The sequence below is a fragment of the Paenibacillus sp. CF384 genome (genome assembly GCF_900106745.1).
In the GTDB taxonomy this organism is placed as follows: Bacteria; Bacillota; Bacilli; order Paenibacillales; family Paenibacillaceae; genus Paenibacillus_Z.
The window spans coordinates 57672-98420 of sequence record NZ_FNNV01000022.1 but is presented as its reverse complement, the minus strand read 5'-3'; the positions used below and the strand labels follow the sequence as shown (position 1 = coordinate 98420).

At 51.8% G+C, this 40749-nt stretch carries 33 protein-coding genes (1 of these 33 cut by a window edge); 3 read left to right on the top strand and 30 right to left on the bottom strand.

Annotated elements, in window-relative coordinates; genetic code table 11:
• Nucleotides 1–377 precede the first annotated feature (377 nt).
• Entirely contained in the window at nt 378–1601 is a 1224-nt protein-coding gene (locus tag BLW29_RS27315) for an MFS transporter (RefSeq protein ID WP_256208973.1), read from the bottom strand.
• A gap of 246 nt (nt 1602–1847) precedes the next feature.
• On the opposite strand from BLW29_RS27315, the gene BLW29_RS27310 reads away from it, so the two are divergent.
• Nucleotides 1848–2888, top strand: coding sequence for an efflux RND transporter periplasmic adaptor subunit (locus BLW29_RS27310; RefSeq protein WP_090985649.1), 1041 nt, complete (start codon nt 1848–1850; stop codon nt 2886–2888).
• A gap of 71 nt (nt 2889–2959) precedes the next feature.
• Here the strand turns inward: BLW29_RS27310 and BLW29_RS27305 are convergent, their stop codons facing one another.
• The 7 genes from BLW29_RS27305 to BLW29_RS27275 all read right to left on the bottom strand — a co-directional run bounded on the left by BLW29_RS27305 (nt 2960) and on the right by BLW29_RS27275 (nt 11762).
• Complete coding sequence (locus BLW29_RS27305) at nt 2960–6079, bottom strand: beta-galactosidase, LacZ type (protein WP_177186841.1); 3120 nt, start codon at nt 6077–6079, stop codon at nt 2960–2962.
• Between the two features lie 153 nt (nt 6080–6232).
• Nucleotides 6233–7405, bottom strand: coding sequence for an ABC transporter permease (locus tag BLW29_RS27300; RefSeq protein WP_090985647.1), 1173 nt, complete (start codon nt 7403–7405; stop codon nt 6233–6235).
• Nucleotides 7371–8102 carry an ABC transporter ATP-binding protein gene (locus BLW29_RS27295; RefSeq protein WP_090985645.1) on the bottom strand — a complete coding sequence of 244 codons (732 nt, stop codon included), beginning with the start codon at nt 8100–8102 and terminating at the stop codon, nt 7371–7373. Before BLW29_RS27295 ends, BLW29_RS27300 begins: the two co-directional genes overlap by 35 nt.
• Nucleotides 8102–9559, bottom strand: a complete 1458-nt coding sequence (locus BLW29_RS31570) for an efflux RND transporter periplasmic adaptor subunit (RefSeq protein WP_090985643.1) — start codon at nt 9557–9559, stop codon at nt 8102–8104. The genes BLW29_RS27295 and BLW29_RS31570 overlap by 1 nt, the downstream gene beginning before the upstream one ends.
• Nucleotides 9556–10302: a hypothetical protein gene (locus tag BLW29_RS27285; RefSeq protein WP_090985641.1), complete on the bottom strand. Its 747-nt coding sequence runs from the start codon at nt 10300–10302 to the stop codon at nt 9556–9558. Before BLW29_RS27285 ends, BLW29_RS31570 begins: the two co-directional genes overlap by 4 nt.
• 380 nt (nt 10303–10682) lie before the next feature.
• Nucleotides 10683–10865: a PT domain-containing protein gene (locus BLW29_RS32190; RefSeq protein WP_143044472.1), complete on the bottom strand. Its 183-nt coding sequence runs from the start codon at nt 10863–10865 to the stop codon at nt 10683–10685.
• 117 nt (nt 10866–10982) lie between these two features.
• The gene (locus BLW29_RS27275) at nt 10983–11762 is read right to left on the bottom strand and encodes a phytanoyl-CoA dioxygenase family protein (RefSeq protein WP_090985637.1); all 780 of its coding nucleotides are present in this window, start codon (nt 11760–11762) and stop codon (nt 10983–10985) included.
• Between the two features lie 143 nt (nt 11763–11905).
• Between BLW29_RS27275 and BLW29_RS27270 the strand changes: the two genes are divergently transcribed.
• Nucleotides 11906–12796 (top strand): AraC family transcriptional regulator, encoded by an 891-nt coding sequence (locus BLW29_RS27270; protein WP_090985635.1) that lies wholly within the window; start codon nt 11906–11908, stop codon nt 12794–12796.
• A 53-nt stretch (nt 12797–12849) separates the two neighbouring features.
• Here BLW29_RS27270 and BLW29_RS27265 read toward each other — a convergent pair whose 3' ends face one another.
• The 4 genes from BLW29_RS27265 to BLW29_RS27250 form a co-directional block, all read right to left on the bottom strand.
• Entirely contained in the window at nt 12850–13602 is a 753-nt protein-coding gene (locus tag BLW29_RS27265) for a response regulator transcription factor (protein ID WP_090985634.1), read from the bottom strand.
• A 38-nt stretch (nt 13603–13640) separates the two neighbouring features.
• Nucleotides 13641–14471, bottom strand: a complete 831-nt coding sequence (locus BLW29_RS27260) for a carbohydrate ABC transporter permease (protein WP_090985632.1) — start codon at nt 14469–14471, stop codon at nt 13641–13643.
• Between the two features lie 3 nt (nt 14472–14474).
• The gene (locus BLW29_RS27255) at nt 14475–15359 is read right to left on the bottom strand and encodes a carbohydrate ABC transporter permease (protein ID WP_090985628.1); all 885 of its coding nucleotides are present in this window, start codon (nt 15357–15359) and stop codon (nt 14475–14477) included.
• Nucleotides 15360–15469: 110 nt separating this feature from the next.
• Complete coding sequence (locus tag BLW29_RS27250) at nt 15470–16828, bottom strand: ABC transporter substrate-binding protein (RefSeq protein ID WP_090985626.1); 1359 nt, start codon at nt 16826–16828, stop codon at nt 15470–15472.
• 238 nt (nt 16829–17066) lie between these two features.
• On the opposite strand from BLW29_RS27250, the gene BLW29_RS27245 reads away from it, so the two are divergent.
• The gene (locus BLW29_RS27245; protein WP_090985663.1) at nt 17067–17987 is read left to right on the top strand and encodes a glycoside hydrolase family 113; all 921 of its coding nucleotides are present in this window, start codon (nt 17067–17069) and stop codon (nt 17985–17987) included.
• A gap of 743 nt (nt 17988–18730) precedes the next feature.
• On the opposite strand, the gene BLW29_RS27235 is transcribed toward BLW29_RS27245, so the two are convergent.
• The 18 genes from BLW29_RS27235 to BLW29_RS27145 form a co-directional block, all read right to left on the bottom strand.
• A complete protein-coding gene (locus BLW29_RS27235; protein WP_090985623.1) occupies nt 18731–20107 on the bottom strand; it encodes a sugar phosphate nucleotidyltransferase in 1377 nt (458 codons plus the stop codon).
• A 36-nt stretch (nt 20108–20143) separates the two neighbouring features.
• Nucleotides 20144–20965, bottom strand: coding sequence for a DUF6492 family protein (locus tag BLW29_RS27230; RefSeq protein ID WP_090985621.1), 822 nt, complete (start codon nt 20963–20965; stop codon nt 20144–20146).
• 161 nt (nt 20966–21126) lie between these two features.
• Entirely contained in the window at nt 21127–21951 is an 825-nt protein-coding gene (locus BLW29_RS27225; RefSeq protein WP_090985619.1) for an ATP-binding cassette domain-containing protein, read from the bottom strand.
• Nucleotides 21921–22718 carry an ABC transporter permease subunit gene (locus BLW29_RS27220; RefSeq protein ID WP_090985617.1) on the bottom strand — a complete coding sequence of 266 codons (798 nt, stop codon included), beginning with the start codon at nt 22716–22718 and terminating at the stop codon, nt 21921–21923. The genes BLW29_RS27225 and BLW29_RS27220 overlap by 31 nt, the downstream gene beginning before the upstream one ends.
• Before the next feature lie 12 nt (nt 22719–22730).
• Complete coding sequence (ssuD, locus tag BLW29_RS27215) at nt 22731–23876, bottom strand: FMNH2-dependent alkanesulfonate monooxygenase (RefSeq protein WP_090985615.1); 1146 nt, start codon at nt 23874–23876, stop codon at nt 22731–22733.
• Nucleotides 23877–23911: 35 nt separating this feature from the next.
• Complete coding sequence (locus BLW29_RS27210) at nt 23912–24925, bottom strand: sulfonate ABC transporter substrate-binding protein (protein ID WP_090985613.1); 1014 nt, start codon at nt 24923–24925, stop codon at nt 23912–23914.
• 984 nt (nt 24926–25909) lie between these two features.
• The gene (locus tag BLW29_RS27200) at nt 25910–27019 is read right to left on the bottom strand and encodes a nucleotidyltransferase domain-containing protein (RefSeq protein ID WP_090985609.1); all 1110 of its coding nucleotides are present in this window, start codon (nt 27017–27019) and stop codon (nt 25910–25912) included.
• Nucleotides 27020–27035: 16 nt separating this feature from the next.
• On the bottom strand, nt 27036–28001 hold the full coding sequence (locus tag BLW29_RS27195) for a GNAT family N-acetyltransferase (protein ID WP_090985607.1): 966 nt from the start codon (nt 27999–28001) through the stop codon (nt 27036–27038).
• A gap of 399 nt (nt 28002–28400) precedes the next feature.
• Nucleotides 28401–29789, bottom strand: coding sequence for an ABC transporter substrate-binding protein (locus BLW29_RS27190; RefSeq protein ID WP_256208972.1), 1389 nt, complete (start codon nt 29787–29789; stop codon nt 28401–28403).
• Nucleotides 29786–31666 carry a cache domain-containing sensor histidine kinase gene (locus tag BLW29_RS27185; RefSeq protein WP_090985605.1) on the bottom strand — a complete coding sequence of 627 codons (1881 nt, stop codon included), beginning with the start codon at nt 31664–31666 and terminating at the stop codon, nt 29786–29788. Before BLW29_RS27185 ends, BLW29_RS27190 begins: the two co-directional genes overlap by 4 nt.
• Before the next feature lie 567 nt (nt 31667–32233).
• The gene (locus BLW29_RS27180; RefSeq protein ID WP_090985603.1) at nt 32234–32968 is read right to left on the bottom strand and encodes a nucleoside phosphorylase; all 735 of its coding nucleotides are present in this window, start codon (nt 32966–32968) and stop codon (nt 32234–32236) included.
• Nucleotides 32968–33642 carry a sulfite oxidase-like oxidoreductase gene (locus tag BLW29_RS27175; RefSeq protein ID WP_090985602.1) on the bottom strand — a complete coding sequence of 225 codons (675 nt, stop codon included), beginning with the start codon at nt 33640–33642 and terminating at the stop codon, nt 32968–32970. Before BLW29_RS27175 ends, BLW29_RS27180 begins: the two co-directional genes overlap by 1 nt.
• Before the next feature lie 37 nt (nt 33643–33679).
• The gene (locus BLW29_RS27170) at nt 33680–34603 is read right to left on the bottom strand and encodes an ABC transporter permease (RefSeq protein WP_090985600.1); all 924 of its coding nucleotides are present in this window, start codon (nt 34601–34603) and stop codon (nt 33680–33682) included.
• Entirely contained in the window at nt 34587–35657 is a 1071-nt protein-coding gene (locus BLW29_RS27165; RefSeq protein ID WP_256208971.1) for an ABC transporter permease, read from the bottom strand. Before BLW29_RS27165 ends, BLW29_RS27170 begins: the two co-directional genes overlap by 17 nt.
• A 2-nt stretch (nt 35658–35659) precedes the next feature.
• Complete coding sequence (locus BLW29_RS27160) at nt 35660–37150, bottom strand: ABC transporter ATP-binding protein (RefSeq protein WP_090985598.1); 1491 nt, start codon at nt 37148–37150, stop codon at nt 35660–35662.
• A 76-nt stretch (nt 37151–37226) separates the two neighbouring features.
• The gene (locus tag BLW29_RS27155; protein ID WP_090985596.1) at nt 37227–38279 is read right to left on the bottom strand and encodes a BMP family lipoprotein; all 1053 of its coding nucleotides are present in this window, start codon (nt 38277–38279) and stop codon (nt 37227–37229) included.
• A 292-nt stretch (nt 38280–38571) separates the two neighbouring features.
• Nucleotides 38572–39174 (bottom strand): sigma-70 family RNA polymerase sigma factor, encoded by a 603-nt coding sequence (locus tag BLW29_RS27150; protein ID WP_090985594.1) that lies wholly within the window; start codon nt 39172–39174, stop codon nt 38572–38574.
• Between the two features lie 107 nt (nt 39175–39281).
• A protein-coding gene (locus BLW29_RS27145; RefSeq protein WP_090985592.1) for a discoidin domain-containing protein crosses the window boundary here: on the bottom strand, nt 39282–40749 show its 3' portion. Its footprint extends 1289 nt past the window's final position; 1468 of the gene's 2757 nt are visible here — the last part of the coding sequence; the start codon falls outside the window, past its right edge; its stop codon occupies nt 39282–39284.

Genomic DNA, 40749 nt, shown 5'->3' with positions numbered 1-40749 from the left:
GTTCCATAAAGCCATGTAACAGCGCGAAAAAACAAGCAATCTTGTGAGAACTTGTTTTTTGGCTGGAAGGACTCCGGATTAAAGGGGCTGAGCCGATTGCACAACATTTTGCTCTCGCCGCCATTGGAAAGGCTAAAATGTTGTATTTCCAGCAGCATTTCACTATCCGACTCTACTCCGCTCCCTCCCAGCCGCCATCAATGCCTCCTCCACCCTCACCTCGGACACGTTATTAATTAAGCATTAGCTTAATTAAGTGTAGACTTAAATAACGAGCATTCTGTGGAGGGTATGCGAAGGCGAGCCAAATTAAAAAGCTGTCTCACAAGTTGCAATCATGCAACTGTGGGACAGCTTAGAAAGGGATCATTACTATTTTATGCTGTCTCGCGCCGATCAGGCGGCAGCAGGATCGCTAATAACCCGATCATCGGGAGGACGCTGGAATAGTTCATCACCTTTGTCAGCCCCCAAGCTTCTGCGGCATGTCCCAGGATGATGGCGCCGAGCGCCCCCATGCCGAAGGCGAGTCCCGTAATGAGACCTGACGCCATTCCGACGTTGTTCGGAATGAGCTCCTGTGCGTACACGACGCTGACGGAGAAACCGGACAGCAGGATGAAGCCGAGCAAGAAGCTCACCGGATACACCCACTCCAAGGATAAATGAGGCAGCAGCAGCGCGAACGGTGAAGCACCGCCGATTGAGAACATAATCATCCGCTTACGGCCGAATCGATCCGCGAGCACGCCGCCGAAGAAGGTGCCAAGCACACCGGCAGCCATGAAGATGAAGATCGGCACTTGAGCCGCCTTGGTCGACAACCCATACTTCTCTACGGCGAAGAAGTTATAGAAGTTCGAGATGCCGCTGAAATACCAGGATCTCGAGAAAACCAGCAGAATCAGTATCGTCATGGCGAAAATAATAACGCCTCTGCTCTGACCTGCTGCACCGTTCTGACTGGCCGCTCTCGCTGATTTCTTAGCCGGCTTCCCATGCTGATCCAGCTGCCCTTTGTACCAAGGAACCACCCGCAGCAGGATCGCGATAGCCGCAGCTGCCAATAACGTCCCCCAGATCGCGCCGGGTTGTCCCAGGGGCAAGAAGATAAAGATCGTCATCAGCGGAGCCAGCGAGCTCCCCGCATTGCCGCCGACTTGATAGATGGATTGCGCGAGCCCTCGGCGTCCTCCAGCCGCAAAATAGACGACACGCGAGCCCTCCGGATGGAATATCGCTGAACCTAACCCGATAAACACAACCGCTCCTATTACGGAATAGAAATTCGGCGCGTAAGCCAGTCCGGCCATCCCGAGCATGCTAAGCCCCATTCCAATCGGCAGCATCCAAGGCATCGGCCGCTTGTCGGAGAAGTAGCCCACGACAGGCTGCATGACGGACGAGGTCATATTCAGCGTAAAAGCAATCCAGCCCATTTGCCCGTAGCTTAGATGAAGTGATTTTGCAAAGACAGGAAACAGTGCGGATACGACGGCCTGCATCGTATCATTCAATAAATGTACAGCACTGATTGCAAACAAAATGATGTACAGTGTACCGGTTTGCAAAGCAGCTGTACGTGGTGAAGCTGTAGCCAAACTCCCCAACCACCTTTCTCAAATGCAACCCTATCACCAAGTGATAAGGTGAATCTCCGTCTTCCTTTAGTCTACTTGCAACCTTAGCATAATCGCTGAGCAGTGACAATTATCCATTCTTAAGCAAACTTTCCAACTAATATTTGGAAATGTAATCGTTGACATCGCTATACAGTGCCGTTATTCTTTACATAGTAGTAACGCTTGTCCTTCCATTTAGTGCCCATTAAGAGGGGAGATTATTTCGTGCCCAAGTTTCGTAATCATACTTCCGTTTCGTTGCTGCGCATGTCAATTATGGGATCGCTAGCCGCTCTAATGCTCAGCAGCTGCTCGCTATTGCCTGCTGAAGAAGAGTCGCTCCAGCCCCCTATACTAAGCAAGAAAGAAGAAATCCATGAAACAGAAGCCGTCAAACGCGGCAATATGGAACTCTATCTATCCTCAACCGCAACCGCTTCATCCGATACCAATCAATCTGTCTCGTTCCCGGAATCCGGCGCTCGCTTGAAGAAGCTGTATGTGCAGCCTGGAGACACCGTGAAGGCCGGTGCACCGATTGCCGAGCTGGATACCGGGGGATTACCGCTCCAGATTAAACTTCAAGAGCTTACCGTCGAGCAGCGCACGCTTCGCTACTCCGATGCCGTGAAGAGCGGCGATGAGGAAGAAGCACGTCTCGCCCACATCGACCTGGAGAAAGAGCAGCTTCAACTTGACGCCCTGCGCAAGCAGTACCAGAAGTCGCTTCTGATCTCTCCGTCAGACGGAATCATCACGTACTTGAATGAACTCAAGCCCGGTGAAACGGTAGAAGCGCTGCAAACGATGGCCATCATCTCCAATCCGAATAAAGTCAACTTTATCTACGAGGCAACAGACGCTTCCAAGATCGCCTCTGTCAAGAAGGGCATTGAAGTGGACGTCACGGTGGATAAGAAGACCTACAAGGGCACCGTTATCCAAACGCCGGCAACTGCGCCTAAGAGCGATGTCGATGCCATTAAACGACGTAATTCCAGAGCGCTTATTATCGCACTGGATGCGCCGAAACCGCAGATCGAGATCGGTAAGCTGGCTGACATTAAGCTGTTTATCGAGAAGCGCAGCAATGTCCTCATTATTCCGCGCGGCAGCCTAAACAGTATGTTTGGCCGCAACTACGTGAAGATTATCGAGAATGATCGCGTCAAAGAAGTCGACGTCGAAGTCGGCCTCAAGACCAGTGCCGAGGTTGAAATTAAGAAAGGGATCGATGAAGGCCAGAAGATCATCATCGATAACTAATAACAGAAGCGTCCCATGCGCAAGGTGTATGAACTCCATACACCTTGCAGCACGGGACGCTTTTTTAATGCTTATTTGCCTTGCAATGTGAAGGAGAACGCATACGTCTTATTCGCTTGCAGCAAATATTGCGGATGCGGCATCGCACCCCAGCTGTCATCCCCGCCTACGCCCATTTGCTTGTAGTTGATCCGAACAACCGTCTTATCGCTGGCAGGCAGCTTATAGACATGATCATGCGCTTCCAGCTCAAACGGCGTATACGGCAGCACATTGAGTTCAAAAGATGGTGCACCCGTGATATGCAGTGTCGCTCCCGCGCCATTGCCAATTGCAGCGCGGCGTACGCCCATCTTGTTGCCGCACTCCTGCGGACGCAGGTAGGGAACGAATTGCTCCGCCGGTGTGCCTTGGTGCAACCCAAGCTTCGCACTTCCTTGGCGATCCCAATACGATTCATGAGGCCCTTTACCGTACCATTCCAGGTTCTCGAAGGAGCCATCCATGACGAGCATCATGCCGACTTCCGGAATTTCCGGCAAGCCGTCTCCCGGTGCCAGCTGCTGGAGCACTTGGATCACCCCGCTGCCCATCACCGTGTACGTAATGGAGCAAGTGGATTCCACTGTAGTCGGCAGCAGATATTCCGCATGCACGATGACTCGGTCGGCCAGCGCTTCCCACCGGAGCGCACGCAGCACGCGTTCTTCGCCGGCACTGCGCCAAGTTGCACAACGCTCGTGGTGCTTGTTGCCGCGGTCATTGTCGGTATACGCGCGCCAGAAGTTAGGCGCAAGTGCGCTCTTCAGCAGCTCCGTTCCACCAACCTTGTAGGATACGAGACTGCCGGTTGTTTGATCGAATTCGGCTGTGAAGCCTGCCCCTTGCACGGTCAGCACATCCGCGAGCTCGGATACATCCACTGCACCACTGCTTTCAACGCGCACAGAGCCCACAATCGCCGACTTCGAAGCGGCAAGTACGAATTGCTCGAATGCGACCTCATGACCGGCAGCGGCCCATTCTGCAGCCTCTGTCGTGACGAAGCTGATGGTCAGGACAGCTTCCCCGGTTTGCTCCTCGCGAGCCGGCAGCGGAAGTGTAATCTCCGCAGCTTCACCCGGTGCCACAGAAACAGTCAAGCTGCCGTCTTCAGCAAGCACACCATCAAACGCAACCGACCACTGCAGCGTATAAGCATCCAAATTCGTGAACAAGTTCTTATTCTGAATGCGGTACAGGCCTTGATTGCCGTCAACCTCGGTAATCCCGATATTCTGGTAGCATTTCTTCACTTCCAGCAGTTTAGGCGAGATGGAGCGGTCCGCGAAAATCAACCCGTTGCCGCAGAAATTACCGTCATGCGGCTGCTCTCCAAAGTCTCCGCCGTAGGCCATGTAAGAGACACCGTCTTCGCCGGTTGTCCAGATCGCTTGGTCAACCCAGTCCCAAATAAATCCGCCCTGCAGCACCGGATGCTTGTCGAACAGCTCCGTGTAGATATGCAATCCACCGCAGGAGTTGCCCATCGCATGGCTGTATTCACACAGAATATATGGCTTCTTCGGACGATGATCATGCGCATACTCCGCCAGCTTATGCGGCTTCGCGTACATGAAGCTCTCGATATCTGTCGCGTCAGCTGACTCTCTCCACATCGTTACGCCTTCATAATGAACGAGACGTGAAGGATCTGCTTCGCGTAGGAAATCATGCATTTTGACAAAGTTGTCGCCGCCAAAGGATTCGTTCCCAAGCGACCAAATGATGATGGACGGATGGTTCTTATCCCGCTGCATCATGGAGTTCGCCCGATTCAGCACATTGGCTGTCCATGCTGGGTTGCTAGCCGGTACGTTATGCGGCAGCAGCTCCATTTGATCATAGGCCCAGCTGCCATGCGTCTCTAAATTCGTCTCGTCAATGACGTACAGACCGTATTGATTGCACAGTTCATACCAGAGCGGATGATTCGGGTAATGCGAAGTCCGAACAGAGTTGATATTGTGAGTTTTCATCAATTTAACGTCTGTAATCATGTCCTCAAGCGCGAGCGCACGGCCGGTATGGCAAGAGAATTCATGACGGTTAGTCCCTTTAAACACGATACGCTGTCCGTTAATGAGCATCAGCCCATTCTTGATTTCAAACTTACGGAAACCCGTTTGCGTGCTGATTGTTTCAAGCTGCTTCTGCTCGGCATCCTTCAGACTAATGACTAGCGTATATAGGTTCGGCTGCTCTGCACTCCACTTGAGCGGATTGGCTACTTGCACGGAGGCTTCAATCTCAACTTCCGCTTCGCTGCTTCCAAGCGTAGTGGTTACAACGATGGGCTGCGCTAGAACCGGCTGCCGCTTGCTGTCGTACAATTGCGCTTCGACCGTTACCGTACCCAGATCCGCTTCCCAGTAATTCATAATTGTAGCTCTCAGTTTAAGCTCGGCATCGCGGTAAGCCTCGTCAAGCTCCGTTGTTACGAAGAAGTCGTAGATATGCGCTTTCGGCGCCGTATACAAATACACATCACGGAAAATCCCGCTCATCCGCCAGAAATCCTGATCCTCCAGCCAGCTTGCATCGCACCAGCGGTACACTTCGACGGCAAGCTTGTTGTCACCGGCACGCAGATATGGCGTAAGATCAAACTCAGCAGGCGTAAACGTATCTTCGCTGTAACCGACCAGTTCACCGTTTACCCAGACGTAGAAAGCCGACTCTACACCTTGGAAGCTGATAAATACTGGCTGCCCCTGCCAATTATCAGGAACCGTAAAGCTGCGCACATAGGAGCCAACAGGATTATATTTGGTCGGTGCAAAAGGAGGCTTAAGGTCCGGCTCCGATGCTTCCCACGGATAACGGATATTCGTATATTGCGGGTAATCGTAGCCTTGCAGCTGCCAATGTCCGGGTACTGCGATTTCGTCCCAAGCGCTCGTATCGAAGCCATCCTCGTAGAAGTTCGTAATCCGTTTGGAAGGCGTTTCGGCAAAAGCGAACTTCCACTTCCCGTTCAGCGATAAGCTATTGTGAGATGCGTTGCGATCGCCGTTCAGTGCTTCTTCTATAGAATCGAAGGGCATCAGCGTAGCATGTGCCTTCATTCGGTTCAATTCAAAAATCTCAGGGTTATTGTTCCATTCCGGATAACCGTTAGCCGGCGGTGTATAAGTGAATTTCGATTTCAACGCGAGCACCTCTTTCTAGTAGTAGACATCCATAAGGCTACTTTATCGGAGTTGAATCCCTATCGTAAATATAATAAATAGACGGCATGGATATAAAAAAGAGGAGAGCCGGCAAGAAGGCTTCCCCTCTCGCCTGCACACTCCTCTTGCGAGCTATTCAAATCGCAGTGCTTCAATTGGCCGCAGATTGGATGCTTTGTTCGCCGGGAACAAGCCGAACACCACGCCGATGAAGACCGAGAAGCCGAATGCCAAGCCTATGATTGGCATCGACAAGACGACGGTCATGCTCATCGCCTTGGACAACAACTGCGAAGCCCCTACGCCAATGCCAACGCCGAGCAGACCTCCCAGTCCGCTTAAGGCGATGGCCTCGATAAGAAACTGGGTGAGAATATCCCGCTTCTTCGCGCCGATCGCTTTGCGAATGCCGATTTCCCGTGTCCGCTCGGTAACGGACACGAGCATAATATTCATGATGCCGATGCCGCCAACAAGCAGGGAAATCGCCGCAACGCCCCCAAGCGCGAGCGACAACGTATCCGAGATGCTGCTGAAGGAATCGAGCAGATCCTGCTGGTTGAATACGCGGAAGCTGTCCGTATCGCCGCGGAACTTCTTCGTCAGCGCTGTCTCCAGCTCGGTTACGACGGCATCCATTTTGTCCGCGTCCGCTACCTGCACGTTGATTGTTTTGACCCCTTTGGATTTAAACAATCTCTCTGCCGTTGTGATTGGGATAACAACTACCTCATCGTTGGAGCCTGTGAGCGAGCTACCTTTGGATGCCAGCACTCCGACAACTTTGTACCGTACCCCGTTTATCAGAAACGTCTGCCCGACCGCGTTTGTCGTACCGAACAGATCCGTTGCCGTCGTCGATCCCAGCACCGCAATCTTCTGATAATAATCGAGGTCGATTTGCGCGACGAACCGCCCTGCCGCCACATCATACTCCTTCACGTCCAAGTAGTCTTCTGTCGTACCGACTACGCTGACTGACGTGCTCTCGCTCCCGTTCTTGACGGTCGCATTCGACTGATTAATCGGAGCGGCAAAAGCGATGTCGTCCTTCGCCGTAATTTCCTCCGCTTCCTTATAGTCCACGGTCGTCTTGGAGCCGCGCCCCGTAATATTGACCGTGAGCAGATTGGTGCCTAAGCTCTGCACTTGATCGGTGACCTGCTTCGTTGTCCCTTGGCCGACACCGACCAAAGCAATGACGGCCGCTACCCCGATAATGATGCCCAGCATCGTGAGCAGCGATCTCATTTTGTTGGAAAGGATGCTTTTAGCCGCCATTTTGAAGGCTTGACTGACGTTCACGTCTCTCACCGCCTTCTTCACTGATTTGACCGTCTTGAATGCGCACGACTCGCCGCGCTTGCTGCGAAATGGCCGTATCATGCGTAATGAGGACAATGGTATGTCCTTGCTTGTTCAATTCCTTCATCAGCCCCATAACCTCGACCCCGGTACGGGTATCGAGTGCTCCGGTCGGCTCATCGGCCAGCAGAATCGGCGGGTTGCCCGCCAAAGCTCTTGCGATCGCGACGCGCTGTTGTTGTCCACCGGACAGCTCGCTCGGTTTATGCTTGACGCGCTCTTCGAGTCCGACCTTGGTGAGCGCTTCGATGGCCTGCTCCTTGCGCTGCTTCGCAGGGATGCCCCGGTAGATGAGCGGAAGCTCGACATTCTCAAGGGCAGACAGCTTATTGAGCAAATTAAAGCCTTGAAAAATAAACCCGATCTTGCTGTTGCGAATTTCAGCAAGCCTATTCTCCCGGAGTCGGCTCACTTCCTCGCCATCGAGCCAATACTTGCCTTCTGTCGGCGCATCCAGGCAGCCGATGACGTTCATCAGTGTCGACTTGCCGGAACCTGACGGACCGATGATCGCGATGAAATCACCATAATCGACCTTCAGCGAGATATCAGTGAGTGCGTGGACGGTTTCTCCGCCCATTTTGTACAATTTGGACAAATTCTCGATATGAATGAGTGGTTCACGTTTGGCTTCCATTAGCGTGTTCCTCCGCCGCCGGTGCCTCCACCGCCTCCGCCGCCTTGCGTACGCGTCTGACCTCCGCCTCCGCCTGCTGCGCCGCGTTCGACCCTGACACCGCCGCCTCCGCCGAAGCCGCCTCCACCGCCAAACCCGCCGAAACCGCCGGCTGCACCTGCGAAGCCTGCTTGAGCCCCGTTAGTAGTGGTTGAAGCTACAACAGTCGGCACCACCACTTTGTCGCCTTCTTTAAGTCCGGAGAGGATTTCAATGTAGTCTTCATTATGAATTCCGACCTCAATCATCGTTGGAATGCCGTTGCCGAAGCGGCTGCTTGCACCGTTTCTGCCACCCGCACGACCGCCGAATTGCCCGCTTCCGGTGCCTGCGCCTGCTTGGCCGCTGAATTGACCTCCTTGGCCTTGTTGGCCTTGGCCTCTGGATTGACCCTGGCCTTGCGTTTGCTCATCGCCGGAGCCTGCTTTATCTGTACCTTTATCCGTCGTTGTATCTGATCTGCCGCCACCTGTTGCGGATGTTCCGCCTGCAGTGCCGGTGCTTGCCGTTTGCGTACCCGCCGGGAGCATAACCATGTAACGTTTGCCCAATGATTGAACCGCGTCGATTGGAAGCATGAGCGTGTTTTCTTTCTTCTCGATCTCGATGCTTGCTTCCGCGGACATCCCGCTCTTGAGATTTTGCGCTTTATCCAGGGCAACGGTAACATCGAATGAAGCTACCCCGTTGCTCGCTGTACCTTCATCCGCGATTTTGACTACTTTGCCCGTGAAGGTCTGATCTGCCAATGCTTCTACGGAGATCGTTGCGCTCTGCCCCTCTTTGACCTTGGCGATATCGAGCTCATCGATGCCAACGACCATTTGCAAATTGGCATAATTTGCGATGGTTAAGATTTCAGTTGAAGGATTCAAGGAGTCGCCTTCGACAATAGACAGCGTTGTAACTGTGCCATCGATCGGCGCCGTAATGGTGCTGCCTTCTTGGCCGTCTTCCAAGTCGGCGATTGACGTTCTGGATTGCTCGATCGCGAGCTGCTGTTTCTTCAAGCTTAGTTTAATGTTGGAAATATCGCTTTCCTCTGTCGCTGTTTTCAGCTTGGACTGCGTATCCTCCAAGTCTAGCAGCTTGCTTTCGAGGTTGAGCTTCTCGGATTTGATTTTGTCGGAGTTGTCCACGCCTTCGATCGTCAGCAGCACGTCGCCTTTCTTGACGATGTCGCCTTCTTTGACGTTAATTTTCTCGACAGTGCCTTGCTCGGTCGCTTTCACCGTTTGTTTGTAGAGCGGAGCCAAGCTGCCGGTTCCACTCACATGCACCTCAATTGTACCTTTGACCACTTGGGTGGTGGATTGTACCTGCGCTAACGGCTCCTCCTTCTTGCCCATTTTCATATAAACCACTACTGCGGCCGCAACTAGCAGCACGCCGATCCCGAGCAGCCACCATTTTCTCATTGCCCGTTTCCTGCCTTTCCTTGAGTGCCCGGATTGAACCGGAGCGAGATATATTGCGCCGTCTTGTTATCGGAGGACAGCCACACGGTGAGGATGTCGCCTTCTTTGAGATCAGCGGCTTTGAGCGCATTGGTAGTCATGCCATCCTGACCTCGGCTCATCGTTATGATTTCCGTGTCGGCGTCGACCGCTACCGTTGTCTGCGCATCTTCAAATTTCATTTGATTCATGAAGCCTCCGCCGCCTCCGAATCTACCGCCTTGACGTTTGCCGCCTTGGGCACCGTCTGCGCCTGCGTTACCTTGCGGGGCATTAGCTGCCGCTCCGTTGCTGCCGTCGGTTGGGGGAGCTTCGCCTTGTGGGGCATTGCCGTTGTCGGCAGGGGCCGCATTCCCTTCCGAAGAGGCGGCATTGCCGGTACCTTTTCTGCCTTCGCCCGATTTCGCCTGCCCGTCCCGATTCGGACGCCCGCCACCGCCGCCTCCGAAACCGCCTCCGCGCGGCATATCGGCCGGAGATAACGTTGACTTCTGCACGATAATCGCATCGCCTGACACCTTCACCACTTTTGCCAGAAAATCCGCCGTTCGATCCGGCTGATTCACACCGCCGCCACTAAACCCGCCGACAGCCGCTTGTCCGTTATTAGTCGGCTGCTGCTCGTCGTTTTGCGAGCCGCATCCCGTCAGCATCGCCGTCAGCAGCATCGCCGCGGCCATTAATTTCAAACTGGAACGATCCATAAGGTTAGGATTCCACCTCTCTATTTGTTCTCCGTAATTCACAATAGCACGCATAAATGAAGTCCATGTGAAGAGAAGCGAAGTTGATGAGTTGGTGGGAATCTCAGTTTAATTTTCTGGCTAGTTTGCCGTTGAGAGTCGGGTTTTGCGACTCTCACCATCCGGCCGGAGCGAGATTTGGTTAGTTTGGCTGCTGAGAGACGGATATTCCGACTCTCGGCTTCATTTTCTGTCGTTTTGGCCGGTGAGAGTCGGGTTTTCCGACTTTCAGCATCCGGCGGGAGCGAGATTTGGTTAGTTTGATTGCTGAGAGACGGATTTTCCGACTCTCAGCTTCTTTTTCTAGTGTTTTGGCCGTTGAGAGTCGTTTTTCCCGACTCTCACACTGAGATGTTTATGAAGGTGGAGCCAATCTGACAGGGAGCGCAGGTTGGTAGATTTGTGGGTTGGTGGGTTGGTGGGTTGGTGGGTTGGTGGGTTGGTGGGTTGGTAGGTTGGTGGGTTGGTGGGTTGGGACGAGGTGAAGGGGTGAGGACTTTGGCGAGGGGAGCGCGGCACACCATTCACTCGCCATTCGCACGGTTTCCGCGGGAGCCAAGTTCTCACGGGTTACAATACTCGCGCTTCGAGCGAGCAACCAACAAAAAAGCCGGACAGGATCGCCCCTGTCCGGCTTCTGATTAGATCGAAATAACCGAGTATTCCGGTCTTGCTTTGTTGAAGTTTGGATTCTCGCCGCATACCATGAGGCCCATGCCCCAGTTGATGTGCTCTTGTTTGGATGGGAAGTCTGTTGCGCTGCGGTATTGGAACAGCACGTTGCGGCGAGTACGCTCGCTGCGGTTTGCCGGTGAGCCGTGGATGGTCAAGTAGTTGAAGAAGAGCACGTCGCCCGCTTCTGCTATACAAGGCACGCCATCGGATACCGGATATTCCTTCGCATTCAGGTAATGTCTGCCCATGTGCGGAAGTTCGCCCCATTTGTGCGAGCCCGGCATAACGTGCAAGCAGCCATTTTCCAAGTCGGCGTCGTCCAGATGGACGCTTGCAGCCAGCATCGTGTGCTGCTCATGCGGGAAGTACGGGTGATCCTGGTGCATTGGGAATGCGGCACCGTTCTCTGGCGGCTTCACCAGCATTTTGGAATGATGCAGTTGAACGTTCGGTCCGATAATTTGCGACAATACATCTGCCATATTCGGGTGCGACAAAGCGCGCAGGAAGGAAGCATCGTGGTAATGCACGTCATGGAAGCCTTTCAGCACGAGCTTCTTCAATTCTTCAGCCGGCAGGAAGTCACCTTGCCACTGTGCATTGTGATCCATATTCGCTCTTGCTGCACGATCGATAATACCGTCAACCGCCTTGCGCATCGTTTCGATTTCACCTTTGTTGAATACGCCTTTCACTAGCAAATAACCATTTTCTTTGTAAAATTCTACATCCTGAGCTGTAATCATGTTACAATCCCCCTATGAGTGAATTCGCTTTCCTATGACCTTATTGTAGTAGAATCAAGGGGTTTCGGTCTTTAGCTGTTGAAGCCAGCTTTTTGTCTTTTCACGCCATCCCTAATTATCCTGTACGGAGGTGCCTGCCAGTCATGTATATGTGGGAGGAAAGCGACACGTGGCTGAATCAATACGCCTTGCGGCTCAAAACAGCCGAAGCGGTATTTACCGTTCACTACTGGGGCGTTCACGAGCGCCATACATCCAATTTTCTGCATAAGCATTCCTTCTTTGAAATTTGCTACGTGCTCGGGGGCAAAGGCACCTATCTCGATGACGGCGTCACCTACCCTTTGCAGAAAGGAACCATGTTCTGCTCCCGCCCCGGCATCACCCATTTCATTCAAGGCGAGCCGGAAAACAGCCTTCTCTTCGTCGCCTTCGAGGTCGATGAGAAAGGAAGCTCCGAGGCGGTGCGCTCCGCCTTTCAAGCGATGGCGGAGACGGACACCGTCATCGTCTACGATTGCGACGATCTTCCTGCCTCTCAGCTATGGCGCTCACTGATCCGGCGTCAATCCGATACGCCTTCGCTGCCTGAATCCGTGCTGCCGCAGCTTGCTGTATCGCTGTTACTCGCTTTGCCCAGCCTATTCTGCAAGCCGCTCATGCAGCCTGGCAATATGCCGGCGGCCATACCACGCCGAAGTTCAACTGCACTGCTGAAGCAGGCAAAGCTCTTCATCACCGATAACTTAAACGATGACGAGCTCTCGCTCGACAAGGTCGCAGCCCAGATCAATCTATCGCCACGCCACTTGTCCCGCCTGTTCTCTTCTGGTGTCTACGAATCCTATACCAATTACGTTCGCCAGCAGCGCGTTCGAAGAGCGGCCGAGCTGTTACGCTACTCCGAGCTAACGATCAAGGAAATCGCCGAGCGGACCGGCTTTGGCTCCGTCCATTATTTCACGCGTACCTTCCACTCGCTCATGCATGTGACACCGGCCAAATTCCGAGACGATGCAAGACCGCATGACTAAAAGAAGGCTAGCCGAACGCAATCGTCCGGCTAGCCCTACCTCTCTCGCCCTCCCTAAGGCCAGCGATGCTTATCCTTATAATCCTTCGGCGTCACACCGACCATTTTCTTAAACAGCTTATTGAAATAAACCGGGTCGCTGTAGCCGACGAGATGCGAAATTTCATAGTTCTTCAAATGCGGATGATCGGCCAGAAACTGCTTCGCCTTCTCTATTCGGAGCTGAATCAAGTAATCCGTAATCGTCATCGACGTCTTGTGCTTGAACAGCCTGCTAATGTAGCTCGCATTCATCCCGACACTGTCCGCCAGCCGTTCCAGCTCAAAGTTCTTATCATATTCCCGATCCAGAATATCCTTCATCTGATCAATAATATAATGATCGCTCTCCAGCTGCGCCCCATCTTCCACCGCTGCGCCGCTTGCGCTGCACTTCTCCGAGCGGATTTTGCCAAGCAAATCGAACAACGTACTCTTATCCACCGGCTTCAGCAAGTAGTCTCTTACCCCAAACCGCAAGGCAGACCGCGCATATTCAAAATCACTGAAGCCACTCAGAATAATAATGGTAATGTTCTTATATTTCTCCCGCACAAGCTCGCTCAGCTTCAGCCCGTCCATCATCGGCATTTTAATATCCGTTATAAGCACGTCCGGCTCTTGGCTCTCATGCCCAAGCAGGAAATTCCATGCCTCCTGGCCGTTGCCGAAAGAACCGATCACATCATGCGTTTCATCGCTCTTCATAATGATTTTCTCGAGGCCAAGACGGATGAACTGCTCGTCGTCCACGATCATGATTTTCATTGCCCGTCCCGTCCCTCCCCGCTCAAGCGAAAGTAGCCTTATTTTACCGCACCGCTCGTCACGCCCGCAAAAATATATTTCTGCAGGAACAAGTAAAGCAGCGAAGTCGGAATCATGATGATGATGATGGCCGCCGAGATGCTCTGCCAATCCCCGCTGTTCACGCCGAAGAATCGCATCAACGAGGTCGATACAACGACCAGCTCGGGCGTCGGCATATACAAGAATGGCGTGTAGATATCGTTATAAATGCTGATCGTCTTCAGAATCACGATCGTCGCCGTCGCAGGTGCAAGCAGCGGGAAAATAATCGTCGTATAGATTTTGAACAACGAAGCGCCTTCGATCATCGCACTTTCATCCAGCTCATAAGGCACATTACGAATGAACTGCAGATAAATGTAGATTTGCAAAATATCAGCGCCAATATAGATCAGCATCGGCCCCATCAGGTTGTTCGTCAGATGCATCGATTGAATCGTCTTGAAGTTCACGACCTGTGTCGTAATCGAAGGTATGACCGTCGCCATCAGAAACAGCCCGACAAGGAACCCTTTGAACCTGAACGTAAACCGCCCAACCGCGTAGCAGAACGCCGAGCCAAGCACGATATTCAGAATCAGCGTAACCGCAACAATAACCAGTGTATTGCCAAAAGCCTTCGTCATATTCGCCTGCTGAAACGCATGCACGAAATTGCCGAAATGGAAGAACGAATCCGGTAAGGACATCGTCGACTTCGTTTGGAACTCTTCCTTGGTCTTGAAGGCATTCACGATAATGACGTAAGGCGGGAATACGATCATGAAAGACGCGAACAGCAAGGTCAAATATTTCGCAGTGGATGCAATCGGATTGTTCGTGCGCATGCCTTAGTCCCCTCCTTTGCTGAAGAGCAGACGCTGAACCGATAGCACCAGCACGACTATTAATAGAAGCACGACGCTCATCGCCGATGCCAAGCCGTAATTATTGAATTGAAATGCCGTTGCAATGATTTTGAATACGTAAGTTTCGCTCGCGCCTGCCGGTCCGCCGTTCGTCAGCACAAACGGAAGATCGAATACTTCAAGCGCTCCAGTGACGGTCAGGAACAGGTTGAGCTCGATGATTTTATAAATATTAGGCAGCGTAATGAAGAGAAATTGTTTCCACGCGTTCGCCCCGTCGATTTGTGCCGCTTCATACAGATCGGATGGAATGGACTGCAGCGCCGCCAAGTAGATGACCATGTTAAAGCCCATAAACCGCCAGAAGCCGATCGAAGCCAGCGTGTAGTTGACGAAGGATTCACTGCCGAGCCAGCTCGTTTCACCACTCAGGCCAATTGCAGCAAGCAGCGTATTAAGCGAGCCTTGCGTCGTGTCGAACACATAACCAAACAGGTACGCCACCGCCACGCCGTTTAGGATATATGGTAAAAAGAGCAGCAGTCTGAAGAAATAACGTCCCTTCAGCTTGCCGTTCAAGACGATTGCAAAGTAAATGGCCGCGATGTTCTGCACGATTCCTACAGCGAAGTAGGCAAAATTGTGCTTAAACACGCCGAAGATATCGGGGTCGGTGAAGACTTCCTTGTAATTGTCCCAGCCGATCCATTCTTTATCCGGGCTCAGTCCGTCCCAATTCGTGAAGCTAAGGTGAAACAGCTCCAGCGTCGGATAATAAGAGAAGGTCAATAGCAGCAGGAGCGGTATGATCGTGAAGGAGGCAATGATAATGATGCGCTGTTTCTTAAAAGATAGGTTGCTTAGCATGTTGCGATCATTCCTTTCTGCAATTCACCTTGTGGCGGAAGGCCCTCCCCTCGAAGCTGAGAGAGCCGATCCACCTTGGCAAAATTGTTCTAGCTCTGGCTTGCTTACTGCTATTTCACGATTTGTTTCTTCGCTTTCGCCCACTCTTCGTTCACTTTATCCAGCACGGCTTGCGGGTTTTTGGAGAGAACGAACTCTTGAAGTACCGCATCTTGATCGATTTGAGCTTTATTCAAAATTTGCGTCGCCACGTCGTCACCGGCTACAGCTTCAAAATAAGTCGGGTTATACGTATTGAATTCAGCCAGCTGCGCAAGCTTCGGTTGTTTGTCCTTCAATGTCGGGATGAAGCCTGCGAACTCATCGTAGCCGGACTCCTCGATCATCCATTGCACGAACGCTTTGGCCGCTTCCACGTTGCCGTCTTTATTGACGCCATAGAACCAATCCGGGTTAAGCGGTGCTTTGGCTTGACCGGAGTTGTCGGCCGGGAACGGGAAGAAGCCTACATCGGACGCCGGTGCGCCGGCATCGATAACTTGGTTAATAACCCAGTTGCCAAGCAGGTACATCGCGAAGTTGCCTTGCGCGACATCCTTCTTGGACTGCTCCCAGTTCGTGGAGTTCACGTCCTTCTCGAGGAAGCCTTTCTCCTTCAGCTCGCGGATGATGCTCCACGATTTGCCGTATACGTTATCCATTGTGAACGGCGTGTCGGTGTCTTTGCGTTTGTTCTGGTGGTCTGCGGCTGCTCCGATAATCGTCGGCACATCGCCGGACCAAGCGCCAAGCGGCCATTTGTCCTTGAAGTTCGATGCGAGCGGCACGATGCCGGCATCCTTCAGCTTCTGGCAGGCAGCGAGGAATTCATCGTATGTTTTCGGAACTGCGGTCACGCCTGCTTTCTCAAAAGCTTTCTTGTTATACACGATCCCTACCGTGCTGTTACCGGAGGAGATGCCGTATGATTTGCCTTCAAACGATTTGAAATCTTTGAAATAGATGTCGCCTGAGAACTTGATATCATCCAGCGGCGCGAAATATTTCGGATAATCGGAGTTCGGAATCAAGCCGCCGAGCAGCACTACATCCGGATAGGTGCCGGAAGCGATGCGGATTTTCTCGTTTTTCTCATAGTCGGTAATGGCTTCGAATTGCAGGTCTACGCCAGGGTACTTCGCTTCGAACCGTTTCTCGTAATCGTTGTACTCCTTGTCGACCATATCTGTACGGTTGGTCAGGAACACCACTTTGCCGCTCAACGCCTTAGTGTCTCCGCCATCGTTCGTCGCTGCTGCGTCGTTCGTTGCTGCATCATTGGTTGCCGCTGCATTATTCGAAGTATCTGCGTTTGCCGTGTTCGTTGCGGCATTCGTGTTCGTGTTTGCGCTTTCATTATTGCTGCCGCAAGCAGCCAGCGAGCTGACGAGAAGAAGTGAAATCATCGTGTACGAGATCGTTTTGTTCATTTGTTGTTCCCCCTGTTTCGATTATGATATCGCTTACATGTGTAACTATAAGCCAATCGCTAAGGGGGTAAAATGGTTTCAATTGTGATTTGTAGTCTTCAATTGACTTTCTGGTCTAGGTTGATAAATGTCTATTGACTGCACGCCCTCGCATTTGTTTTACTGGAGCAATGAAACAGCAGTGTAATGAGATGGAGGCCGAGACGACGTGCAGAAATCGACGAACTACTATGGTGGAATGACCTGGGGCTGGACCGGAATTAGAGGAACTTGGGGGACCGAACAGGCGGAGCGTTCTATGGAGCTGATGAAGGAAGGGCTCGCTGTCAATTGGACGGCGATTACCTTCGCCGCGCTCCAGGAACATCCGCAGGCAACAGAAATTAAGTACGGGGACGCGCCTACAGTGACGGATGAGGAAGTACGCTGGGCTATTGAGAAAGCCAAATCGCTTGGCCTGCAAGTCTGCCTGAAGCCGGTCGTCAATTGCGCGAACGGCACTTGGCGCGCACATATTAACTTCTTCGACGTGGATGTCCCCTGCGAGCCGAAGTGGTCGGAGTGGTTCGCTTCGTATACCCGCTTCATGCTCCATTACGCGCAGATGGCGGAGGAAACCGGCTGCGAGATGCTGTGCGTCGGCTGCGAAATGGTGCAAACCGATCGGCGGGCTGCGGAGTGGCGCGCTTTGATCGCGGAGGTAAGGCTTGTCTACTCCGGCGTCATTACCTACAACTGCGACAAATATCAGGAGAATCAGGTGAGCTGGTGGGATGCGGTGGATGTGATCTCGTCCAGCGGCTACTATCCGATCGACACTTGGGAGGAGCAGCTTGACCGAATCGAAGGTGTCGTGAAGCAGCACGGCAAGCCGTTTATGTTCATGGAAGCAGGCTGCCCAAGCCGCGAGGGTTCGCAGCATTTGCCGAACGACTGGGGCTTGCCGGGCGAAGCGAGCGAGGATGTGCAAGCGCGCTATTACGAAGCCATGTTCAGCCATTGCGACAAGCGCGGCTGGGTAGAGGGCTTCATGCTGTGGGATTGGCCGGCCAAGTTGTATAAGCCGGAGGACGCGGCGGCTAATAAGGACTATTGTATGTACGGCAAGCAGGCCGAAGCAGTCGTCCGCGACTACTATAGCGCGAAGACGGTAATTTAAAGAGGCTGAGAGTCGCAAAACCCGACTCTCAGCAACCAAACTAACCACTTCTCGTTCACGCTGGATGTTGAAAGTCGGTAAAACCGACTCTCAACCGCCAATACGCCAGATAAAGATGCTGAGAGTCGGAAAATCCGACTCTCAGCAATCAAACTAACCTGATCTCATTCCCGCGGGATGCTGAAAGTCGGAATAACCGACTCTCAACCGCCAATACACCAGATAATGAAGCTGAGAGTCGGAAAACCCGACTCTCAACGGCCAATACGCCAGATAAAGAAGCTGAGAGTCGCAAAACCCGACTCTCAGCTTCTTTCCTACCAAGGCCCACGCTCCGTCAGCGCTGCTATTCATATTAAATCTCCACTCCGCTCCGAAACTTCACAGTGAAGGCGCCGGCCCACTCGACAGTGTTTCACGCTAACGAACCGTACAGGTCTTATTGGAGTCAAATAACCTGGTCTGAAATTCTTACGAACCTCATGGGTCTTATTTGGTGGCAAGCTGCCCCCTATCACTCCGATTCCCCTCAATAAGACCTCCACGGTTCGTTAGATTTGAAAAGCAGCCATTTTCGCCCGAATAAGGCCCCTACGGTTCGTTAGCGCAACGGCGTCTAGGCATTGTCCTTTGCTCCTGGCGTTTAGGCAACTTCCCTTGCGTCCGGAGGAGTCTAGCAACTCCCATACACGCTCCCCCGCAAAAGCCAGCAAGCACCTTCCACACCGAACAAGCCACCTCACTCACCCGTTCGAGCAATACCGAATAATCTCCTCCCAGGTCACGACCAACCGCATAATGTCTGCTTCAACGAGCTCCGTCCCGATCTGGATCTCAATATATTCAAGCGGCGTAATGGCTTTGATGGCATGTTTCGCACCGGCAGCAATTTGCAGAACGTCTCCGGTTTGAATAGCTGTACTGACGCCCTCCAAGATGAACTCTCCTTGACCACTAATAATGGTCCATATCTCTTGCCGCTTCTGGTGCGAATGATAGCTTGTATGTTTCCCGGGCAGCAATTCTACTTTCTTCGTCAACGTTTCCAGTAGGCCGCCGCCTGTCTTCGATTGATCCAATACCCGATAGGTCCCCCATCTTTTCTCTCCGTACATCGGCTGTTGCCGACTGCTGCGAAGCTTCTTGATTTGGTTGGATTTGTCCTTATTGGCAACGAGAATCCCATCTGCACTCGCCGCTACAATAATATTCGAAACGCCCAGAACATGAATAGGATAGGCAAGCTCGTTCACCAAATGCGTATGCACGCAATCGCTGGAGATCTCCCCAAGGCCAACGACACTGCTTCCAAAATAGTTCGGCAGCACACTCCAGTCGCCTAAATCCTTCCACATATTACGGAATGGGAGAACGACGACAGGCTGCGTTTTCTCCACGATCTCGACATCGAAGCTCGCTTCAGGCAGCTGCTCGTAGCAGGCTAGCAGTTCGTCATAATCAGTCGGCAATCCCCTGCTTTGCAGACCAGTGAGCATGAAGGACAACGGAAAAGCGAACACGCCGCAATTCCACATCGCCTGACTGCCGATGAGGCGCAGCGCGGTCTCCTCATCCGGCTTTTCCACGAAATGAGCGACTTCTAAGTAGTCCTTATCAGCTGGATCTTGATGCGGCGCTGGAACAATGTAGCCGAACTGGCTGGAGGGATGACTAGGGGTTGTTCCAAGCAAAGCGAGCTCCGAGCCCGACTGTTTGAGGATTTCAGGAAACCGGCTCAACAGGCTGAAGAAATCCGATTCTGCAAACAAATCCGCCGGAATCACGCATATCGTTTCATTCGGCGCTGCCTGCAGCTTGGCATGCAAATAAGTCACGGCCAAGGCAACCGCCGTGAAGGTGCCCCTTCGATGAGGTTCTGCCAGGAAGAGGACTTCGTCACCGATATGATTTTGCATAATTTCGGCTTGGCTCTGATGCGCTACGATCGAGGTATGTGAAAGAAAACCCGCTTCCCCCAATTGTCTGCAGATCCGCTGAATCATCGATTCCATACCGCCATCCTTCGAGGGCAGAAGCTTTAGAAATATTTTCGAACGAATCTCATTCGATAATGGCCAGAGTCTCTTTCCCGAGCCGCCGCCCAGTAGAACAATCCGCACGTACATGCCTCCCCCTCGAATTGGATTGAAGCAGCATCATTTCCGCTTCCCAGCCGCTTTTCTTGAATAACCTTTCCGTTTATGAAAAGAGAGCGAGCGATAGCTCTTAGCCAGCCTCTTCAATTGGTTAGGCGTCATTCGTGCAATATTCGTGGATAGACTCTTATTCAGCGCCTTCCTGCGAGCAATCCCGCCCGGATTCTGCGCATAAAGGAAGTTGCCGTAGGTCTCGAATTCAGAGAAGGCAAACTGCTTGGTTTTGTCCATCTTCCGCAGGATTGCCGAGTACCAGCTCATTCCGTGTTTCGCTGCAATCGTCCGCTTCAATTGCCGCAGCTTTGCCTTCTCGAACAGCATGTAGTGGGCAACGAAGGAGGTAGGCGATGCGGCTCGTTTTCCCATAAGCTTGCGATAGGTTCGGAAATATTCTGGCTGGCTCCAGCTGCGCGTATAGAACAACGTCTTCTTGCCGGTTCGGAATACATGAGGCCGAATTAAGATGGTGTCTGCGTCGATAACCAGGAAGTATTTCGAGGTACATAATCTGTCCCCGCCCATTTTTAACAACTGCTGAAACATCCACCCCGACCGTTCCCACTTCTTGGAGCGATAGTTGATGTTTCTCTTCGTAATCGGAAGCACCCTGTTCTCGTTGACGAACGTGCATCTCTTGCGCTTGCATAAATTCCGCATTCGGACTCGGTTCGGAGCTACGATCATAAAGCGGCCAATGGGATGCTTTACCTGTTTGCGCACAGCATCAATGACGTAAGGCAGCGTCGATAAATCCTTCTCGATTGCCGGAATCAGGACATCTATTCGGGCGTTGCTAGCTCTGCTCTTGATAGGGGCTGACATCGCTTCATCTCCATTTTAGCAAGTAATGAGATCATGATATGCGGATAGAGAATAATTGGACTAGGCATCCCCATACCTGCCTTGAAGACTATAAAAAAACTGACCCAGCAGAGTTTGCACTCTAACAGGGTCAGTCCTTGTCCTCTTATGTCCTTATCCTCTTAAATCGAAAATCCATTGCGATCGCCATCCGGCGGCCGCCTCGCAAGGACTCGGTTTAATATCGTATTCTCGTAATGAGTAAATCCGCTGTCCTTCTCGCGAGGGCGTGCCAAAGCAATGGAGACATCCTGCGCAATGGTGCCGTTCTCCACCAGCACCACTCGATCGGCTAGCGCAACGGCCTCACTGACGTCATGCGTCACGAGGACGGCAGTAAATCGCCGCTCCCTCCACAGACGCTCAATCAGCTGCTGCATCTCGATTCGAGTAAGCGCATCGAGCGCACCGAGCGGTTCATCCAGCAGCAGCAGGCTCGGATCTCCGACGAGCGCTCTTGCCAGTGAAACGCGCTGCTTCTGACCTCCCGACAGCACAGACGGCCACTCCTTCGCACGATCCGCGAGTCCAACGAGCTCCAGCGCATCCATGGCTTTGCCGCGGTCACCGCCCGGCACGCCAATCCGAACGTTATCGAGCACCGTTTTCCAAGGCAGTAACCGAGCATCTTGGAACATCACTCGCACATCCGAGTTTAATCCGGTGGACGCTGTTCCGCCGAACTTAACTGAACCTTGCGATGCGGCTTCCAAGCCACCGAGCAGCCGCAGCAGCGTGCTCTTGCCGCAGCCGCTTCTGCCTATTACCGCTAAGAATTGTCCCGACGGGATGGACAAATCCAAATCCCGCAGAACCGCGAGATCGCCGAAACGTACGCCGGCATTCCGAACGTCTACTTGAAGTCCGCGAGATGCCTCGTGCACGACCAGAGGCGTCTTCCCTTCGGGTTCGATGCTTATTTTCCTGGACGGAAGTGCGAATGCCATTTCAGCCAGCTCCTTTCCATCAGCTTTGCCATCCAATCCGAGAGCTTGCCGAGCAACGCATAGATGACGATGCTGAGCACGACGACATCCATCTGGAAGAACTCACGGGCATTCATGGCCATGTAGCCAATACCGCTGTTCGAGGATATCGTTTCGGATACGATTAACGTAATCCACATAATGCCGAGCGCGAATCGAAGGCCGACTAGGATGGACGGAAGCGCACCTGGGAAAATAATCGTTCGAAATAGGGAATACCCTCTCAAACCATACGTCCGTCCCATCTCGATTAAACCGGGATCAATCGATCTTATGCCGTGGAGCGTATTCAGATAGATGGGGAAAGCTACTCCCAGCGCGACCAGAAAAATTTTACCTTGCTCGCCAATGCCAAACCAAGCGATGATAAGCGGAATAAGGGATAAATGCGGGATCGTACGAATCATCTGGATACTGGAATCCGTCAGCTTCTCCGATAATGGAAGCAAGCCGTTCAGAATGGCCAGGACAAAACCGATGCCGCCGCCAATGGCAAAACCAATCAATGCACGTCGTGTGCTGTCCCCGATATAGATGAACAAATCTCCGCTTCGCACGAGCTTAGCGCCTGCTTCAAGTACAGATACCGGTGTCGGCAAGATGCGGGAGGATATCCATCCCACGCTTCCAAGCCATTGCCACAGCACCACGACCAGAATCGGAATGATCCATTCAAGTCCTACGGATAGCGTTCTGGTTTTCCACTTGTTATCTGCTGGACTCTTCATCTGCTTTCCCTCCTAGCTGACCGGCGCTCGTTCCGACGGCTTGATCGCATTCGCGATAAGCTCGCCGAACGGACTGGTCGATGTCGGGCCGTGCACCGTTGCTGCTCGATTTAAGGGTAGCAGAGGGAACACGAGATCTGCGAATTGGTAGGCTTCCTCGAGATGCGGGTAACCTGATAGGATAAACGTATCAATGCCGAGATTAGCATACTCCTGCATCAGCGCAGCCACTTCAGTGGGATTGCCTACGAGCGCCGTTCCAGCTCCACCGCGGACTAAGCCTACACCTGCCCACAGGTTTGGATAAATTTCAAGATGGCTTCGATCTCCGCCATGAAGGCGCGTCATCCGCTGCTGCCCTTCCGAATCGTAACGGGCAAATACCTTCTTGGCCGCTGCTATCGCTTCTTCATCGACTTTGCTGATTAGGCGATCGGCTTCCTTCCAAGCTTCTTCGGACGTTTCGCGGACGATGACATGCAGCCGAATGCCAAAACGAACCTCGCGGCCTCGCTCTGCCGCCAACTTACGAACACGATCCAGCTTCTCCGCTACTTCTTGCGGGGGTTCGCCCCAAGTGAGATAGACGTCGATATGGTCAGCTGCAACTTCCTGCGCAGCTGGCGATGATCCGCCGAAATAGAGCGGTGGATATGGTTTCTGAACCGGCGGGTAAAGAACTTTGCCGCCTTCCACTTTCAGGTGAGTGCCTTCGAAATCAACCGTTTCTCCCGCGAGCTCCCTGCGCCATACGTCCAGGAACTCCGACGTCAAATCGTAGCGTTCATCATGCCCGAGAAACAAGCCATCTGCCGCCAGCTCTACCGGGTCTCCCCCTGTCACGACATTGACGAGCAATCTCCCTCCGGAAAGTCGATCGAACGTGGCAGCCATTCTGGCCGATAAGGTCGGTGACATGAGGCCCGGTCTCAGGGCAACGAGAAACTTCAGCTTCTCCGTAGCCGATATGAGCGAAGAAGCCACTACCCACGCATCCTCGCATGAGCTCCCTGTCGGTAGTAAAACACCGCTATAACCAAGTCGATCTGCAGCTTGCGCGATTTGCCTCATATACGTTGCATCAACGGCGCGGGCTCCTTCAGCAGAACCCAGATAACGCCCATCTCCATGTGTCGGAATAAACCAGAATACTTCCATTTCAATCACCCTTTCATCTACATTCGCATGTTCGATTATTTTAGTGTGGCATCCTTAACCGTAATTTCTTTCGGAATCAATTGCAGGTTGAAAAAGGTATCTGCAATCTTCTGCTGCGCTTCGATAATGGCATCATCGATTGGCAAGACGCCGTAATCTCTGCGTCCCGATGCCAGTTCAAGGGACGGAATATCGATGCCCAGCTGCGGTGACAGGAGCGCCGCCACTTCCTTCTGATTGGCTTTGGACCACTCGTCAACCTTGTTCAGCTCGTCGATGAATGAATCGATTGCCGGTTTGTTCGCTTCTGCGAATGAACGAGAAGCCAGATAGAATTCGATATTCGATACAAGTCCTTCTCCATCCGTGAGCAGCTTCGCTCCCGTTGCCGTCTGAGCCGCAGCCAGGAACGGATCCCAGATGACCCATGCATCTACGCTTCCGTTCTCGAACGCAACTCGGGCGTCGCCGGGCTTCAAGAATACAGTCGTGATATCCTTGTAATCCACGCCTGCTTTCTCAAGCGCCTTGACCAGCAGATAGTGAACATTGGAGCCTTTGTTTAGGGCGATCTTCTTCCCCTTCAGATCGGCGAGTGTCGTAATCTTGGAATCCTTCGGTACGATAATGCCTTCACTCTTCGGGCTAACAGGTTCATGGGACAGATAGACAAGAGGTGTATCGGCTGCCTGCGCGAAGATCGGCGGTGCTTCTCCGGTATGCCCGATGTCAATGCTGCCGACGTTGAGTGCTTCAAGCAATTGCGGGCCGCCCGGGAACTCCGTCCACGTCACTTTATACCCTTCGGACTCGTAGCGTTTCTCCAGCGTCCCTTGCGCTTTGAGAATATTAACCGTGCCGTATTTCTGATAGCCGATATGAATTTCTTTGGTGGTTTTAGGGGCATCTGTTGTTGTTTCCGTCGTTTCTCCAGTAGTCGTCGTGGCGTTGTTTGCCTCTTTGCCGCATGCAGATAAGAAAAGGACGAAGCTTAGAAGTGAGATCGCGAGCATGCTGATGGCTCGCAGCGATTTAGTGGCAGTTGTCATCTTTCAAAACCCCTTTTTCTCTTGGAATGCAAACCAAAAACCGGAGGCTCCCACAGTCCAATCCCCATAAAGGAGTATCGGCTATGGAAACCTCCGGTTGTCCGGTAGGCTTCTTGCTATTTGTTGTTGGTTTTATGATATACACATTAATCCGATAAGTCAACTATGAATTGGATATGGGGCAAGCCTTTTTTTTAAAAATGGAGACTCATTCACAAAATGACACAGTGTTGATCCCCTGCGCCACCACTACATTTTTGCAAATCGAATCTGTTGTATCCGACGATTAATGTGTGGTGCACTGTCCGCTGCCCCCGTTACCGTTGTCCATTTGTCCGTTGTCCGCTGTCCATTGCCCGCTACTGTTGCCCACTGCCTCCGCTACCGCTATCCGTTAACCGTTGTCCCTCCCCGCCACGGCCGCTATCCACTCGTCCCGAAAATCGAACGAACCGTACGGGCCTTATTTAGCCGATTCTCCCGCCTCTGAAAATCTAACGAACCGTACAGGCGTTATTCTGGCGAAATGGGCTCCAATTCCTCCACAAACCGCCAATTAACGCCTTCACGGTTCGTTAGCGCTTTTCATGAAATTCTAACGAATCGTAGGAGCCTTATTGGACCGGATTCCTGGCCACTGAAAATCTAACGAATCGTAGAGGTCTTATTCTGGGAAATCCAGCTCCAAATCAGCCTCAAACCGCCAAATAGCGTCTCCACGATTCGTTAGAATTTTTAAAGAGCTATTTTGGGGCATATAAGCCCTGTACGATTCGTTAGAGCTATCGCGGATCGGATTCGGGGGATCGCATCGCTCCATGTTTGTCCTATACAACATAATACCGAGCGCGTTTCTCACGCGGCTCGGCACTCCTAACCCTCTACTAAACATACACCAGCCACAAACTAATCAGCTGGAATGGTTCCGTGCCGCCGTGATTGCTTAGAGCGGTCAGCCTGATATGCGTTGCCTCGACAAGTAACCTAAACTCGCTCATTCAGAAATTGTTCAAACTGACCGAGATTGTTAAATCGGTTAATCGCTACCCCTCGGGACAGAAGATATTGCTCGAGAAGCTGATCCAAACGCACGACAGCATCATGAAGCGGGACTAGATCAAGAGGGTCTAGAAGCGCTAACAAGTTGGGTAAGCCCGCTTCGTTATAGAAGGATTGATAGGCTAAACCGGACGCCAATGACTCGGGCCAGATTCCCTTCTCAAAATAGTATAGAAACCGGGCAACTTCATCCTGTACGCCAATTGACCAATAGGAAGCTGTCGTATAATCGTTCTTCTCGCACGCTGTCCGAATTTTATCGAATATCCCTTTGACCTCTTCGTAGAAACCTTTGGCACGCTCGGGATAGGAAGAGGCGCTTGCGAGAGTATCTCTCTGCTCCGTCCATAAGGCAGCTATCTCCGCAGTAAGCTGCTCGCAGGTTTCCCGAATTTCCGCGCAGGAGCAAGCGCTCAATATCGTTTCGATCTGTTCTTCCAGTTGAGCCGGTCGCAGCGAGAAGTTCAGCAGCTGCTCTCGATTCTTCCCCCAGCCTCTTGTCATATAGGTACGATTGAGCAGAGCGAGCGTATATACGAGCTTATTTAATATACCGTGGGCTTCGGTCCGGCAGCCTGAAATGTCGTCCTCATGAAGCCGAGTCATTTTATAGAGATGCACATAAACTTCCCTCAGCTCAGACTCCGCCTTCTCGATGAACGTCTGTGCCTGCTGGGGGAGTTCAGCGATAGTCTTGCTCAGTTGAAGAAATCGCGTGCGGTCTTCTTCGGAACGAACATACAAGATTTCGCAGTCGGCGATGATCGTCGTATTCTGCTCCTCGAATTTCGCCATTCGTTCCGCGCGTTCCCAACTGATCGGCCAGAAATCAAAGCTGATGTCGTTCAGCACAAACTGGACGCTGGCACCGTAACCTCTGCCGGATGCAGGAATGAAGAAGAAATCCAAGTCCGATCGAGCTGTCGCTGTCCCTTGTGCGTACGATCCGTAATAGGCAATAAGAGCAACATCCTCCGAGTAACGCTCGCGTATATGATTAACTAGCGTTTGTGCAACGTCGAATACATGAAGCATGGTATAGCCTCCTTTGTTAGTTTAAGGAATCGTTCGTTCCGTGAAGAGCAGGAATATGACAAGTTTGGACTTCCAATGGGCCTGCTATGAAACCGAATTGGTGATAAAGCGCTTCTGCCTTATTTCCTTGCATCACATAGAGCCGAAGAAGAGGGTAATCATGCTGCTTTAGTACCGTCACCGCCCTCTGAAGCATCTTCGTTGCAATGCCTCTGCCTTGATGCGATGGAGCAACAGCGATGTTATAGACAGCCGGCATATCATCTTGAGATGAAATAAGGCAAATGCCGACTAACTGCGATGTTTCACGATCATAGACAAAACTCGACGCCTGCAGCAATGATTCATTCGTTTGGCCGGGATAATGCTCCATCCAAGAATTATAATCTTCGCGTGAGGTTTGCTTTCTTCGCACGTCTTCAAGGGTGTTTCTATAGACGCGATAGGAGAGCTCGCTTATTGCTTCTGCGTCCCTGAGAAGGATGGACTCTTCATCGGCTGCGCTCAACTCAGGCGAGCATACCTTCAGTGTTTCGTCCCATTCCGTCATCAAGATTTCGGCCGGCCGCTGCATCCAGCGGCATCTAAACTCACCGGGCCAGAAGCCTGCTCTGGCGAAGAGCTCGATTTGGTTCGGTAAAATTTCGTACGCCGTAATATCCTTCGTCCGATTCGACCAGTGCAAGAGCGCATTTTTCAGTAATTGGAATACCTTCGTCTCCTCATGGAACGGCGGAATAAAGAAGAGGCCAAATATAACATTAGGTACAATGACAACCCCGCCAACCTTCTTCTCGCCATTATAAATCCAGAACTTCCTGCGTCCGTTGTTCATCGTTAATCCTTGGTCTTTGAAGAACCCGTTATAGTCCATATTGTAATAGACGGAATAATAGATTCCCCAATCCTTCGCATCCGCTTGTTCTAGATCAAATTGCTCATCTAGCTTAAATCTTCGAACATCCTCGGACCAATCGTTCATGTAAATCCTCCCGTGTTATGAAATCTAGTTTAGGTAAAGTAGAGTGCGCCATAAGAACGACAAAAAGCCGTGAATGAATATTGCTCATTCACGGCTTCTCAAATATAGCCAGCCCAGACGGGACGTAAATAACGTCTCGCCAGAGCAGTCTACACGGAGCAATGATGATCAATAGGTTCGATTCAGACACCCATAAACGTCCGCATAGCTAAGCAAACCTCACTCTATCGGAGGCTGACACCGCTCTCGTTCATGGTTATTCAGTTCGCTATGACGCGATATCTGCTGCCTGGAAACCTATTCGATCAACAATGCCCTAATCCCACCATTCCTTTAAGTTATACCCAGTATAGTAAACAAGGGAATATATTACAATTGTTTTATTCTGCGAAACTGCTGCTACTTCTGCTTATCCGCTTCTTCAACAGCTGCTTTGTCCGTCGATTGCTCAGTCGGCTGCTTCTTGTTCGACACTTCTATCCCAAGCACAAGCTTCCTTGCTTCAGCCCATCGTACATTGTAGCTCTGGAAGGATAGCTTCAGGTCCGGCGCCGCGACCCACTCCTGCACGTAATCGCCGGACCAGAATGCCATCTGGGCCTTCGCCGAAATATTCAAGAAATCATCGCTTGGCGGCTGCCGTTCGACGAAGATGGGATCAAAGGTTAGAAACTGCCGGATTTGCGGCAGTTGAGAAGTCTTCGTCGTATCGACAGGCAGGAATCCGGAATCGTCCACATAACCGGACTCCTTCACGAAGAAGTTCACCCACGCCTCGGCGAGCTCTTTATTTTCGCTGAATTTGCTTACACCTAGAAACCAATCCGGACTAAGCGGCGCATACCGCTTCGCATCGTTATTATACGGGAACGGGAAGAAACCGAGGTCCTCCGAGCTTCCGCCTGCTGCAATGACTTGATTGATTACCCAATTGCCCAGGAAATACATGCCCGCATTTCCTTTCGCCACCTCGCCTTTGGACATCTCCCAGTTGTTCGTGAAGAGGTCCTTCTCGACGTAGCCTTTATTAATTAGCGTTTTGACGATTGTAATGGTCTGCCCCCATGGATTCTCATTGGTGAACGGCTGATCGGATGCTGTCATCTGATTCAAGTAATTCGCACTCCCGGTCATATAACTGACTAAATTCTCACCCCAAGACGACATCGGCCACTGCGCGCCATAGTTTAGATAGATGGGCACGATGCCTACTCGCTTCAGCTTGGCACATGCGGCATAGAACTCCTCCAGTGTCGCAGGCACCTTCGTAATGCCCGCTCTCAGAAAAGCCGTTTTATTGTACACGATACCATCCGTAGCGGCACCTGTTGCAATCCCATATCGCTCGCCGCGGTAGGATTTGAAATCGGCAAACCGCGTATGCTCGAAGAGACTGTCATTCAGCGGCTCAAAATAATTAATCAAGTCCTCATTCGGCAGGTTGTTCGGCAGCAGCAGCACATCGCCTGTGCTCCGCGTCGACAGTCTGACGAGAATATCGCTGGCATAATTGGTCAGTCCCTCAAACTCGACATGCGTACCAGGATGCTTCGCTTCAAACTTGTCCGCGTACTTCTGAAAGACGCCGTTCTCCACAAGGTCAACACGATTCGTCAGCATCGTGATTTGCTTCAAACCATCTGTGTTCTCCTCCTTGATGCTAGGAGAAGGCGGCGGAGTCTTGTCAGCGGTTTGATGGGATGCACAGCTTGTCAGCATGGAGCTGCAGAGCACAGCAGCTGCCAAGGTGAATTTGATACGTTTGGATGCTAGAACCGGCATCTTCATTCCACTTCTCCTCCCACGATAGGTAGCCGCAGCATCACTTGTGTCCCTGTGCCAGGCTGACTTGTTACTGTAATTCCATAGTTTGCGCCATAGTGCAGCTTAATGCGTTCATTGACATTCCGCAGTCCGATTCCGGTTCGATGCGAATCCGAATAACCGCCCTCCAGCGAAAGCACACCGTTCAAACTACCGTTCAAACGCTCCAGCGTCTTCTCGTCCATCCCGATTCCATCGTCGGTAAGCTGAACGAATACAGCTTGCTCGGTCTTCCATGCCGACGCCTCAATGACCATCTTCGGCTTGTTATCGTCCATCCCGTGGTAGATCGCATTTTCTACGATCGGCTGAAGCACGAGCTTAATCAGCGCGTAGCTCATCAGCTCATCAGGTGCATTTACCTTCAGCTCGAATCGGCCTGGATAACGATAATTCAGAATTTCCACGTAGTATCGGATATGGTTAATCTCGCTGCCGAGAATGACTTCTTCATTGAGATCGCTGATGCTGTATCGTAGCAGCTTCCCGAGAATCGCCAGCATATCCGCTGCGTCCGTATCATCATTAAGCTCGGCGGCCATCCGAATCGACTCCAGCGTGTTGTACATGAAATGAGGATTGATCTGGCTTTGCAGCGCATGCAGCTCTGCTTCCTTCTTCTTCGTTTCCATCAAGTAAATGTCTCGAATGAGATCATCAATGCGCAGAATCATCCGGTTGAACTGGTTGCCAAGCTGCCCGATTTCATCACGGTGTTTGACTTGGAATTGGACGCTAAAGTCGCCCTCTTGAACCTTCCTCATCAGCTTCATCATCTTCCGCAGCGGCTTCGTCAGCGCGAAGGAGAAGAAGATCGAGATGAGCAGCGCGATACCAATCGTTAAGAACGTAAGAATCCACGTCACATTGCGGATGACAGCCGTATTGCGCGTCAGCTCCTTCACCGGGATGGAGGTGATCACCTTCCAATTCGTATGCGGAGATGTGGTGAAGATATAGAGATGCTTCTCTCCGTTTTCCTCCAGGTAGAAGCTCCCCTTCTCCCCTTGCGCCATCTTCACCATCTGCATGTCGCTTATATTCGTAGCCAACAGCTTCTTATCGCTATCGTAAATCACGTTGCCGAGTGCATCGAAGATGAATGATTTGCCGTGCGTGACGCCATCGAATTTAACAATTTGGTCTTCAATTACGTTGATGTTGGCATCCACGGCGATTAGGCCAATATCATGCAAGGATTTGTCTATGATCTTACGAACCACCGTAAACGCATAGCGGGTGCTTTTCAAATTACTCGTATATTTCTGGGTGCTAATCAGCAGCGCTTCCCCTTTGGAATCGGCTGCACGCTCCATCCAGTATTGGTAGCTTTCCTTAATGTTCATGCGGATGCCGCCGGACTTCGTCGAATAGTAACCGTTTCCATATTGATCGAAAATATAGACCGACGTAGCGCCCCGCTTGATCGTATTGATAAACGAAATATTGCCTTCAATGCCGCGCTGAATCGCCAGCAGCAAATCAAAATCCATCGGCGGCGCGCCGCTGTTCTCATCCGAAGAATATTGCGCACGCTGCTCATGGTATTTGCCGGATTTGATCAGGTTTTGCTTAATGTCATCCTGATAGGCGGGAATGGAAGAAATACGGCTCATATCGTCGATATAATCATCCACGCGATCCATCATGTTGCCCAGCATCGTGGTGGAATAGGCGATGGTGTTCTGTTCAATCGAATCGGAATAATTGCGAAAGGAAACCGCCCCAATGAACGTCAGCGGCAATGTAATCAGCACCAGGAAAACAAGCAACAGCTTGCGTTCCATCGGCATATCGCTAAATGAGGAGAATAGTTGTGAGAACCGACTGATGGGATTCATATATGCGCTGACCGCTCCTTCTGCTTCACTACTTGTTGCACCACCTCACTCAATATACCAGAGAGGAGCGGAAGCGGACAAACAACTCTTTATAACCGGTAAGTTGAACTGCTTGTTGACTCGAAAATGGAGGGAGGAGCGTGGTACGTTGTCTCGTTCGCAAAAGTGGAGAATGCTGCATTTTGTGCAACATTTCCGAGAGAATTTCGGCCTGCGTGGAGGATTGTTGCACATTATGCAACATCTTACCTCTGAATCAGCTAATTGGCGTCTTTGCAGTCTGTAATGCTGCATTTTCTGCATGATTTTGTGGTTCGAGGGCAGCTAAGGGGGATTTTGTTGCAATTTATGCAACAATGATCCGAGAGTTGGATATCTCGCTTGGGAAAACGCTCCTGAATGATCCCCCTCCTCGGCGCAAGGCCCGCTGGGGTGATCATCCGCGACACCTGCTGTACAATCTTCCGCGAGGCCAGCTGTGGCGATCATCCACACGCGATACGCGCGCAGAAAAAAAGCCGTCTCAAAAGTCGCAACACCACGCTCACTTTTGAAACGGCTCTCCTATTACTTCGCTTCTCCCGCCAGCATCACAACAGCGCGCAGCGCTGCAGCGATCTCGCGCTCGACGGCGTCCGCGACCACGTTCGTGTGCGGGTCATACACCTCGGCGAGGTCGCTGTCAGCGTAGCCGTCCAGCGCGACAATCGCGCCGGCACGCGCGCCGCGAAGCGTCGCGACGACATACAGCGCCGCGATCTCCATCTCCACGGCGAGTGCGCCCGCTTGCTTGTACTTGCGGTGCGGAATCTCTTCGACCCCGGTGAAGAATGCATCCAGTGAAACGGTGATGCCTTTCTTCACGATGCCTTCGCTCTCCTGAGCAGCGGCGTACAGAGCGCTGACAACATCGCTGTCGCCGACGGCCGGGAAGCCGTCCGGCACGAGCTGGCGAGTCAGTCCCTCCGCACGTACCGCAGCGGTACTGACGATGAGGCTGCCCGCAGGATGGTCAGCCGAATACGAACCGGCCGTGCCCACGCGGATCAGCGTCTTCACGCCTGCGCGGATCAGCTCCTCGAAGCAGACCGCTGCCCCGGCAGAGCCGACGCCATGGCTTGTAACTAGGACGCGCACGCCCCCAACCTCTCCTGCGAAAGTACGATATTCACGGCTGAACGCCAATTCTCGCGCATTGTCCAGCTTCTTCGAAATCAGCTCGGCGCGCTTCGGATCCCCGCATACAATCGCGAAATCCGCCGCGTCCTCGCTATGAATTTGTAGTATAGGCATTAGTGTCATTAGTCGAAGTCCACATCTTTCCACAAATCTTCCGGCAGACCAAGATCTTCCCCGGAGAAACGCTCCTCGCGGAACGGGTCGGCTACGTTATGGAAGCCATTGCGCTCCCAGAAGCCAGGGCGGTCTTCCTTCATAAACTCGATGCCTGTAATCCACTTCGCACTCTTCCAGAAGTACAAATGCGGCACAACAAGACGAAGAGGGAAACCGTGCTTAGGCGTGAGCGGCTCGCCGTCGAACAAGAAAGCAAGCAGGATATCATCGCCCATCAAATCTTCAATCGGCACATTCGTCTCATAGTCGTTATCCGCATGGATCATGACATAACGAGCTTCCGGTTTCACGCCGAGCAAAGGCAGCAAATCTTTGAACTTCACGCCTTCCCACGTCGTATCGAACTTCGACCAGCGCGTCACGCAGTGAATATCGCACAATACTTCGGATTGTTTCATCGCTTTCAGCTGCTCCAGCGAGAACTCCATTTCCTTCTCCACTTCGCCGAAGATGCGAAGTCTCCAGTCCGGCAGCGAATAATTCGGTACTTCCCCTTCATGCAGGATCGGGAAGCGCTCTGTTAAAGCTTGGCCCGGCGGCAAACGATGCGCGAGCGAAGCATCTACTTCTACTTGCGTAATCGGTTTCGCTTTCTTCAAGCGTTCTGCTTTATTGTTCACTTTATTGTCCCTCCTTGAGCACTACTAGTATATTTCATTAACGGGAGCTTTCATTCGCTTTGCGCGCTTCCGCAAGATAGCTCTTATCCTTGAAGAAGAACATCATCACAAGCGTCACGACATATGGCAGCATGTTTGTAAAATTGGTCGGCAGCGCCAAGCCCTGCAGCCGAATGCTGATCGCATCCATAAAACCGAACAACAGACTGGATGCGCCAACGCCAATCGGATTCGATTGACCGAGCATCGTTGCGACAAGGGCGATAAACCCTCGGCCTGCGGTCATATTTTCCGTAAACATCGTCACTTGTCCAAGCGACAGCTGTGCGCCGGCCAATCCGCATAATACACCGCAAATCAACACGGCGCCGTATTGAATGCGTTTGGACTTGATGCCAATGCTGCGCGCGGCAACCGGATTCTCGCCGACAGCCAGCAGCCGGAAACCGGACACCGTTCTGAACAAGAAATATTGAAACACGAAGACGAGCAGGAACGCAGCATACACGAGCGGCGAATGTCCGGACAGAACGTCGCCAAGCCACGGAATATCTTTGATTAGCGGGATATCCCATGCCGGCAATCCTTGCATGTTCTTATCGTAATAAGCGCCTTTCACATTGAAGATGGCACGCAGACTGAACGAGGTTAAGCCCAGCGCCAAGAAGTTAAGCGATATCCCGACTATAATAACATTCGCCTTAAGCTGGATGCTTAGATAAGCGAATATCATCGAGAATAACATGACGCAAACGACCGCAAACGCGACCGCAAGCCACACATTGCCCATCAGGTAATTGCCGACGATCGCGAAGAAAGCGCCGAACAGCACAAGCCCTTCCAAGCCTACATTGAACAAGCCAACGCGCGAGCAGATCGCGCCGCCGAGTGCGGCAAGCAGAATGGGTGTCACCATTCGTAGGGCAGAGTTAAACAGTGAAGCATCAAGTAATTGTTCCACCTTGAGCCCTCGCTTTCCTGCGTTTTAAGAAGCCATAGCTTAATTTAGCTGAGACGAAGAGGATCAGCGTAGCTTGGATAACACTCGCAATCTCAAGCGGAACCTCGGTATTGCGTTCTACGCCCATACCGCCGGTTTGCAAGGCCGCCAGCAATAAGGCAGCGAATGCGGTGCCAAGCGGATGCGAGTTAGCGAGAAGCGTTGCCATAATCCCCGACCAGGCATAACCCGGCGTGGAAAGCGAGCCATCCAAATAGCGGTATTGCGTACCAAGCACTTCTACGGCACCGGCCAAGCCTGCGAAGCCGCCGCTCGCAATCATGCTGTAGAGCATCAGCTTGCCGCGCTGCACGCCACCGTAAGCAGCGAACAACGGGTTATTGCCGAGCATGCGCGTTTCATAACCGCTCACCGTGTATTTCATATACAGATACAGCAGCACTGCGCCTAGAATTGCAATAATGAATCCGGCGTGAAGACTCATGCCTTGAAACAATTTAGGAAGCCAGACGCTCTGATCAATCATCTTCGTTTGCGACATTGCGGCCGAGCCGGATGTATCCTTCAGCGGATAAGCTACCAAATAGCCGGCAAACAACGAAGCAATATAGTTGAGCAGCAGCGTCGTAATTAGCAAATTCATACGGAATTTCGCATCCATCCAACCGGCAAAAGCAGACCAAATGCCGCCTGCCAGAATGCCGGCAACCAGTGCCATGATAAGCCTGTACCAACCGGGACCGGGAACGTATAGGGCGATCAATGCCGCACTAAGTCCGCCAAGAATCATTTGTCCCTCTGCCCCGAGGTTGAAGAACCCCGCTCGGAAGGCAAGCGTTGCGCCAAGTCCGACCAAGATAATCGGCGTTGCGCGGGACAGCGTATTCGTTACAAAGTAGAAGCTGCCGAATGCGCCTTTCCACATCTCCGCGTAGGTCTCCATAATGGATCCGCCGACAAGCGAGATGGCAATTGCACCAATCAGCAAGCCAAGGATGACAGCAATAACCGGCTGGAAGAGCGAGCCTGCAAATTGGGTGAGTTTACTTTTCAAGCCTACTTACCTCCTGCCATCAATAAACTAATCCGTTCTTCTGTCGCTTCCTCGGCACGCAGCTCGCCCACGATCCGGCCTTCATTCATGACCAGGATACGATCAGACAGCTTTAGAATCTCCGTCAATTCCGACGACACGAGCAGGATAGCGCCTTGTTCATTCCGTTTCTTGATCAGCTCGCCATGGATAATCTCCATCGCACCTACGTCAACACCGCGCGTTGGCTCTGCGGCAATAAGAAACGGCGTACCTTGTGCCAGCTCTCTGGCTACGATCAGCTTCTGCAGGTTGCCACCGGAGAGAAACTGTGCTTTCGTGTCCGGCGAACCGGTCTTGATCTCAAACTGTTTAATCCAGCCTTCCACCATGGAACGAATGCTCCGTCCACGCAGAATGCCAAAGCGCTGCTCTCTGCGAGCATGTCCCATCACGCCGTTCTCAACAACGGTCGCATCCTTAGCCGCTCCCCACTGATAGCGGTCCTCCGGAATATGGGCAAGTCCAAGCTCCCGGATCTTCCGCACCGGAGCTCCCGTAATCTCTTTGCCTGCGAGCAACACTTGGCCGCTGCCGATATCTACGAGACCTGCGATCGCCCCGATCAGCTCGGACTGACCATTGCCGGAAATCCCTGCAATACCGACGATCTCCCCGGCTCTGACCGATAGATTGACATCGTTCACAAGCGGTTTCCCTTTATCGCCATTCACCGTAAGCGACTTTACTTCTAGCACTGCCGTGCCGAGATCAGGCTCCGTACGGGTCATCTCTACCAAATCGCGGCCGACCATCAGCCTTGAGATCTGATCCACGCTTGTATGCTTCGCATCCACCACGCCGGTTACGCGACCATCGCGAAGCACCGTAATCCGATCAGCTACATCCATGATCTCTTGCAGCTTGTGGCTGATGATAATGAAGCTTTTCCCTTGTGCCGCGAGCCGTTTAATTGAAACCAGCAGCTCCTTCACTTCAAGCGGCGTCAGAACGCCAGTCGGTTCATCCAGAATAATGATGTCCGCACCTTGATGAAGCACCTTCAAGATTTCTACGCGCTGCTGAACGCCAAGCGAGCAAGCCGACGTTTTCTTGCGCGGATCTACTGGCATGCCATATTGGCGCGACAGCTCCTCAACCTCTGCAATTGCAGCCTTGCGGTTAAATCCAATACCGGAGCTCGGCTCACGTCCGATGACGATGTTCTCGGCTACCGTGAAGGAGGGAAACAGCATGAAGTGCTGATGCACCATGCCGATTCCGCTGCGAATGGCATCAGAAGGCGTTGCAAAATGCCGCTCTTCGCCGTTAATCTGAATGGAGCCGCTGGTCGGCTTCTCCATGCCGTACAGAATGCGCATGAGCGTTGTTTTGCCAGCGCCATTCTCGCCGACGAGTGCATGAATTTCACCTTTGTTCAGCGTAAAATTAATATCGGTATTGGCTTTCACAGGACCGTAAGCCTTCGTAATATTCTCCATGCTAAGCAACATTCGGCCGTTCTTCTCCTCTCATACCGTTTAAATAGGAAGAAACCGGCTGTATGTTCATACAGCCGGCAGGGTAACATTATGGGTTCAGCGGGTTCTTAACAACCAGTTTACCGGATACGATATCATCTTTGATCGCTTTTACTTTATCAACGGTCGCTTGTCCGATGAACGGGTTCAGAGGAGATTGGCTGTCTCTTGTTACATAAGTAAGACCAACGCCGTCTTCCTTCAATCCGTAATCAACTGCTCCGTATGCAAAGTTGCCTTCTGCAAAAGATTTAACCGTTTCATATGCAACTGTGTCTGTACCTTTCAGCTGTGCAAGGACAACGTGCTCTGGGTCAACGCCAGTGTTGTCGATGTCTTGACCGGAAGTATAGAAGCCTTTTTCCTTAGCAGCCTCGAACACGCCAAGGTCGCCTACAGCCGATGCGCCAGCGATGAAGTCAGCGCCTTTGGAGAATTGAAGCAGGGCAAGCTCTTTCGCTTTCGCCGGATCCGTAAATCCGCCTACATAGTTGATGAGCATTTCAGCTTTAGGGTTCGTGTATTTCAAGCCTTCTGCAAAGCCTTCAGTATATTTCTTAAGCAGCGGCGCGTCGATTGCAACAACCATGCCGACTTTATTCGTTTTCGTGGAAAGACCTGCAGCTGCGCCCAAGAGGTACGATGCTTCGTACTCACGGAATACAACACTGCGTACATTCGGTAGATCTACGACGGTGTCGATAATCGCGAATGGTTTGTCCGGATTCTCGGCAGCCACTTTCTTCAGTGCATCTTCCGCTTGGAATGTAGCGGTAATGATCATATCGTAGTTCTCAGCAACCGTCGAACGAAGGTTCTGCTCGAATGCGGCAGGGTCAGTCGATTCGATTGTTTTTACTTCTACGTTGAACTCTTTGCCTGCTTTCTTGAAGCCCTCGTCCATTTGTACGAAGAAGGCGTTAACGCCGATTTTCTCCGGAAGAACAAGTGCGACTTTCTTCGTAGGCGCTTGTTCACTTGCATTGCCCGAATTACTCGTGTTCGCCGAGTTATCGGCCGTGTTATTGTCTTTCTTCCCACATGCGACGAACAATGAAGACATTAAAATAAGTACTACAGCAAGCAGAATCCCTTTTTTCATCTGTTTCTCTCCTAGTCTTATGTGTAATCTCTCTCTCAATTGCTCAAATATATCAAAAATCGACAATTTTCGCGCAATCCGTATGGATATTATACCGCTATGTACCAGAATTGGCTATCCATAAATACGACAATCCATTATGTAAATATTGCGTAATTCCGGCTAAAACCAACCATAGTATCCCAGAATTGGAGCCCACCTATACACGCTGTCCTTCATCAGACAAGCAGCCGGCCGTAATCCGCAAAAAAAGCGTGCGAATGAGCCGTTCCATTCATACACGCTTTATCGTTTAGAAGAAGCTAAACAACAGCAGAGAATAGATGAGAAGCGTCTTGCCCCAACGTTTCTTCATAAAATCTTTCCCGCGATGAATACGCGACTTCACGGTATTCACAGGGATATTGTTCGCAATGCTGATATCCTCCATCGACATCTCCAGTACGTAACGCTGATAAACAACGCTTCTATATTTATCCGGCAGCTTATCGATGAGCTCCGCCATCTTCGACGACAGCTCGCGTTCGATTACTTCGCCTTCCGGAGAGAGCGATGCATGCGCGATGACATCATGGAGAGAGAGCGTTTGATCGGACTGGGCTAAGACAGGCTGGTCCAGCGGCAACGGCGGGGTTTTGCGGCGACGAAGAAGATCCAGGCAAATGTTCTTCCCGATATGGAAAATCCACGTCGAGAATCGTTTATTCTCATCAAAGCGGTTCAGGTTCAAATACACCTTGAGAAACGTTTCCTGAACGACATCCTCGGTATCACTCTTACTGCGAAGTATTCGATGTGCCATACGGGATAATTTATCCTTGTAGAGCTCGACCAATTTGTTAAAGGCCGTTTCATCGCCTTGCCTCGATAACATCACTAATTGCGCTTCATTCACGGCAATTCTCCTTTGCCACCCGTCATCCGTCTTATCTCTTATTATAACAGGAAAAAGAAGAAACGCATCTGTAAAAGCATGCGTTTTTGTGACGATATCTGACGATTTCACGGTCCATACAGTTCAAATTCAGAAATTTGTGCCGCCGGCCAGCCTGTGTTGCCTTCTACGATTAGCTTCACATACCGAGCGCTCGCTGCATCCAGCGCAATTTCAACCGTATTCTCCTTCGCAGGATCAAAGGTGTAGGTGTCTAGCGCTTTGATTACGGTATAGTGCTCGCCGTCATCGCTGCCTTGCACAGCAATGGACTGATCACGTGCTGCCCACGCATCAAGCGGCGGCAGCTTCAATACGATTCGCCCAAGCTGCTTCTTATCTCCGAGATCTACGGACAAAGACTGAGGAAATTTGTTCGAGACACTCTCCCAATACGTGAAAGGATCGCCGTCTCCTGCCAGCTTTGCAATTAATTCCGTATTCGTGTTCGTACTGGATTGAAGCTCATGCCCTTGTACAAGGTTCTCCTGCACCCTCACCTTCTTGAACGGCGATTCCTTTACCGGACTCGCATCGTCCGTAGGCGTAATCGAGACATAGGCCGCCATCTTGCCGCCCATGTCGGCAATAAAATCGACCATCAGCCACTCGCCTGCTTCAGCAACGGGAATATCCGCGATTTTCTTGCCGTCTGCCTCATAGGCTGCTGCATGAGCATGCTTCCAGCCTTTCATCGGCTTAATCCGCAGCGTAGTATCGGAACCGATCGGCTGATAGACGCGAATTTCCTTCTTCTCACGAATCTCGGCCAAATAATGCTCGCCGGGATCAAGCTCATAACCGTTGTATCTCGCATAGCTGCCCGCCCGTACTTCTTTGGACACAGAAGCAATATCAAAACCGCCCGCCGTGAGCGTCGTCTGCTCATCCATCGTATAAGGCTTCTGAGTATCCCAGTTCGCCGTTACGATATGCGTCCCGAAATCCGTCCTCGTCGTGGTGGCATCGATCAAATCATAACGCTGAACGAGAGCATCGGCATAATCAGCAAGCACATACTTCTGGAATACGCCGATCAGACTGACCCATGGATTCGTAGTACCGGTATACAAATCGCCGCTTAAATTGTAGCCCATCGCCGCATTCCAGCGGAGCATATCCTTATTATCCGTCATCGTCTCTGCAGCAAGATCATGCTGATAGAGCAGCACTTTATCACGCAGCAGCATGCCGGCAAGCGGATAGTAGTCGGTATAAGAAGCGGTATTTTTCCGGTAGCCAAGCAAATCCCACAAGTAGTTCGTTCCCAGAAATCCGATGCTGTTATCGGCGAGCACATCAATGCCGTCTTCGGTATACATACGATGTTTAGAGGAGGCAAAATACTGCTGAACCCCTTCGAAATAAGCGGACCAAGCATCCGTATTCTCGGGGTGCTGCTCGCCTGCCACGAACGGTGCGCTACGTATTCCCCATTGATCTTCGAAAATGCCATCCACGCCAGCGTCAATCAGCTTCTGATGTTCCTCTGCAATCCGCTTCGTCACGAACGGGTGGTTCAGATTCATCACATAG

Excerpts from the sequence above, each read along its gene's own strand:
- BLW29_RS27210 (WP_090985613.1), bottom strand. The coding sequence starts at position 24,925 with ATGACAACTGCCACTAAATCGCTGCGAGCCATCAGCATGCTCGCGATC.
- BLW29_RS27195 (WP_090985607.1), bottom strand. The coding sequence starts at position 28,001 with ATGAACGATTGGTCCGAGGATGTTCGAAGATTTAAGCTAGATGAGCAA.
- BLW29_RS27225 (WP_090985619.1), bottom strand. The coding sequence starts at position 21,951 with ATGGCATTCGCACTTCCGTCCAGGAAAATAAGCATCGAACCCGAAGGG.
- BLW29_RS27160 (WP_090985598.1), bottom strand. The coding sequence starts at position 37,150 with ATGTTGCTTAGCATGGAGAATATTACGAAGGCTTACGGTCCTGTGAAA.
- BLW29_RS27255 (WP_090985628.1), bottom strand. The coding sequence starts at position 15,359 with ATGCTAAGCAACCTATCTTTTAAGAAACAGCGCATCATTATCATTGCC.
- BLW29_RS27220 (WP_090985617.1), bottom strand. The coding sequence starts at position 22,718 with ATGAAGAGTCCAGCAGATAACAAGTGGAAAACCAGAACGCTATCCGTA.
- BLW29_RS27200 (WP_090985609.1), bottom strand. The coding sequence starts at position 27,019 with ATGCTTCATGTATTCGACGTTGCACAAACGCTAGTTAATCATATACGC.
- BLW29_RS27185 (WP_090985605.1), bottom strand. The coding sequence starts at position 31,666 with ATGAATCCCATCAGTCGGTTCTCACAACTATTCTCCTCATTTAGCGAT.
- BLW29_RS27155 (WP_090985596.1), bottom strand. The coding sequence starts at position 38,279 with ATGAAAAAAGGGATTCTGCTTGCTGTAGTACTTATTTTAATGTCTTCA.
- BLW29_RS27250 (WP_090985626.1), bottom strand. The coding sequence starts at position 16,828 with ATGAACAAAACGATCTCGTACACGATGATTTCACTTCTTCTCGTCAGC.
- BLW29_RS27230 (WP_090985621.1), bottom strand. The coding sequence starts at position 20,965 with ATGTCAGCCCCTATCAAGAGCAGAGCTAGCAACGCCCGAATAGATGTC.
- BLW29_RS27180 (WP_090985603.1), bottom strand. The coding sequence starts at position 32,968 with ATGACACTAATGCCTATACTACAAATTCATAGCGAGGACGCGGCGGAT.
- BLW29_RS27260 (WP_090985632.1), bottom strand. The coding sequence starts at position 14,471 with ATGCGCACGAACAATCCGATTGCATCCACTGCGAAATATTTGACCTTG.
- BLW29_RS27275 (WP_090985637.1), bottom strand. The coding sequence starts at position 11,762 with ATGATTACAGCTCAGGATGTAGAATTTTACAAAGAAAATGGTTATTTG.
- BLW29_RS27265 (WP_090985634.1), bottom strand. The coding sequence starts at position 13,602 with ATGAAAATCATGATCGTGGACGACGAGCAGTTCATCCGTCTTGGCCTC.
- BLW29_RS27285 (WP_090985641.1), bottom strand. The coding sequence starts at position 10,302 with ATGGATCGTTCCAGTTTGAAATTAATGGCCGCGGCGATGCTGCTGACG.
- ssuD (WP_090985615.1), bottom strand. The coding sequence starts at position 23,876 with ATGGAAGTATTCTGGTTTATTCCGACACATGGAGATGGGCGTTATCTG.
- BLW29_RS27190 (WP_256208972.1), bottom strand. The coding sequence starts at position 29,789 with ATGAAGATGCCGGTTCTAGCATCCAAACGTATCAAATTCACCTTGGCA.
- BLW29_RS27245 (WP_090985663.1), top strand. The coding sequence starts at position 17,067 with ATGACCTGGGGCTGGACCGGAATTAGAGGAACTTGGGGGACCGAACAG.
- BLW29_RS27295 (WP_090985645.1), bottom strand. The coding sequence starts at position 8,102 with ATGGAAGCCAAACGTGAACCACTCATTCATATCGAGAATTTGTCCAAA.
- BLW29_RS32190 (WP_143044472.1), bottom strand. The coding sequence starts at position 10,865 with ATGGTGTGCCGCGCTCCCCTCGCCAAAGTCCTCACCCCTTCACCTCGT.
- BLW29_RS27270 (WP_090985635.1), top strand. The coding sequence starts at position 11,906 with ATGTATATGTGGGAGGAAAGCGACACGTGGCTGAATCAATACGCCTTG.
- BLW29_RS31570 (WP_090985643.1), bottom strand. The coding sequence starts at position 9,559 with ATGAGAAAATGGTGGCTGCTCGGGATCGGCGTGCTGCTAGTTGCGGCC.